Genomic DNA, 57,671 nt, shown 5'->3' with positions numbered 1-57,671 from the left:
TATCGAAACGCCAAGCCGGCGCCAGCTTGCCCTGCGCCTGGTAAGCGGCAAACAGCGCGTCGAGGATGTCGAATACCGTCATGTCCTGGAACACGCGGCTGTCGCGGCCGTGGGCAAGAAACGCGCTCCACGGTTCCAGGGTCAGGTGATAGCGCGCCATGCCGCCGTTCGCGCCAACCAGCTCGACGGCGGTGATATGGCCGTGGAACGGGCGCAGCGCGTCGGCGCTGGTAGCGGTCAACAATTGCAGCAGGGCCGGCTGGCCAATCAGGGTACGCAAGGAAATGGAGGCGTCCGACGAGAGGGCCGCGATCTGGAACACGAAGCCCGTGCTCAAGCCTTCCTCGCCGCGCACGCATTCGGCCAGCAGGCGGTCGGCGCCGAGGGGCGTAGTCAGCTGTAGCAATCTGCTGGCTTGCGTGAAACTGGCGGGCAAGGACATGGACATCCGGAACTCCATCACGCGGCTTCCCGCATAAAATTAGTAAATAAGCATTTTTATCGAAGCCATTACACCCTAGAAATTTTTTTATAGCAAGAGTGTTTCGATTGAAATCTCGGCTCAGCAATCATTGCGTTCCGCTCAGACCGCGCAACTCCGGCATGGCCGGTTCGGTGGGCCGCAAATGCGTACTCTTCAACAAGGTTTCCAGGCGCGCGTAGCTGCTCTTGAAAGGCGGCGGATTCTGCTTCAGTTCCGGTGCCTGCTCCATGCTGCGGCTGCCAAGTTCGATCAGGATGTAGGGCAGCACCGCCGTGCCCAGCCATCCCGCGTAACCGGTGAATACCGTATAGGTTTCAAACGGCGCGCTGCCTGGTCGCTCCACTTTCAGCGCCAGGCCGCCCTGCTGCGCCGTCAGCGCGCCGATGCGGACGCTACGGGGCGCGATGCGTTCGACAATGAAAGGCTTGGCCTCCTGCTCGCCGCGGCTGCCGAACTGGCCGATGCCGCCGGTGGCGGCCGCCTGGACCAGCGGCACCTTCAAGGCGCGCGGATCGACGTTGCCGGTGCTGATCGTATACAACACGCCGGGCGCGTCGGGCCAGCGCAAGGACTGCTGGATAGCGCTGACCGTCTTGCCATCGTCAGCGATAAAGCCATGCGGAATGCACAGGCCCAGTTCTTTCGGCACTTCATTGGCGGCGCGCGGGCGGAAGCTTTTCAGGAAGCGGATGAACTGCTGGCCATGCGCTGCCTCGCTATTGTTGTCGCGTATTTCTTGCATGGATTCAAACACATACACATATTCGCCGCGCTGAAGGTGGCTGCGATAGATGGAATAGCGGGTGGGGTTGGCCGTTCCCGAACCTTCGCTGCTGCGGTAACCGTCACTGTCGGGCAGGCCGGAATCAAATGTCTGGTAGTTGCTTTGCAGTTCCTTGATCTGCGCCTGCCTGCCGGTGAGCGACTTCTGCGCCAGATAGCTCGCCTGACGGGTCTTCGCGTTGGCGGGCTGGCCTTTCAATTCGGCCAGTTCCGCCTCATCGTCCTTGAGCAGCGCCTGCAGGCGGTCGATCCTGGGTTGCGGCATGGCTTCCCGCAAGGCGGCCATATCTTCCTTGCCTAGCGGCCCCAGCACACCGATGCGGACATTTCCAACCTGTATCTCATCACCCTGGTGAAATACGTCTTCGCTGAAAGACCGGTAAAAGATGCCCGTGTCGGACGCGTCCTTGTAGCGGGTCGGCCACTGTACCGGTGCATGCACGTCGAACACCAGCCGCCCCAGGCACTCGCGCGCCATGCCGGCCGGCGTCGCGTACCCGGGCGCGGTCGCCTGCATCAGTTCCTGCGCCGTGGGCCTGCGCGATGGCGCCGCCGGATCGGCCTGGTTGGCGGCCATGCCTTCGCCATACGCGCCGGCAAACAGCAGGAGAGTGGCGAGATGGCATGCGGCAAAACGCGGAAGACAAACTATCATCATGGCTACCAATCAAAAAAAGCACTATTCTTCAAGCCGAGCTTTCGCCCTGGCCGGCTGGCGGGCGCTTGCCTGATTCAACCTGGGCGTAGGTCTCTTGCGGCAATGGATGGTCTGCATCGCGCGGCGGTTTCTTCTCCTGATGGGCCAGCAGGGTCAGATTCATGCCTGAAATATTGTTTTCGCCGGCCGTCCAGGTGACCGGCAAGGCCACGATAAAACCCTCGACACCCACCGGCGCCGATTCGGGCGCGCGCGTTTGCGCCTCCCAGGAATGCGATTTGTCGCGCAACATATCGGCATCGCGCCAGAAGCGCTCGTGGAACGGCATGTGGTGCTCCAGGCTGCGCGTCCTGGCATTCCAGGTGGGCCAGATCGAACTGGGCTTGCCGCTTGGACGGGCCAGGAAAGCGAAGGCCTTGGCATACGCTTCCGCATTGGCCAGCGCCAATTTTTGAATCGCCTCCCAGGTGTCCGGAGCCGCCGGACGCAACAGGTGCTTGATCAAGCCCTTGGCCGGGGTGGCGCCATCGGTCAGGCCGAACAGTTTTTTCCACAGGCGCACCCGCAAGTCATGCACGTTGACGCTGACCTTGTCGCTATCGACCCCATCGAGCTCGACATCGGTCTGATTGTCATCCCTGACGACGACCGCCAGTTCAGAATCGCGCCCGCCCAGCTGGCTGCGGTCGTTGATATTGGCGCTGCCCAGGATCGCCACCCTGTCGTCGGCGATCAACAGCTTGGAGTGCACATAAATCTGCTCCGTCACGTGACGCGTGCCCAGGGTTTCCCAGGAGCGCAAGTTGAGCAAGGTCAGGTAGCTGGTCCACTTGTCGCCGGCCAGTTCGGCCAGCCGGTCCGGCGCGTAGCCGGCAACGGTTTTCCTGGCCTCTTCCGCCCCCAGTTTTTTGCTCTTGCGCAGATCCCGCACCAGGATGGCGCGCCGGATCCGGTTCACCAGGCTATCCTTGCCGAATACCAGCGACTGCATCGTCAAATGCAGCTGCGTCATGATATTGAGGGTGTCGAGCGTGCCTTCCGGATGCACCGGCAGCACCATGTAGACATGGAAGGGCAAGCCATCGTTGATGGCCCGCTCGATGCGCTGCGACAATGCCAGGCCAATCGGATTGAGGATGCCTGGCTCTTCCTTTCCCATCATGCGGGTCGAGGTGATATCGGCATAGTTGCTCATCACATTGAACAGATCGGCCATGAAATCGCTGCCGCCACCGGTAATGTCGGCCTTGACATCGTCGATCTGCGACCAGATCAGCTTATCGATCATGTCTGCCGGCGGCACGCCATACACGCCGAGCTGCCGCGCATACTTTTCATAGGCCGGCGACTTGCTGATGTCGAGCAGCGCCGCCATCGGACCGGACAGCGGCCTGGTCTTGCTTGCATCGCTGCCATATTCCGACTGGAAAAACTGGCCTTCGATATAGATGAACTTCTGCGCTCCATTAATTGCCGTCAGCATCGCCTTCAGACAGTTGTTCTGCGGCCATTCCGGCCTGGCCGCGGGTTTGCTGCCGCGCGCATGTGCGGCCAGCTCGTCATTGAGCAACCTCATCGGCGCGCTGCGCAACACTTGCACCCAAGCATCTCCCGGCGGCTTCGCAGGCGTTTTGGGCGGCGGCGCGGCAGCGATGCGCTGCAAGACCAGCCTGGGCGTGCCGGACATGCCCAGCGCCTGGAACATCTTGATCAGCGAAGGCGGCATGCTGGCCTGGTACGATTTTTCATATCGCTGGGCAATGCCGTTCCAGCGCTCGATGAAATTGCGGCTCAAGTCGCTGACCGACGGTCCGACGATGGCCGCATGCACATCGTGCCATGGCATGCGCGGCTGCGTGGCGGCGAAGGTCTTGGCCCCGGTCGGCATGATCTTGCGCAATTTTTTCAGGTTTTCATAGCGCGTGGGACGCGCGTCGGCCAAGGTCGACAGATAAGTGAGGATGCCGATCACGAAAGTCTCGATCAGCTTGACCGTGCCGCTGCGCAATTCGGGCGGCAGCTTGTTCAGCGAGCCGGCGTTCAGCCACGACATCAGCGCCGTGCCGCCATCGATCACATGCGCGCTGCCCGTGGTGCGCACGGCATCGACCTTGTCGCGCAAGCCCTTGTCGAGCTGGCCGTAAGCCCAGCGCGATATATCCTGCGCAACATCGATCGGTATGTCTTGCAGCTTGCCGATAAAGTCGGGCATCAGGTCGATCGCATCCCATTTGGCGGACATATTCTTCGATATCCGCGCGATGCCATCCTTGGCGTCCTGCACCACGTCGAGCACGACGGCGATCGGCCTGATCGTGGCCGAGGTGGCAAACGTGGCCGCGCCACCGACTTTTCCGCCGATGCAACCGGCCAGCAGTTCGGCGCGCGTCAGGTAGGCCGTTTGCGCTTCATGGTTCATCGGCTCGATGGCCGGGATGCAGGTGTTGTACACCTCGTTGCCCTTGCGCGTGCCATGGCTGAGGGCGAACTTGCCGTTGTCGCGGCGGCCATAGGCAAGGTCGATGCCGCCGACAAACGCGCGCTCATTGTCGATCACCACGAGTTTCTGGTGATGGGAAAAGCCGATGCCCAGCATGCCTTCCATGTCGCTCTGGGCGATCGCCGGCAAAGCGAACGCCTTGGCGGGGCCGCCGACGCCTGCATTGAGCTGGAAGATCGCCAGCACGGTTTCGAAGTCGCCCGTATCGACCCCGACCTTGGGCGACAGCCACGGCATCACATACACTTTCGGACGGTGGGGATTGCTTATCGCCGTTTCCAGGCATTCGAACAAGGTCTTGCTCGCCGTCAGTTCGACATCGAAATTGACTTGCCAACCGGTGATGAAAATCGATTTCTTGGCGCCTTCGATGGCCTTGGCGACAGCCGTGAAATACTCTTCGCCGGTGACATAGAATTCGACCTGGTTGCCCTTTTGCTGTTCCGAAAAGATGCTGCCCCACTTTTGCTCGGGGAAATTCGGCAGTTCTTCGCCATCGTGCACGAAACAGCCGGGCGCCGACGTGGCCGGCGCGCTCGGCGTACCGTCCTTGCCCGTCAGCTGGGAGATATTTTTATTTGTCATGACGCATGTCGCAGTGTGTCGCCGGTTGGCTTGCATGGAAGGAAAATGTCAGCATCAGACTTTCACCTTCGGCAGGATGTTTTTCAGGGTAAGCGAGGCCAGCGCTTCTTTCGCATAGCGCGCCTGCGGCGCGGCGGCCGCCTCGAAGATGGTGGCATAGCGCCCGGCGCTGAAATCCGCCGCCTGCATCGCATGGAACAGCTTTTCCTTGTCGGTCCAGTCGGGCGATTCGGTTTCCACGTTCAGCCGCACGCTGTGGCCCGGATACACGATCCATGTATGGTCCGGATTGCTCGCATAGACGGCGGCAAGCTTTTCTTCCTCCGCATCGCTGAGCTTGATATTCCCCGATGCATCGGTCTTGCCCTGCGCCACCAGCTTGTCGTCGTCGATGAAATCCATGCCGTCGGGCTGCGCGCCATGGGTGATCTTCCACGGCGTGTGCGCCAGCGCATGGCCTTTCAGCCCCGGCGTGTCGGCCAGGCGCAGCAAGAATTTCAACGGCCGCAACGCCAGTTCGGAACGCGGCAGGCGGGGCAATGGATAACCGAGTCCTGTCGGCCCCAGAAAACTTTTCTTGCCTGCAAACACTGTGATCTTCCCGGGGCACTGGATCGTGATATTGCCGCCCTCGATGGTGATGTTGGCGCCGCCCGCCGTGGACAGGCGGATGCTTTTTGCCGCCGCCCAGTCGATATGCGCGCTGGCGCTGGCGACATTGACCTCTTCGCGCGCCTGGACCTTGATCTCGTCGGACTGGGCTTGCACCTCGATGGGCTGGCTGGCCGCCACCAGCTGCATGCCCAGCTCGCCCTCGCCCGGCTTGACCACGCCGCCCAGCAGACCGATCGCCTGGCCCGTGTGCAATCGCCACTTGCCGCCGCCGGCGAACTGCGTATCGAGCCCGCTCATCAGTGTTACCGTTTCGCCATTCGACAATTGCATATCCTGGCCAGCCACCACGCCCAGGCCCCCTTTGGCCGCCACCGCGATGATGGCGTCGCTGCTGTGCGGCAGCTTGTCGTCGGCTGGCGCGACGGGCTTGCCGGCCGCATCGCTCCTGGCGGCCGCCACGCTGTCGCGGCTCAGCATGCCCGAGGCAGTAGTCAGGAAGGCCGGCAACGGCGCGGCCTTCGCATCGAGCGTACTGCTGCCGGGCGCCGTCGCCCCCAGATGCACCGCATAGGCCACGCCCTGGTGCGTGACGGCCGCCGCGCTGAAGGTCTCGCCCAGCTTGGCGGCCTGCTTGAGCAGCGCCATGCCGGGCGCATTGTCGCCGGCCGGGTCGCGCGCGCAGGCGCCATGGTTGAGTACATAACTGGATACCAGCAGGCCTGCGCCCGCCCGCACCGCGCCATACGCATCCGTGCGCAGCTCTGCGCCGGCGCCGCGCAGGCTGCCGCGGTAATTGTCGGCCGCGTGGATCAGATGGCCCAGGTTCAGCTCGCTGGCCGCATGGCTGCTTTTCAGCTGCACCCGGCCCTGGCCGTCGGTGTCGTCGAACAGCAGCTGGTTGTAGCCTGCCACGCTGCCCGCCTTGCCGAACTCCTTGCTGCGGATGCCCCATTGCGCGCTGGCATTCCGGTGCGCCGCGCTGGCCCCGGCGGCGCCATGCCATAGCGGGCTATTGCCACCCGCCAGGTTGCCCTGGGCTGTTGCGCCATGGTCGTGGGCCGGCGCGAACAATTTCTCCGTGTCGGCCTGGGCAGCGGCGGCGCCGCCCGGCGTGGGTGCGCCGCCGCCCTCGCCCTGGCCGTTGTACAGCGCGCCGACGATGATGGGCCGGTCGATATCGTTTTCCAGGAACTGCACCAGCACTTCCTGGCCGATGCGCGGCAGGAACTGGCTGCCCATGCCGCCGCCGGCCGCGCGCTGCGCGACCCGCACCCAGCAAGTTGCGCCAGTCTCCTGCTGCCAGTGAAAGCGGATGCGCACCCGGCCCAGGCTGTCGCAATATATTTCATCGGCGCCGCTGGCCGCGTCATTGCCATCGGCTCCCACGACGATGGCGCTCTGGCTGCCGAAGGCGGTCGGTTTCGGATGCTGGCGCAATCCGTTTTCACCCAGCACCGGGCGCCACGGCGTAGCGGCGGGAATCGCTTCCAGATGATTGGCGTAGCCGCTGGCCACCGCCTGGGCGATCACCTGCTCGAAATGTTCGATGTGGCGCGGGCCCAGGTTCAGCGTGCCCAGGCTTTCCTGCAGCAGTTCCGGGATCGGGCCGAACAGTTCGGCCAGACCTTGCCTGGCCGGCGCCGGCAGGTTGTTGACGCCCACGCTGCAAACGCGCAGCACCGCATAAGCAGGGGCCGGCGCGTCGCCGCCCGCCGCCTGCAGCGGTCCCTGCGTCAGGCTGAAGCGCGTGCCGGCGCGCAAGGTGCGCACCGTCGAACGGGCAACGCAGCGTTCGCTGCGCGCTTCGATCGATTGCATCCGCAACAGCGCGTAGCGGCTGGCCTGGGCCGAGTCGGCATAGTAATACTGGCCCGGCGTATCGTAGCTTTCCAGCAGCGGCGCATGCTGGCCGCCCACCGCCGTCCGGGTCGGCACGCTGGCCGCGACCGCCTGCTTGGCCTTGTAGTCATAACTGAGCACGGTCGCCAGCGCCGTGTTCAGCGAACGCGCCGTGCTGAACGCCTGCAGCGTGTCGCCCTGCTCGCCGGCGCGCGCGCCATGAAAGCGGATGCCGCCGCCGGCCGCGCTGGACGCGTCTTCCGGCACCGCGCTGTCGCTGCTGCTGTCGGCAAACAGCACCAGGCAATGGCCGCCTTCCTGTTCCTCGAAGCGCCATGCCAGCCCTTCTTCGGTCAGCAGGCGGCTGACGAAATCGAGGTCCGACTCGCGGTACTGGCAGCAATAGCTGCGCGCCGCGACGCCATCCATGAACGGACGCGTGTCATCGCTCCAGCGCCACCGCGCCGCCGGCGCGTAGGACTGGAACACGGACTCGACGATCTCGATCACGCTCTTGTCTTGCCAGACGCGGCTGTTACGCACCTGGCCCAGCCGCCACAACCAGGGCGTCAGGCGCAGCCGGTAACGCGCCAGGCCGCCCATGCTGCCCAGCATGGCCGCCTCGCTGACATGACCGCTGAAGCTGGCGCGGCTGCCATCAAACAAGCTCACTTGCAGCGTGGCCAGCTTGCCCAGCATGGGTGCCAGCGCCAGCTGCGCGCTGGTCGACAGCACGATGACATCGCGCGCGCCGGGCGTCTGCAATTGCTCGTCGCAGGCGAACGCTTCCACCAGCAGCAGGTCCGCATCCTGCGCGCTGTCGCCTTCAAGCTTGATCTCGTACAAGCGCGTGATGCTGGAGAACGCTCCCAGCGCGGCGCCCACCTGGTCCAGCTGCGCTGCGCTCATTGCGCGCCTTTCGCCGCAGCCCTGGCGGCCTTGCATAGCGGCTTGCCGGTACGGCCGGCGCAAGTTCTCTGCCGGCAGCTATCGGCGGCGGCCGGTTTCAACTTGCTGCATTGCTGTAACTGGGCTTGCAGGCTGGACGGCGCTTTTTTGGGCGGCGTGCCAGCCTGGGCATGCGACACCAGCGCGGCCAGGAGGGCTACGTCGCTTTCCTGTTCCGGCGTGGCGGCAGGCTTGGCCTTATCAGCGGGCTTGAGCGGTTTGGCTGGCGGTTTTTTCTGCGGCGCGCGCGCCGGCTTGGGCGCGCTCTTCTGCGGACTTTCCAGCGCCTTGCTCAGCACATCCCTGGGACCGGGCACCGGCGCCGGGACGGGAGCTGGCAGGTCGGCGCCCAGCATTTCGCTCAAGCTCTGCCGCGGCGGCGGCGGCTGTTCCTCTTCGCGTATGCTGGCCGCGGCGGTGACGGGAGCGGTGGCCGCAGCCGGTGTTTCCGCTGCTGGCGCCGTGCTGCGCAGCACCGGGTCCTCCACCGCCGCCGTCTCGCGTTGTCCCAGCCAGGCGCCGGTGGCCAGCAACAGCAAGGCGCCGGCCAGCATGCCACCCCAGACCGGCCACCGGCTGGCGCGCCTGCCGCCAAGCGGCACGGGCGCAGGCCGCTTGCCGCCTTCGAGATGGTTGAGGATACGGCTACGGTCCGCCTCGGCCTGTTGTGCGGGCGTCAATAAGCTGGGCCGTGTCGATGGCCGCGGGCTGTCGTCATTGCTTGGCAAAATCTTAACTCCTGTCAATATTTGCAATACCTTACGACAATAAAAAAAAGCGTGACGCATGTTAGGAAATCAACAGTGTGCACCCGGCGCACAATTGAAACTAAGCCCCCGTAATTAGCAAGTTAGTAAGATATACTCAGCGGCAATATTAGCGCAAACGCTGGCACAGCGGCATTCAACTGCCCATGCCTGGCGCCTTTTTTGGAACGGGGTGGGCGTGTTTCTACTGGCGGTGGCACTCTATTTTTTACTCGCATGCCTGATCAGCTGGCTCGTGCTGTTTCCATCCGGCCGCGAACTGGTGATGCGGGCGCTGGCGACGGCCGAACGGGGCATCGGGGCGCGGATCGAGCGGCTGGCCCGGCGCAGGAACGCCGGACTGGACACGCTGCGCCGTGGCGGCGCCAGCACCTTGCTCGGCAGCGCGGCGTTCGTGCGCCGCCATTACCTGCTGTTTCTGGGCGGTGCGGCGGTGATGTGCCTGCCACCGGCGATCGCCTTGCTGGCAGGCAGCAAGAACGTGTTGGGCGGCTACGAGGTGTCGACGCGCGAAATGAATACGCAAGTGTCGGCCCTGCTGCAAGGGGAACAGCTGGTGCCGCCGGTGGATCTGCCGCCGCTGGTGTTTGCCACCGAGGAAGTGCAGCAAGTGCGGCCGATGCTGGTATCGGCCAGCCGCAACTGGACGCTGCTCAATGCCGAATACGCGCAAAGGCTGCTGCTGGTGTTCAAGATCATGAAGGACAAACATGGCTACGACATGGCCATCCTGGAAGGTTACCGCAGTCCGGAACGGCAAAACATGCTTGCCGGCATGGGCAGCAATGTCACCAATGCGGCCGCGTTCCAGAGCTGGCATCAGTATGGCCTGGCCGCCGATTGCGCCTTTTTGCGCGACGGCAAGCTGGTGATATCAGAGAAAGATCCGTGGGCCATGCGCGGCTATCAGCTGTATGGCGAGGTGGCCGAATCGGTCGGCATGACGTGGGGCGGCCGCTGGAAAATGATGGACTTCGGCCACACCGAACTGCGCGTGCCTGGTGTAATGAAAAAACAACGATGACTGGAAGGAGCACATATGGCTGGTCCCGTAATCAGATTGGGCGACAAAACATCGCATGGCGGCAGCGTGCTGGAGGCCTCGGCGGTGACGGACAGCGGCGGCATCGGCATTGCGCGCGTAGGCGACAAGGTGTCGTGCCCGCGGCCAGGCCATGGCATCTGTCCCATCGTCAGCGGCGACGCCAGCTGGATCGTCGATGGCAAACCGGTGGCCCGCCAGGGCGACAAGACCAGTTGTGGCGCGGTGCTGATCGCCAGCCAGCAAGCCACCACGGATCAGCTATGACCTCCGGCCGCCACTGCAAGGGAGCGCACTGATGCGCCCGTGGCTGCGGCGCAGCCTGCTGATACTGGCCGTGTTCGCCTTATGCTGGGGCGGCGCGATCTGGTACTGGCGCACCAGCACGCGCATGCCATCGACGGGCGACCTGGCCGGCAGCATGCTGGCATTGCCGCTGGCGCTGCTCATCAGCTGGTGGCTGGGCAAGAAACTGGTAACGAGGCTGGCCGCGCCGGCTGCGGTGCCGGCGCTGTTTGACGCCGCCGACGCCGACGCCGGGGCGCCCGGCAATGACCCTGCGCCGCGCGCGCCGCTGCACCTGGCCGCCGCCGCACTGCGCATGCCGGGCGGTGCCTCGGCGCCGGAACTGGCGGCCGCGCTGCTGGACAAGCAGCAGCGCCCCGAACTCGATCCGGAACTGACCGACGCGCAAGGCTACCCGGTGATGAGCGCCCGCGTGGCGGACCTCGATGAACATGGCCAGAGAGCCCTGCTGGATGACTGGCTGCAGACCCGTCCGGCCGATACGGCGCCGGGCGCAGCCCCGCATTTCGATGCCGAACACTTGCGCGCACTGGCGCTGGGCGCCGAGGTATTGACCGAACTGATGCAGGAAGCGGCGATGCACGCGCAGCTCGACGACTACCAGGCGGCACAACCGGGATCGCGCGCCGTGCTGCCGTTGCCGACCCTGCAACTGCATCTGCTGTTGCCGCCCGATTGGAACAAGCCGCAGCGCGACACGGGCGCCGCCTGGCTGCATGGGCAGGCGCAACAGCAAGGCTGGCCTGCCGACAAGCTCAGCGTGCACCTGGCCGGCGACAGCGGGCCGCTGGCGCTGATCGAACAGCTGGCCGCGCAGGCGGCCTTGCAGGAGCTGCCGTGCCTGGCCATCGTGCTGGCCTGCGGTTCGCATATCGGCGAGCTGACCGTGCATGACTGGACCTCGCGCGGCCTGCTGTTCAATGCCGGCCAGCCCAGCGGGCAGATTCCCGGCGAAGGCGCGGCCGGCCTGCTGCTGGCCGATGCGGCCCAGGCGGCGGCGCTGCAGGCGGACACGCCGGTACTGCTGCACCATGCCAGCATGGCCGTACGCGGCCAGTCGGCGGATGGCCGCAGCCATGGCGATGCCACCTTGCTGGCCGAGCTGGGCGGCAAGGCGATGTCGGCGGCGTCTGTCGCCCCGGACGCGATCACGCGGCTCTACGCCGATGCCGACCAGCGCTCCAGCCGCATGATCGAACTGATGAACAATGCCGGCACGCTGCTACCCGATATCGATCTCAGCAACGACGTACTCAGCGTGGCGGCGGCCTGCGGCCAGAGTGGCCATGTAGCCACCCTGGCGGCGCTGGTGCTGGCGCGGCACGAGGCGGCCGAGAATGCCAGCCAGGTGCTATGCCTGAGCAACCTCGACGCCTTCCACCGGGCCGCCGTGGTGGTGGGCCCGGAAGCCCTTGCCCCTGAATCCCTCGCCGCGACATGACCCCTTCCTCCACCATGCCTATCAACCTCTCGCCCCTCATACTATGATGCAACGATTCTGGCATTCCATTACTACCCGTTTCAGCCTGTTCGCCATCGGCTTCGTGGCGCTGGCCGCGCTGCTGGTCAGTTGCGCCGTCATCTTTGAATGGCCGCTGGTATGGATCGTGCCGCCGCTGGCGCTGGTCCTGCTGGTCGCCAGCGCGGTATGGTGGCTGCAGCGCAGGCGCCGCCAGCGCGACGCCGCCAGCTTCGGCGGCATGCTGGAACAGCAGACGACCGGCGCGGTACCCAAGGCGGGGCCCACGCAGCGCGAGGAAACCGAAGCCATCCGCAAACGCATGCTCGAAGCGATCGGCACCATCAAGACGTCCAAACTGGGCCAGCTGTCGGGCGACGCCGCCCTGTACGAGTTGCCCTGGTATATGGTCATCGGCAATCCGGCGGCCGGCAAGAGCACGGCGATCGCCAATTCCGGCCTGCAGTTTCCTTTTGCCGACAGCAAGATCGTGCAAGGCATCGGCGGCACCCGCAATTGCGACTGGTTCTTCACCACCGACGGCATCCTACTCGACACGGCTGGCCGTTATTCCGTCAACGACGAAGACCGTGCCGAATGGTTCGGCTTCCTGGCGCTGCTGAAAAAACACCGCAAGCGCGCGCCGATCAACGGCATCATCATCGCCGTCAGCATTGCCGAGCTGACCGGCAGCCGGCCCGAATTCGCCATCAACCTGGCCAAGAACCTGCGCCAGCGGGTGCAGGAGCTGACGGAAAAACTGGAAGTGCACGCGCCCGTCTACGTGGTGTTCACCAAGGCCGACCTGATTACCGGTTTCAACGAATTTTTCCAGGACACGGAACGGGGCGAACGCGACCGGGTATGGGGCGCCACCCTGCCCTACAGCCAGACCAGTTCCAGGCAGGACGTGCTGGAGCAGTTCGACCAGCGTTTCGACGAACTGTATGACGGCTTGAAAGAGCTGAGCCTGGCCAGCATGGCGCTGCAGCAGCAGGAACGCATGCCGCCGGGCGTGTTTACCTTCCCGCTCGAGTTCAGCGCGATCAAGGGGTCGCTGCGCGCCTTCATCGCCACCCTGTTCGAGGAAAACCCGTTCCAGTTCAAGCCCGTCATGCGCGGCTTCTATTTCACCAGCGCGCTGCAGGAAGGCATGTCGGTATCGGCCTCGTCGGAACGCGTGGCGCAGCGCTTCGATTTGAAATTGCAGCCGCAGCAGCAGAACGCGGTACAGGACCAGCACGGCTATTTCCTGCTCAATCTGTTCCGCAAGGTGATCTTCGCCGACAAGGAACTGGTCGCCCAGTACGCCAGTCCGGCCAAGACCCGCGTGCGCTACGCCACTTTCTTTGCCGCCACCGCATTGGTGGGCCTGGCGCTGGCCGGCTGGAGCTGGTCTTACATGGCCAACCGCCAGCTCGTGGCCAACGTGCAGGCCGACCTGGATCAGGCGATCAAGGTGCAGGACAAGCGGCTCGACCTGCAATCGCGTTTCGAAGCGCTGGAAATCATGCAGGACCGGATCGAGCAGCTCGATTCCTACCGCAACAGCCGGCCTGTCTCGCTGGGCCTGGGCCTGTACCAGGGGGACTTGCTGGAACGCAAACTACGCGAAGAGTATTTTTCGGGCGTGCGTGAAGTGATGCTGGCGCCGGTGTCGCAATCGCTGGAAGCCTTTCTGGCCGAGGTCAATGCCGGCGCCAGCCGCTTGCAGCCGATGGCCAGCACGCCGCAGTCGGGCGCGGTGTCGGCCAGCGCGGCCGCCACCCTGCCCGCGCCGGCCGGCACTCTGGCGGCACCGGTAGCCGCCACGCCGACGGCGGCCCTGGCCAGCGCCCCGGCCGCCGCGCCGCCAGCCACGGCCGCCGCCGTCAACCTCGGCGCGCAGCAGTTCAAGGATGCCTCGCCGGCCAATGTGGAAGACGCCTATAACGCCCTGAAAACCTATCTGATGCTGAGCGACAAGTCGCGCGCCGAAGCGAGCCACTTGAATGACCAGCTGACCCGCTTCTGGAGAGTCTGGCTCGACAGCAACCGCGGCAGCATGCCGCGCGAACAGATGATACGCAGCGCCGAACGCATGATTTCGTTTTACCTCACCCAGATCAACGACCCGTCCTGGCCGCAGATCGACAGCAAGCTGGCGCTGGTCGACCAGTCGCGCGACAGCCTGCGCCGCGTGGTGCGGGGCATGCCGGCGCGCGAACGCGTGTACGCCGACGTCAAGGCACGCGCCGCCACGCGCTTCGCCTCGATGACGGTGGCGCGCATCGTCGGCGAGCAGGACAAGGAGCTGGTGCTGGGCAGCTACGCCATTCCCGGCACCTTCACGCGCGACGCATGGGAACAATTCATCCAGCAAGCGTTCCAGGAGGCGGCCAACCGCGAACTGCAAAGTGCCGACTGGGTGCTGAAAACGGCGTCGAAGGACGACCTGACGCTGGAAGGCAGCCCGGAGCAGATCCAGAAAGCGCTGGTCGAACTGTACAAGACGGACTACGCCAAGGAATGGCAGAAATTCATCCAGGGCGTCAGCATCCGCGAGTTGAACGGCTTCGACAATGCGGCGGCGGCCATGAACCGGCTCGGCGATCCGCAAACCTCGCCGATCAACAAGCTGATCGAAACCGTGTACAAGGAAACCTCGTGGGACAACCCGTCACTGCTAGGCCAGGGCTTGCAGCGCGCCCAGCGCGGCGTGATGGGCTGGTTCAAGGAAACCATCCTGCGCCAGAAACCCTCCGGCATCAACGTCAACATCGGCAGCGGCGCGCCCGCCGCCGGCGCCTTGCCGATGGGGCCGGTGGGCCGCGAATTCTCCGGCGTGGCCCGCCTGGTGGTTACCAAGGACAAGGACGCTTCGCTGATGCGCGGCTACATGGAAGCGCTATCGAAGCTGCGCGCCCGCTTCAACCAGATCAAGAACCAGGGCGATACGGGTCCCGGCGCCAAGCAGTTCATGCAGCAGACGCTGGACGGCACCGGTTCGGAACTGGCCGATGCGCTCAAATACGTGGATGAACAGATGCTGACCGGCATGACCGATGCGCAAAAGCAGGCGATCCGGCCGCTGCTGGTGCGTCCGCTGATGCAGACGTTCGCCGTCATCATCAAGCCGACCGAAACGGAAATCAACAAGGTCTGGCTGGCGCAGGTGCTCGAACCGTTCCAGAAAACCCTGGCGCCCAAGTATCCGTTCGCGCCCGCCTCGGGTAGCGAGGCCAGCAATGCCGACATCGGCCAGGTGTTCGGACCGGAAGGCAGCATCGCCAAGTTCTTCAATACCACCATCGGCCCGCTGGTGGTGCGCCGCGGCGATTCACTCAGCGCCAAGACCTGGGCCAACATGGGCATCGGCCTGGCGCCGTCGGTGGTGGCCAGCTTCCCCGGCTGGATCGCTCCGCTCAGCGCCAACGGCGTGGCCACGGCGGCCGGCGCCGGCGAAGCGCAAACCCGTTTCGACCTGCAGGCGCTGGCCGCCACCGGCGCCACCGAGTACACGATCGAGATCGACGGCCAGGCGCTGCGCTGGCGCGGCCAGCCGCAGCCGTGGATCCATATGGTCTGGCCGAATCCGCAAGGCACGCCAGGCGCACGCATCAGCGCCATCACGCCGGAGGGCCGCACGGTCGTGTTGCTCAACGAACCCGGCCATTTCGGCCTGAAGAAAATGATCGATTCGGCCAAGCGCAAGCGCAAGGATGGCGGCGTATTCGAATTGAGCTGGGAAAACAGCGGCGTGAGCGTGGCGGCCAACCTGAAGATCGTCGCCACGCCGGCGCCGCCCGCGGCACCGGCCACCGCCTCGGGCGCCGCGGGCTTCCGCGGCCTGAAGCTGCCGGAAGTCGTGGCCCAGAGCGTACCGGCCGTGAATGCGCCTGGCGCCGCCCCCACCGCCACCGGCAATGCGGCCAGCGCCGCCGTCGCGCCATGAGCCGCACCACCGCCACCCCGATCGGCTATTTCGGCAAGCTGCCCAGCCGCGGCGACTTCGTCAAGGCCAGCGACAACCCGGCCCTGCTGAAGATCCTCGACGACTGGCTGGCGCAGGCGATGGACCTGCTCAGCGCCGACGCGCGCTGGAAGCTGACCTACGATGCGTTGCCGCCCATGCATTTCGCCTTCATCGGTCCGCGCCGGGGACGCGCCATCGCCGGCCATATCGCCGCCAGCAGCGATGCGTCGTCGCGCCGTTTTCCCTTCCTGATGATGAGCACCATGGAAGTGGACCAGCCGGCCGCGTTTGTCGCCAACAGTCCGCTGGTGCTGTCGCGCCTGTGGAACCGTTGCGAGGCGCTCAGCAACGACATGCGCGGCCCCGATGCGGGCAACGCGCTGCACGCGGCCAGCCATGCCAGCATCGACCTCGACCTGCGTGCCGCCGCCTATGAAGCCACCTTCAACGATTTCCTCGACATGCAGACCGTGGGCGAACTCGACGCGCTGCTGGCGCCCACCGGGTTCACCGGCACGGTGCGGCAGGTGCTGCTGGCACTGGGCCTGCTGCTGCAGCCGGTGATGGCCAGCAGTTCCAGCCGGCTGGAGAAAAGTCTCGAATTGCCGCTGCCGGCCGACCCGCTGTACCGCAACATGGTGGCGGCGTTCTGGATGCACCTGATCACGCCGTTCCTGGCGCGTGCCGACTTCGAGCTGGCGCTGTTCATCACGCGGCTGCGCGGCCGGCAGACGCTGGTGCTGGGATTTTCCGGCGCGTCGGCGCAGACCCTGCATGTACTGATGAACCCGCAAGCGGCACTGGAACACCATATCGCGTTCGACGACCTGGACTGGGTCGAGGAACACGTCGGCAACGACTACGCGATCAAGAAAGTGTCGACCTATCTGGCGCAAGCCAACCTCTCGCTCAAATCGGCGCACGATTCCCTGCGCGCCGCCTTTATCGGAACCTGACCATGCGCGTATCCCGGATCGTTCTCTTCCTCGGCATGGCGCTGGCCGCCATGTCCGCTTCAGCGCAAGCGCCCATCTCGGTACCCACGGCCGCCACGCCGCAACCAGGCCAGGTGCTGGCCGCTGGCACCGTGCCTGACGAAGCGAGCAAGGCCGCCGTGCTGGCGCGCCTGCGCGAACTGTACGGCGCCGACAAGGTGGTCGACCAGATCGCCGTCGGCCAGGTGGTGCTGCCTGCCAACTGGAACGCCTATGTGCAAAAGCTGCTGTCGCCCAACCTCAAGCAGATCAGCCGCGGCCAGCTGAAAATCGACGGCAGCGTCGTCAGCGTGCGCGGGGAAGTGGCCAACGAGGCGCAGCGGCAAAAAATCGCCAGCGATATCGCTACCAGCCTCAATCCCACCTACAGCGTCAACAATGGCCTGCGCGTGTCGGCCAGCGAGCAAGGCGTGCTCGACACCACCCTGGCCAACCGCACCATCGAGTTTGAAAGCGGCAAGGCCACCTTGACGCCATCGGGCCGCGCCATCCTCGATGAAATGGCGGCAGCCATGCAAAAACTGGCTGGCCGCAAGGTCGAAATCATCGGCCATACCGATAACCAGGGCTTGCGCGCCAGTAACCAGAGCCTGAGCCAGGCGCGGGCCGAGGCCGTCAAATTCTACCTGGCATCGAAAGGCATCCACGGCGACCTGCTGACGGCGTCGGGCCAGGGCTCCGACCGGCCGATCGCCAGCAATGACACGGTGGACGGGCGCGCCCGCAACCGGCGCATTGAATTTCGCATGGCGCAATAATCATCCATCAGGGGACCACATGTTTTCAGCCGAACAATTATTATTTCCAATTAGCAATGAACAGCCGGCAGGCGTGGACCTGGCGTTTTCGCCCGAACTCGACGCCATTACCCTGGCGCGCAAGTTCGACGACCCCACGCTCGACCAGGGCGAATGGGTCGCCGACCTGAAGGAGGCCGACTGGGACTTCGTCGTGCGCAGCTGCGCCGGCCTGCTCGCCGGCAGCAGCAAGGATCTGCGCCTGGCCGTCTGGCTGACGGAAGCGGGCACCAAGCGCTACCACCTGCGCGGCATGGCCGAAGGCTTGCTGGCGCTGGCGGGGCTGTGCGAAAAATTCTGGGACCGGGGCCTGTTCCCGGAAGCCGAGGATGGCGACCAGGAACAGCGCATCGGCAACCTCAGCTGGATACTCTCGCGCATTCCTGCGCTGCTGCGCGAGGTGCCCGTCACGGGCGGCCCGGGCGGCGCCTTTTCCACCATCGATTTCGAGACGGCGCGGCGCCAGGCCGCCCCGGGTGATTCCGCCAGACAGCATGAGGGCGTCAAGTTGTCCGACATGGAAGCGGCGCGGCGCAACAACTCGGCCGCCTTCTGCGCCAGCTTCGCCGTCGACGCGCAAGATTGCCTGGAAGCGCTGCGCAAGCTTGAAAGAGTCGTCGACGCCCGGCTGGGCAACGACAGCCCGGCCTTCTCCACAGCGCGGGAAGCCGTCGAAGCGATGCTGCGCGTGATGCCATCCAGTGCCGGCGCGGCGCCAGCCGTGCCTGTCGCAGCGGCGGGCGGCACGGCCGTTGCAGAAAGCACCATGGCGCCGGCCCTGCCAGCGATCCCGGCCGGCCCGCCCGGCGCCATCGCCACCCGCGCGCAGGCGATCGAGCAACTGCGCGCCGTGGCGCAATTCTTCCGCCGCAGCGAGCCGCACAGCCCCGTCTCCTATTTTGCCGACAAGGCCGCCAATGCGGCCGACCAGGATTTGCACAGCTGGCTGCGCTCGGTGGTCAAGGATCCCCATTCGCTCGCGCATATCGAAGAACTGCTGGGCGTGCAACCGCCCGGCAATGGCTAAGCGGATGCCCCCTCCCCCTTGGCGGCGCATCTGCCGTCGCCGAGGGTGTTCTGCCTGGCTCGGTCTTATTTCGCTTTTTCCCGCTCTTCCTCGCGCCAGCGCTTTTCCAGCTGCGCCTTCCACTCGGCCTCTGCCTTCGCATATTTCAAGATGACCTTTTTTTCGGCCTGATAATAAAGCCGGGCTTCCTGGCTGGCTTGCTGCATGGCGTTTTTCGCGGTCTTGACTGCGCGGTCCAATTTTTTTTCCACCTCCACCCCGGCATCATGCACGCCGTGACCGGCGCGGGTGGCGCCATCGACGATCATCCGGCTCGTTTCCCTGTACGTTGCCACCGCCTGCCGCTCCAGCCGTTTTTCGGCCTCGGCCACCGCCTTCGCGGTCGCGGCAACCTTTCTGCGCGCTGCCCGGTAAGTGCTGACCGTATAGCCATACAACTTCTGGAAGTAGGTCACGGCCGCGTCGCCTGCTGCCTTGACGGCCTTCAAAGATTCATTGGCGATATTCGACATGTTCGAATAATCATCGCTTTGCACGAAAACGTTGCGGAAGCGGCCATAGCCGCCGGTCAGCCATACCGGTTCGTGCTTGCCCAGGATGCGAAAGCCGGCGCGCGAATCGTGCACATAATCTTCAAACAGCGTGACGCAGCCGGCCGGCGGCTGCGCGCCTTCCGTCATGATTTTCAAAAACCGCTCTTCCCAGTCGCTTAACGGGTCTTTCCCGTCTTCGACAAACAGCATGCCAGCCGGGCTGACGCGATTCAAGACCGTCTTGGCACGTTCATTGAGCCACCCCGCCACGGTTGCGTTGGCCATCTTTCGTTCGCGCCAGGAGCGCAAATATATCCCCAGATCGGTGTCGGCCTCCAGCAAGTCTTTCTGGCCTGGCTTATCCGACTCCTTGAAAAAACGCTTGCTCTTCAATTGCGTTTTTCCCTGCGCGTGCAACATGCCGCGCCAGCGCAGATATTGTTTTGTATGCGCCTCGGTAAAGGTCTTCACGTCCGCGCCCTTGATGCCGTTATGGGTCAGCCAGTTGTTATAGGAGGCGATCAGTCTTGGGTCAGTGGCAAAGGAAAGCAATAGCAAACTGTGCCTGGCCTCTTTCATCTCATTCAGGGTGCGCAAGGGCACACCGGCTTTCAGGGCGGCGAAATGCATGTCGATCAAGGGAATCTGCGACAGATGCGGCGAAGGCCCCCAGCCCGGCATGGAACGGCCCTGCTCGCCAGGGTAATATCCCCCACCTACGTCAGAATGCATGCCGGGGTAACCAACATTGCCCCGTCCCGTTGCCGATTCCAACGGAAAACTGGCGCGCTGTTCATGCAAAGCGATGAAATGCGTGCACTCTTCAACTACGGGATGAATGCTCTGGGTTCCATTTCCCCAGGCCATATGCCCGAAGGTCACCGGCGTTACGTCACCGACGCCAACGGCGGCGACGGTATCAAAAATTCCCAGGAAGCCTATGCGTATGGGGACGCCTGCCAGCTCAAATGCGCCGGTTTCCCGTTCGAACACCTGATGCAGCCAGTGCGCGCTGGCGCGCGCTTCGGCCGCGCCACGAGAAAAACCGAAGATGGATACGTTGATTTGCTTGAGCTTGCGCTGATGATTTTTGACGACACGCGCCAGTTTTTCTTCAAGCGACGTCAGCATTGTCCAACGCTGCACGCCTTCCAACCCAAGCAGCATTTGCGAACTCATCCAATTAACCAGCAGCCTTTGCTCGTCCCAACCTAGCATAGGTGTACCTGTCAAATAACGGTGCACTGCATTGAGCAATGAAGTGATACCCCAATTGATACGATCGGCACCCATGTAACCGAAGCCACCACCCGCATTATCAGTTAATGCCTCGACCGTATCGCCAATCTCCTTGAACGGCGTACCAACACCTGGCATATATGCACGAAAGAATCCATTTTTTTCTTCATCAAGATGTGCATCCCAAAGCCGGGCAACATTGCTGTGCTTGTTTCTTTGCCTTTGTGTCAAGTTCTTGGGATTGACTAGCGGATCTTTCTGCTTCCAATCATGATTATTTCCACTGCCATCATAAAACAGTCCGATATAAATCTGCCCCTGACATTCTGTTTTATGAGGCGACCTGACGCAAGCCATCGCCTTGGCACGCTGTGACGATTCTTTGGGAGTGAGCCTGCGTCGCCCATCGAGAGGAGCTTTTCTTCCTGTATAAACAATAGACATTTTTACAAAACCCCTGAATTATTTATAATTTCTATTCCCATATTATTTCTAGTGGAACGCCAGGCTCCAGTTCCGCCTCCTTGCCAGAAAGTGGATATTTTCGATGTCCCAACGAGTATTTAGTTACAAAAACCTTTAAGCTGCCATCGTGAAGAAAATGAACGACAAACCTGCCGGCATCGGACGAATTGTAACGAGGTACAGAGACAGTCTTTTCCACTCGAATCGGCTTACCATTTTTTAATATTTGCATAGATATCGTCGCTTTCATGCCAGGCTTCCATACTGAAGGAATTGAAAGACAGCAAGTTTCCCCGCCCCCCCCTTCGCCAGGAGCCAGGTAGCCAGCCTCTACTGAAGTTCCATCTGCCAGTGTCACAATATAACTTCCGACGCCGCTCTCAGTATGGTTATATGCCGTCAAACTCACGCTAGTTTTCATTGATTCCTTGCTACAAGCAATATTTGAAAATGCCATAAAAATACATAAAAATACATTGAGTAAATTTTTCGGCATTAGTTTTTTTATCATGTGATCTCCTGAAATTCGCCGGCCAAATAAATCTTGTGATTCAAATTACATGAAATCAATTTCAAGAATCATTATCCCTTTGGCTCATACGACTCCCACAACGGTGGCCCCGCTTCCCAAACGGTTTTCGGCAAGGCTTGCAGCGCGTCGTAAAAAGCATCGAGCGATGCGGGTGGGTTTTTCATGAATGCAATAAACAAGGGCTGTTCCATGGCCTTGCCGGAGGTATATAGCGCCAGCAAGACGTACTGCGTTTGCCGGTCGAGGTCATCGATCCCGGCATCGAGCGCCCTCTGCTGGTATTTCGCGACAAAGGCGTTCAGCACGCGCGGCGGCGTGTCATTGGTTTCATCGGTGATCACGCGCCGCAAATGGCTGACCAGGTTGGCGGTGTCGGCCGGTTTCAGTTTGCCATGCTTCACCGCGCTTGACGCTTGCGGCGCGACTTTTACCGTTGTCTGCGCCGCGATGTTGCTGCTGGCAAATGCCAAGACCAAACTCAGGCACAGTGCCAGCGCCGGCAGCCGGTCAAGCTTCAACTTGTACGCCCCATAAAGGCGGGCCGGCTTCCCATACATCGTCGGACAAGGCTTGCATGGCTTCATAAAAACTTTCGATAGAGGTGGGTGGGTCTTGCATCAGGGCGATGAAATCGGGATGTTCGATGCCGGCGCCGGACGTATACAAGGCCAGCAGCAGGTATTGCGTCTGGCGGTCCAGGTCGTCGATGCCGGCGGCCAGTGCGCGCTGCTGGTAGCGGGCGACGAATTCGTACAGCAACCGGGGCGGGGTATCGCTGGTTTCGTCCGTGATCACCCGCCGCAAATGACTGATCAGCGTATCGGCGTCGCCGGCATCGACCAGCATGCCGTATTGCGCATCGTCAAGGTGGATGAGCGGCGAGTCCATGAGCGCAGCGTCCGGTGCAGCACCGGCAGTATCGACCTCCAGCAGGACGGCAACGTCGCCAAAACGGTTGATATACTGCAAGTTCAACAGTCCCGCCACAAACTGCTCGCGCTGCAGCGGCTCCAGGCAGGCCAGCCAGACGGGCAGGATGCGCGTGTCATACCAGCGCAGCATCATCTGCTGCTCGTCGCTCAGGCCGACGGCGTGAAACTGGCGCAAATGCCGCGCCAGTTCGGGCAAGGGCCATGGACTTTCCATCCAGCTCAGGCAAGGCGCGCCATAACCGAGCTTTTCGGCCCAGTCGCAGACTTTTTCCAGCATGGCCGGCGCAAGGCCGGACAGCCGTATCAGCAGGGGCGCGATCTCGGGCAGGCTCGCTTCGTGGGTTTCCTCGAACAGCGACGCATATGGCACTTTCCAGCGCTGCAGCGCCAGGTGGCTGTTTTCGGCTTGCGCACTGTCGAGCAGCAGATAAGGCAGGCGTTGCCGCTCAAGACTGGCCCGGACCCAGTGGTGCAATGCCGAAACGCTGTCGGGCGTCACCGCAGCACTCCCGCTGCGCCCTGTTGCATGGCGCTCAAAATGCAGCTTTTACACGTGCTCGATGGCAGCGGCGGCATCACATACGGTGTGCGCGTGGGCCCGATGAAGCTTTTCTTGCCTGCAAACACGGTGATCTTGCCAGGACACTGGATGGTGATGTTCCCGCCCTCGATGGTGATGTTGGCCCCGCCCGCCGTCGACAGGCGGATGCTTTTCGCCGCCGCCCAGTCGACATGCGCGTTGGCGCTGATGACGTTGACCTCGTCGCGCGCCTGGAGCCGCAAGGTGTCGCCTTGCGCCTGCGCGTCGATGATGCCTTGGGCGGCGATCAGCTGCACCCCGGCCCCCCCCTCCCCGGCCTTGACGGCGCCGCCCAACATGCCGATGGCCTGGCCCGTGTGCAGGCGCCACTGGCCGCCGCTGCTCCATTGCGTGTCCTGCCCGCTCATCAGGACGACGCTCTCGCCATTGGCCAGTTGCAGGTCCTGCCCGGCGATCAGGCCCAGGTCAGCCTTGGCGGCAATCGCGATCAGCGAGTCCTTGGTGTGCGGCAATTGTTCGTGCATGCCCGCCACGCTGGCCTGCATGGCTTTCAGGGGCGCCGCCTGCTCGTCGAGTTCGCTGGCATTCGGTGCGGTGACGCCCACATGGCTGGCGTAGGCCACCGTTTCGTGCGTTTTGGCGGCAGCGCTGAAGGTGTCGCCCAGCATCACTGCCTGCTTCAATAGCGCGATGCCGCCGGCATTGTCGCCGGCAGGATCGCGCTGCGCGGCCTCGTGCTTGAGCACATAACTGGTGATCAGCAAGCCCGCCCTGGCGCGCACCGCGCCATACGCATCGGTGCGCAGCTCGGCGCCGGCGCCGCGCAGGCTGCCACGGTAATTGTCGGCGCCGTGGATCAGATGGCCCAGGCTCAGCTCGCTGGCCGCATGGCTGCTTTTCAACTGTACCCGGCCCTGGCTGTCGGTGTCGTCGAACAGCAGCTGGTTGTAACCGGCCATGCCGCCCGCCTTGCCGAACTCCTTGCTGCGAACTCCCCATTGCGCGCTGGCATTGCGGTGCGCCGCGCTGGCGCCTGCGGCGCCATGCCACAAGGGACTGTTGCCGCCCGCCAGATTACCCTGCCCCGCTACGGCGTGATCGTGGGCCGGATGGAAAACACCAGCGTCGTTTTGATCGCGCGCAATACCGCCCGGCGTGGCTACGGTGCCGCCCTCGCCCTGCCCGTTGTACAGCGCGCCGATGATGACGGGCCGGTCGATATCGTTTTCCAGGAATTGCACCAGCACTTCCTGGCCGATGCGCGGCAGGAACTGGCTGCCCATGCCGCCGCCGGCCGCGCGCTGCGCCACGCGCACCCAGCAAGTCGCGCCAGTCTCCTGTTGCCAGTGGAAGCGGATGCGCACCCGGCCCAGCCTGTCGCAATAAATTTCATCGGCGCCGCTGGCCACGTCATTGCCATCGGCGCCGATGACGATGGCGCTCTGGCTGCCCAGGGCGGTCGGCGTGGCGTGCTGGCGCGCATCGTTGCTGTCATGCACCGGACGCCACGGGGTGCTTGCGGTGATCATCTCGATGCAGTTGGCGTAACCGCTGGTTTGCGCCTGGGCGATCGCGGCGGCGACATCGGGAAATCCTGCGCCCCACTCCGCCACGGTTTCTTCCAGCAATTCCGGTATCGGGCCGAACAGTTCCGCCAATCCCTCCAGGGCCGGCGCCGGCAGGTTGTTGACGCCGATGCTGGCCACGCGCAGCACGACATATTCGGACGCGGCACCATCGGCCTGCGGTAACGGTCCCTGCGTCAGGGTAAAGCGCGTGCCGGCGCGCAGGGTGCGCACGGTCGAACGGGCCTGCCACAGCTGGGCGCGCGCTTCATGGGCCTGCATCTGCAACTGCGCGTAGCGCTGCGCCTGGGCGGCGCTGGCGTACCAGTACTGGCCCGGTGTGTCGTAGCTTTCCAGCACCGGCGCGTTCTTGCCGCCAAGCGCGATGTTGGCCGGCACGCTGGCGGCCACGGCCTTTTTCGCCTTGTAGTCATAGCTGAGCACGCTGCTCAGGCCCACCTGCAGGCTGCGCCGCGCGCTCAAGGCTTGCACGCTGTCGCCCGGCTCGCCGACGCGCGCGCCATGAAAGCGCAGCCCGCCCGCCTGTGCGCTGCTGGCGTCCTCGGGCGTGGCGCAAGCCTGGCTGCTGTCGGCGAACAGGACCAGAGTGTGCGCCTCGAAGCGCCAGGCGATGCCCTCTTCCGTCAGCAGGCGGCGCACGAAATCGAAATCCGATTCGCGGTACTGGCAACAATAGCTGCGTTCGCCCGCGTCCTGCATGAAAGATGCGACCTCGTCGCTCCAGCGCCACAGCGCATACGGCGCATACGCCTGCAATACCTCGTCGATGATGGCCGTCACGCTCCGATCTTGCCAGACGCGGCTGTTACGCACTTGCGTCAGCAGCCACAACCAAGGCGTGATGCGCAGCCGGTAGCGCGCCAGGCCGCCATTGCTGCCTAGCATGGCCGCTTCGCTGACATAGCCGGAAAACTGCGTGCGCGTGCCGTCCGCCAGGCTGATATGCAGGCTGGCCGGCTGGCCCAGCAGGGACGCCAGCGCAACATGGGCGCTGGTGGACAAGGCGATGACGTCGCGCGCGCCGACCTCCTGCAGCCGTTCGTCGGCGGCAAAGGCTTCGACCAGCAAGCTGCCGTTCGCGTCCTCGCCGATGATCAATTCGTACAGCCGCGTGGCGCTCGTGAAAGCGGCCAGTGCGTCAGCAATCTTGTCGGTCGAGGTGGATGACATGCGATTCCCGTCAGTCGTTTACCACGATTTGCATATTTTGCAATTATTGTAGCGAGGAATGTATATCGCAGGAGCGCGATTGAAACCATTGCATGTGCACCCTTGCCGCTCAGGCGGGCATTACCACGACGCCAGCGCACTGTCCGCCTGTGGTGCCGAGCGCCAGCACCGGTTTTTCACTGGCCAGTTCTACCGCCAGCGCAAGATGGACCAGATCGGTTGCAGCGCCAAAACTGCCTGCCGACTCCATGGGGCTCATCCGCTGTTCCAGCGGGTCGAGACCGGCCAGCAGCTGCAACATGGCGGCCACCACGGCCATGCTTGCTTGCGGGCGGTGATCGGCATCGCTGACAACATGGGCGATATCGGCGGCGTCCATGCCCGACGCCATGAGCGCGGCGGACATCACGCCATGCACGGCGGCGTGCGTCGCGGCACCCTGCACGGTGCTGACCGGTCCCAGTATTGCGGCATGCGCCCAACCCTGCTCCGGCGCCCTGTCCGGGTTCCACAGCACGATGCCGCCCGCGCCTTCGGCAGGAATGAAGCCCTGCGGCGCACTGGCGGCAAACACCTGTCCCAGCGCCAAGGCAGGCGCCAGTTCCTCGGGGTCCAGCAAGCTGTCGGCGCCGACGATGATGGCGCAAACGGCAGGCTGGCGAATGCCGTGCTGCAGGGCCGACAGTACCGTGAAAAGACGGGCTTCGCCGGCCGCCATCGGCTGCAAGACATAGGGCATGTCACGCCAGGCCGAATGCTGCCATGCCCGTGCAAAGACTGCGCCCTGCGCCGCGCCGCCGGATATCGCATCGGGCGCCAGCCAATACACGCTCACCGGGCCATCGATGCGGCGAACCAGGCTGCCCTGCTGCGCATGCAGGTCGTCAAGGATGGCGGCGAGCAGGGTCATCACGCGCGGGAGGCGCAGACGCGTGCCGGCGGCATGCCCCATCGCACCGAGGTCGAGAGGATCGACGATACCGGCATGGGCCGGGTAGCCGGACGGGTGCAGGATGGCCTTGTCAGGTTTGAAGACTTGCTTGCGCGCCTTGCTGCCTTCGGCCGTTTCGGTCACGGCACCATGGGGCGTCAGCGCGCTCCAGGCACCGATATGCAGGCGCACCAGGGGAATCGGCGGCGCCGGCGGTTCCTGCGGCAGCTCCTGCGCCGGCGCCGGGATCGCCGTGCTGGCAGGCAAAGACGGCACGGGTCCTGGGGTTGCAAGAAATTGCAGGCCTGTCCAGCCCAGAAAGGCCAGCAGCACGGGCGGTGCGCAGAGCATCAGTATTGCGCGCCCACCTGACAAATCCAGGCGCGATGGCGCCACGCTTGCCAGCAGAGCAATCCAGGCAATGCCGACAATTGCCAGCACAAGTATCCACAAGATTATCCTGAACACCAGCCGGCGGCGCGGACGGTGTACGGGCGGTGCTTGCGGCAAGAAAATATCGCTCATGCTCCTCCTACCCTATCGTGGCCACGGGCAGGCTGGCGATCAGCGCGCAGCCGCAAGCGCTTTTATGCCCATGCAGCGCCACCTTGCGTCCGCCGATACTGAATACGGTACTGCCCTCGATGATCGGATTGCTGCCATGGCCCGGCAATGGACACGCGACCATGTCGCCCACCCTGGCGATGCCGATGCCGCGGATCGTATGCACGGGAGAGGCGTTTGCCACGACGCCGCCGTGGGTCGTCTTGTCGCCGAGCCGGATGATTGCGAGCGCCATGTCAGAATCCCAGCTGATTGCGCCGGAAGGCACTCCAGCCATCTTCAATCGCTTTTACCTGCGTATCGACGCCGTCGCTGATCGCCTTGGCCGCCTTGCTGGCGCCGCCCTGCACCTTGCGTGCGGCCTCAGTGGCCATGTCCCGGGCCTGGCTGGCGCCACTCTGCACCTTGCGCCCGGCTTCGGTGGCCATGTCCTTGGCCTGGTTGACGCCGCTTTGCACCTTGCGCCCGGCCTCCGCCGCCAGCTCCTGGGTTGCGTCCACCACCTCACCGGCCTTTTTCTGCACGGCCGTCGCGGCATCGGTGATTTCTTTCTTGACGACGTTGACCGAGGTAATGACCATCTGCTGGCCGCGCTTCACGGCAGCGATGACGACCTGCTTGCCGCTCTGATACACCTCTACCGTATAGGTGACGCCAGCACGCACGGTATCGACGACAAATTTTTCACCCACCTTGTACGTATGCGTGGCCACCCGCTTGCCGCCTTCCCAGGTTTCCACCACCACGCCCTCGGTCCGGTGATACACCTTGATCACGCCCTTCTTGATGGCAGTGACGGTATCGTCCAGCCAGTCCAAGCCTTGCGCCAGCACATTGCGCGACGATTCTGTCATGCCGCGCGGACGGAAATAACTGAACGGCTCCACGCCGCCCATGAAGCCGGCCTTGGAATCATGCACTGCGGATTTGATGAAATTGAGTACGGGATCGGATGCCGTCGCTTGCCAGGCATCGAGCCGCCACTTTTCCGGGCGTACGATCATGCTGTACTTCATGCCGATGACCTGCAGCGTTGCTGCCGATACCGTGGGCAGAATATGCGACACGGCAAATTCTTTTGCTTTGGCGGCATCCAGCAACAATTCAGCTTCACGCGCAATGCCGGGATGACCTTTTTTGCTGCCACCTGCGCTCTCGGCTTCAATCAGGTCCGGCGTCTTGATTTTTCGCTTGGTCATCGTGCCCCATGTGGAATACAGGGCTTTCATGTGGGCCGTAACAGCTTGCTCCACGGTGGCGGGCGCACCAATTGCTGCCATGTATTGCTTGTAAGACGCTTCGACTTCAGGCTTAAACTCAAAACGTTCTTCAAAAATTACCTTACTAGACTTATGGATATCGTCATAATCGACCAACCGTACACCGCTCTTTACTGCCTCGCGCATCATGTCGCGCATCGGAATACGCGCATAGCTATTCAAAATATTCTGGTTTTTCGGTTCGTACCCTCCCCCAACATCGGAATGGGCTCCCGGATACACTGTTTCAGTCCAACCAGACTTGAGCGCCCCATTCTTCCGGATCAGATCGACTGGAAACGAAAAACGCAACTCATGCGCCGCTACATAGTGCACGCAACGCTCGACCGCATGCGGTACTACCAGATTCTTTTCATTAAAGGGCGTATCGACGTTCAGCGCTGGCAAGCCAAACGAGGCAACCGTATCGAACAATCCCATAAAGTTGAAGCGTATGGGTACTCCCTTGTAACGCAGCAAGCCATCTTTTCCAGTGGTGCATGCTTTCAGCATGTCGTTGCTGAAAGCCCTGGCCAATGCTGCGCCGCGTGAAAAGCCAAAGATAGAAAGATTAATGATAGTAATCAGGCCATGTGCCTCGATCGCGGCAGCGAGACCATTGATATTGGCTGGCTTCCCCTTTTCTCTATAGGCCTTTAATGGGATGTTCAGCTTGGCAGCATTTTGCATAAGGACGACACGCAAACCTTCATCAACGTTAGTTTGCCCAAACTCGGTTCGGCGTGTTCCGCCAGCACCAAGCCCACGTCCGGCGGCTTCCGAATCTTCCACCCTCCTCAGCTTCTCGTCCATCCAGTCTGTCGCTGTACCATTAAAACGCGTCCCGACCCCAGCGATATAAATAGCGTAATTTGGAAAATTACCCCCCAGAAGAAATTGAGCCGACTGCCACAGCCGCGCCGGATTCGACCAACGCCGGAGGTCTTTATCCGCGTCTCTATTATTTCCAGTTCCATCAAAGTAGATACTGATATTTACAGTATCCGCGCAATTCTGTTTCGCACTGGGTTCTACGCCGGCAACATCACGGTTGCATGCCCGCGCCGCAAGCAATTTATCTCCTTCGGCCATATTATTTCTTCCTGTTAGCAAGAATTTTTTGACCTCTGGCTGTTTGTTCTGGTATGGAGTCCGCAAAGGTGAACTCGACCGTATCATCGGGATAAAGATGTATACCGAGATAACGCGTTCCCGGGGATATCTGCTCCGGCGAAATGACGAGTTGGTTCTTTGGGGTCACCACCTCGCCATTGCGCGGTGTACCCTCTGGCCCATCCAATCTCCATCGCAATGTTTGAATTCCAAACGGAATGTAAACATCGGTAATAGTGCCCGTGCGCCCGTACCTATTCATCACGCCCAAGCCGGTGCCGTTAAAAGAAATATCAATAATGATTCGATCAATATAAGAGAACACTTCTACATGCAGCGCTGTTTCTTTTTGCATTTTTTTCTTTCCTTGTCCACAAGCCGCAAGCGGCATCATCAAACCCAAACCTATCAAGCCGATGGCACTCCGCCGGCCTGATAGCAATGGTCGTGATTTATGAATAACCATATCTCGTTCGTCGCCTGTCATGATGTTATGCCCTTATGCTGTGTGTGTGACCAAGTGTGCTGCTAGCTATCATTTCAACGCAGCCTTGCGCCGGTTTTCACCGCAGCGATATCACGGCTGCAGGTGCGGACACCTACCGCCCTGTTTCGTGCATCGGCTTGCCTAGGTAAGAGAACAGCTAGACTTTCAGCCGATTTCTTTTCGCAAGACATGACCGCAGTCCACCAGCGAGATTGCCAGCCCAGTGCAGTCACCATGGTGGCGTGACGCCTGCCTGGCGGCGAAAGTGCCAATTTTTGATTTGCCGCGTTTCTTCCATCCTTGCCACGCATGTTATTTCTTCCTCGCCGCCAGAATTTTCTCGCCTCGGGCTGTTCGTTCAGGTATGAAGTCCGCAAAGGTTATCTCGGCGGTGTCGTCCGGATAAAGATGCAAGCCAAAATAACGCGTTCCAAGCGGTATCTGCTCTGCTGAAATCACCAACTGGTTTTTGATGGTCACGACCTCACCATTGCGCGGCGAGTCCTTTGGTCCATCGAGCGTCCACTTGAGCGCCTGGATACCGAAAGGAATTCGTACCTCGGTAATGGTTCCAGTGGAACCATATTCGTCCATCACACCCAAGTCAGTGCCGTTAAAAATAATATCGAAGATGGGCCGATCGACATACGAGACCATCTCCACATTCAGCCATATCTCTTTCTTTACCGCTTGCCCGCACGCCGCCAGCGGCAGTAGCAAACCGCACGCCATCAATCCGAGCGCCAGCCGCCGGCCTGACTTCGTTGCGTCCTGTTTCCAGATGCTCATGGAAACTGGTCCATGGCAGCTTCAAAGCTGATATCGCCGGCCTTGACCTGCGCCAGCAGTGACGCAATGACCGGGTTGGTCTGGAGCTTGTCGCCGTAGATCAGGGCGGCGCAGGTGTAGTTAAGAATGTCGCGCATGCCGGACAGCTTCAGTTTGCGCGCGGCCAACAGGTGTTTTTGCACGAGGCGGTAGTGCTGTGCTGGTGGAATATCCATCAGCAGCTGCGGCTGGTTTTCCTGCAGCATCGACAAGAGCTGGTCCGGCATGCCCGCTTCCACCAGCATGTCGACCTGCACCTGGGCCAGCTTGAGCGGCAAGGTCACCCGGTGGGGAGGCAGGCCGTGATCGTTTTCCCCTGGCAGCACCTGCTGGGGATGGCCATCGCGGTCCCAGTACCACCATGCTACTATGCCTTGCAGCAGGCGCTCGCGCTGGGAAACGGTCAGCGCCTGCACCCCCACGTGCAAAGTCAGGTCGCTTTTCTGTCCCGTCAGGGTGCCCAGGATGGCCGGGTCCCAGAAGGCAAAAATCATGTCGGTGCCGTCCGGCAGCAGTATTTCAGTAAACGCCGCCAGGCTTTCCCACAGCGTGTCGAAATCATCAGTACTTGCAAGCAGCGTAAAGCTGGCAGGATGGCTGGCGGCGCCTTGCACGATATCCGGCCACGCTTCGGTATCGGCAGCCAGTGGCCACAACGCCACCAGATGGGGCGCGTACGCTTCCGTATCGGACCCGAGCGCCGCCGGCAGCAGGCACTTGCTGTGCATGCTGATCTGCTCTTTTTCAAAGTGCGCCAGCAGCGTGCCGTCCTGCGCCTGGTCGACAATGGCATAACAGCTCAGTTCACGATTGTCGAGCGCGCTTGCCAGGTTTGTTGCAAACGAAGCCTGATCCAGAGGCAAAAAATTCATCGTTGAGATCCTTTGTTGACGAAGGCGGTACGCTGTTTTGCGCGCTTTTTCAGGCATTCCAGGCAGACTTCCTTGGGCAGCACCGGCAGCGCATACGGCATCGTCTTGGGGCCTGGCATCGAAAAATCGGCGTTATGGCTGATGCGCTGGCCACTCGTCATGTCGGTAATGCCCGCGCCGTTGATCCTGATGGCCGAGCCATCGGCACCGAGGATGATTTCCTTCTTGGCAAAAATTTCAATGCGGTCCGTGGCTGACAGCAGGCGCAATACCTTTTCGGCGATGATGTCGATGTCGCCGCCGTGCGCCTGGATCTCGACCTTTCCTTTCGAGGCGAACAGCTTGATGCCCGCGTTGTATGCAAACAGGCTGATCTTTTCCTTGACGCTGGCGATCAGGCTTTTACCGACAGCCAGATTGGCATCCTCGCCCGTCGACATCGTGAGCTGTTCGCCGCTGTGCAGGTGCGTGCTCTTCGGCGTGGCGAGGCCGATGCCGGCCGGCGACGCCGCCAGCAGTACCGGCTCGGCGAAGCGGTTGGCGCCCTGCTGGCCGGCGCCGTCGTATTGCGCCTGGGTCGCGTCGATGAATTGCTGGAACGCCTGCTGCCCCGGCAGCGCCTCGGCACTGGACTTTTCCGCCACGTCCGACAGGTTTTGCGCCAGCTCGTGCGCCTGCGTCAGCTGATCGTACGCCTCGCGCACGTCGAGCTGGGAGCCGCGCCCGCCGGGCCGGCCGTAGGTGCTGATGTACAGTCCCTTTTGCGTGGTGATGGCGCCATACGCATCCGAATTGAGGGCGAAGCCGGAACCGAAAAAGCCGTCGCGCTGATTGCCCTGCTGCCCCACCAGATAGCCCAGGTTGAGCTGTGCATGGGTATTGCTGCTGTACAGCTGCACCCGGTTCTGCTCGGTGTTGTCGTCCATCACCAGCTGATTGAAGCCCGCGCCCTTGTATTCTTTCGATTTGTAGCCCGACATGCGCCCATCGGTATGCCACTGCGGCGCCTGTTCACCGTTGTAGATGCGACCCGTGATGATGGGCCGGTCCACGTCCCCGTCGAGAAAGGTGATGATCACTTCCTGGCCGACGCGCGGCACATGCACGGCGCCATAGCCCTCGCCGGCATTCGGATAGCTCACGCGCACCCAGCACGAGGCCTTTTCATCGCCGGGATTGAGGCGGTCCCAATGGAAGCGCACCTTCACGCGGTTCAGGGTATCGGTATGGATTTCCTCGCCGGCCGGGCCGACCACGGTGGCCGTCTGCGGATGCATGGCCGGCTTGGCGTGCACGAAGGCACTGCGGTATTCCACGCTGCGGCGCTGCACTTCGAAGCGGTTGAAGCAGTGGCCGGTGCGCTCATCGCCGGTACCGGTCGGGGCCAGGTCGGCGCGGTTCAAGCCCGCCTCTTCCTTGAACTGCTGCAGCCGGCCTTTCAGGCTGCCCGAAAAATCCTGTTGCATGCTGGACAGCGGCAGGTTGTTTTCGATCGCCCATTCCACGCCCAGCACGACGAACTGGCGCTCCTCGGCCGCCTCTTCGGCATGGGCCGGATGGTCGAGCAGCGTAAACCAGCAGCCCACCGGCAGCCGGCGCACGCCCGAAGTGCCAAAAAACCGCTTGATGCGCGATTCCCACTCCTGCACCCGGAGGCGCGATTGTTGCGCGCCATGCTCGGTGTCGGCGCTGCTGTAAGCGCCCGTATATTCGTAAACCTCGAGCTGCGACGGAATACTGCCGTGCCCGGGCAAGATCTGCACGGCGTCCTGGTGATTGCTGCGCGGTGCCTTGTAGTCGTAGGTGCGGGTCGCCAGCTGGCTGTTCGACAGCGTGCGGGCGCCGCCCCACTGGACGATCTTGTCCAGTTCCTCGGTGCCAGCTGCGCGGTGAAAGGCAATCTGCCCGGGCTGCAGCGGCTTGAGCGATTGCACCGAATCGGTGATGATCCACTGATGGCCGCTGCCATCGGCCGCCTGTTCGACATAGCCGTACCAGCCTTCGCTTTCCAGCATGCGCATGACGAATTGCCAGTCCGTCTCGTATTGCGTGCAATACGAGCGCTGGCGCACCGCCTGGTTCAGGTCGAACCTGAATTTGCCCTGGCATTGCGGATGGCCGCCCAGCACGTCGGCGATGATGTCGTCGGCGCCCTTGTTCTGCCAGATGCGCGCATCCTTGCGGAACTTGAGGAAGTGCAGGCAGCTGGCAAAAGCGATCTGGTAGGCCGACAGCTGCCCATCGCTGCCCAGCTTCCTGGCCGTATGCACGTAACCGTGGATGGGGCTGTAACTGGCGTCGGGCTGCAGTACCCACAAGGTCACTTCCTGGGCGATCAGCTGCTTGAGTTCCACCGCATCGTCGAGCGACAGCAGATCGACGACATAGTCGTATCCCTCGCTCACGCAGTCGACCGCATGGACGCGCTGCGCCAGCAAGACATCGGCGCCCAGCGGCGTGTCCAGCTTGAGCAGCCGGGCGTGCTGTCCGATCCCTGCAAACAGATTGTCTGTTCCCTGCTCCGGATTAGCCATGCATGTCCATTCCCTTGAGTGACGCTGCGCCTGCCGGCGCAGCCATGTTGCTTCGCGTGCGCATGCTTACTTGATGGTGTACTTGAACTGCCCCTGCTTGCTGGCGCTGACCTTGATTTTCGTGATCGCTGCGCCTTCGGCCATTTTGGCCAGCACCGACTCGGCGATCTCGGGCAGCACGGTGCCGTTGAGGATATTGTCGACGTTGCGCGCACCCGAATCGACTTCGGTGCAGCGCGCCAGCACTGCCTCGACCAGCGCCTCGTCGTGGCTGAATTCGGCCTTGTGATTGGCCGCGATGCGCTGGGCGATCTTGCCCAGTTTCAGGCCGATGATATTGACCAGCACATCGTCCGAGATCGGATAGAACGGAATCACTTTCAAGCGCCCCAGGAAGGCCGGCTTGAAGGTTTTCACCAGTTGCGGGCGGATCTTTTCCTCCAGCTGTTCCGGCGTCGGCAGGTCAGCCGCCGCCACATTCAGGCAGGCCTGCATCAGGATGCCCGAACCGACGTTCGAGGTCAGGATGATGATGGTGTTTTTAAAGTCGATCTCGCGCCCTTCGGCATCCTCCATCACGCCCTTGTCAAAGACCTGGAAGAACAGTTCGAGCACGTCCGGGTGAGCTTTTTCCACTTCGTCGAGCAGCACCACGCTGTACGGGTTGCGCCGCACGGCCTCGGTCAGCACGCCGCCTTCGCCATAACCGACATAGCCGGGCGGCGAGCCTTTCAGGCCCGATACGCTGTGCGCTTCCTGGTATTCGCTCATGTTGATGGTGATCAGCTTGCGTTCGCCGCCATACAGCACGTCGGCCAGCGCCAACGCCGTTTCCGTCTTGCCCACGCCGGACGGGCCGACGAACAGGAACACGCCCTTCGGCTTGTTCGGGTCGTCCAGGTTGGCGCGCGAGGTGCGCACGCGCTGCGCCACCGCCTCGATCGCATGCGACTGGCCCAGTACGCGCTCTTCCAGCATATCCTTCAGCTTGAGCACCGTGCGGATTTCATCCTTGACCATCTTGCCGAGCGGGATGCCGGTCCAGCCGGCGACGATTTCCGCCACCACGTGGCCGTCAACCTGCACCGGCACCATCGGCGTTTCGCCCTGCAGCGCGCGCAGGTCCTTCAGCAAGGCCTGCAGGTCGCCAGCCTGGCTGGCGTCCGGTTTCGCACCGGCGTTTTCCAGCTCCTGCCGCGCCGCCTTGACCTTCCCGGTCAGGGTCTTTTCGTTTTCCCAGCGCGCGGCCAGCGTCGCATGCTCGCCGGCGGCCGTGCTGCGCTGCGCGCGCAAGTCCTTCAGGCGCACCGGGTGGTTCCCGCCGCTCTTTTCCTCGCGCTCGAGCGTGGCGACTTCGGCGTCGATGCGGTCAAGCTTTTTGACCAGGTTTTCCAGCAGGGCCGGCGTGGCGTTCTGGCCCAGCGCCACCTTGGCGCAGGCGGTATCGAGCACGCTGATGGCCTTGTCGGGCAGCTGGCGGCCCATGATGTAGCGGTGCGACAGCCGTACCGCTTCGGTGATGGCTTCGTCGTAGATGCGCACATTGAAATGCTTTTCCATCAGCGGCGCCATGCCGCGCAACATGGCGCAGGCCAGTTCCTCGCTCGGCTCCTCGATCTTGACGACCTGGAAGCGGCGCGCCAGCGCGGCGTCCTTTTCAAAATACTTCTTGTACTCGCCCCAGGTGGTGGCGGCGATCGTGCGCAGCTCGCCGCGCGCCAAGGCCGGCTTGAGCAGGTTGGCCGCATCGTTCTGGCCGGCCGTGCCGCCGGCGCCGATCATGGTGTGCGCTTCGTCGATGAACAGGATGATGGCGTGCGGGCTTTTCTTGACTTCGTCGATGACGTTTTTCAGGCGGTTCTCGAACTCGCCCTTGACGCTGGCGCCAGCCTGCAGCAGGCCCATGTCCAGCGTATGGATCTCGACGCCCTTCAACACATCGGGCACGTCGTCCTGCGCGATGCGCAGCGCCAGCCCTTCGACCACGGCCGTCTTGCCCACGCCCGCCTCGCCCGTCAGGATGGGATTGTTCTGGCGCCGGCGCATCAGGATATCGATCGCCTGGCGGATCTCGGCATCGCGCCCGATCACCGGATCGACCTTGCCGTCGCGCGCGCGCGCCGTCAGGTTGGTGGTGAACTGGTCCAGCGCCGGGGTTTTCGACGCGGCCGCGCGCCCTTCCAGTTCGCCGACCGGATCGCCGCCCTCCCCCGCCTCGCCATCGGCAGCCGGGGCGCCTGCCGCTTCCTGCGAGCCTTGCGTGATCTTGTCGAGGTTGTGCTTCAGGTCGTCGAGCTTGAATTTGTTGAACAGTTTCGAGCCGCGGTAAGCCAGCTGCGCCAGCTCCGGGTCGGTCAGCAGCGCCTGCAGCAGATGGGCGCTGCGGATGCTCGCCTGGCGGCCGGCCTGCACGTCGAGCGACGCGATCAGCCAGGCATTTTCAAACAGCTTCGGCAGCCTGGGCGAAAACACGGGGGTGCGCGCATTGCCGGTCTGCAGGCGCGCCACCTCGGCCTGCAGGTCCGCTTCGAGCATGCTGACGCTGATGCCGCTGTGGCGGGCGATCAGCGCAAAGTCGCTGGCCGGCTGTTCCAGCAGGGCCAGGAACAGGTGTTCCAGGTCGACCTCGTATTGTCCGAGGCCGACGCAGATGCCGGCGGCGCGGGTGGCGGCGGTGCGGCTGGTGTCATTGAGCTTGCTGATCAGCGTCTTGAGGTTGATGCTCATGGGGCAAAGGTCCTTGTGTGGAAACGGATAAAAAAGGAAAAATAATTCATGCCAGCGTATGCAGTTCATAGCGCACGTCGCCACGGTCCTGCGCGGCGCCGGAGGTGATCAGGAAGCTGTCCCAGCCCAGCCGCCCGCCGCTGCGCGGCTGCTCCAGCGTGACGCCATGCACATCCTCGGCGCGCAACACCAGCTGCACTTCGTATTCGAGGCACAGGCCGGTAAACATGGTGAGCATTTTTTCCAGCGCGCGCGCCGCCGCACCGCCCGGCAGAAAGGCGTCGAAATGCATGCGCGCCAACGGTCCGACCACCAGCCGCATGCGCAAGTCGCGCTGCCAGACGCGCGCGCCGACCAGCGCGGTCGAACCCAGCATGGCGTTCATGCCACCCAGGCTGCTTTGCTGGTCGGGCGGCACGTCGTACCAGCAGCCGACAAACTGGGTCACCTTGATGGTCTGGCCGAAATAGGCCGACAATACCTGGCCGATCGCCACCGCCGATGGCGGCCGGTGCCGCATGGCGGCCGCAAAAAACCCCACCGACTCGTCGAGCACACCGTCGCCATCGTCGTACAGGCGCTGGCGCAGCGACGCATGGCCCAGTCCCGCCAGCGACAGCAGCAGCGGCAGGAACTTGTCCCTGCCATCAAGCTGGTACTTGAGTTCCAGGCGGTACTTGCGCCACGCTTCGTAGAACAGCGCCAGCGCCCGGCTGGAAAAGGTGTCGAGAAAGGCGCGCGGTCCTTCGTCCTTTTCGTACAATTGGTGCGCGGCGATGCGTTCGGTATAGTGGGCCGGCAGCGCGCCGGCCACGCCGAGAAAGCCCATGAAGGCAGGCGTGATGCGGACGTATTTCAGTTCGCCGCCCCGCACGGCCTCGCCCAGCGCGCGCATGTCGGCCGCCAGGGCGCCCAGCTCGCGCGGTTCCGCCTGCACCGCTTCAAGCTGGCTGGGTGCAAAATTGAGCGACACCGAATTTTGAAAGCGCAGGTAGTTGGCCACCGCGCCCTCGCGCGCCATGCCGTTGCGAACCAGCCAGAGTTCGAGCATGCGCACCGCCTGGAAGTACTGGAAGCGGTAAGGCTCGGCGAACAGGCGCTCGATTACACTAGGCTCAAATCGCCGCTGCGTGGTTTGCATCGCAACAACTCCTCTCCCGATTTTTTCGACAGTACCACCAGTTGGGTAAAACTGTTGGCATGCACGTACAGGCCGAGAAAGCACTCGACGATATGGGCAAACGCATGGATGCCGCTGCCCACAAACGCTTCCTCGTCGAGCGTCAGCCGCACTTCCAGGCCGCGCACCAGGCAGGCGAAGGGATTGCCGGGCAGCCAGGCGTTGGCCGCCTTGTGGTCGATCGCCGCAATGCCGCTGATCTGCCGTTGCGAGGTCGCCGAGCGGGGCAAGTCATACAGGGTCAGCATTTCCTGGAACGCTTCCAGGCCGCTGCCCGACAGCGACAGATGGTTCAGCGACAGGTGCGAGATCAGGCGCCAGTGCGCGCCGCGCCCCCGCTCGAAGCGGTGCGATTCCGTCGGCTTGCGCAGGAAGTGGATGCTGCGCACGCTCGATCCGCCTTCCAGGAACAGGTCGCCGCCGCGCAGGCCATAGGTCAGTTGCGCCGGCAGGTCGCGGTTGGTGCAGCTCAGCTCCAGGCTGAGGGTATCGGTTTCAATCGCGGCCGGATCGAAATCGATGTCGACGATGGAAATCTCGGTCTCGTAACCGGGGCTTTTCTCGCTGATGGTGTCATCGCGCCGCATTACCCAGTAATGGCCATCCCTGGCCGGCATCTGGCCGTGGCGCAGCGAATAGAACGGGCGAAATTCCGTGATCGACTCCCCTTGCGGCGTCTGGCGCACCAGCTTGACCGATTCGATGGCCTGCACCTCGAAGGCGTAGGCGCGGCGCGCATCGGCCAGCACCGGATAGCTGGCGGCCGTATGCGTCAGCCGGATCGGCTCGCCGCGCAGGCGGAACAGGTTGACCACCGGCGTGCAGCCCAGCAGCAGGTTATTCGTCGACATGGTGCCCAGCATGCGCGCCGTATTTGAATCCGTGCGCAGCCCGGCCAGGGCCAGGTGCAAGGTGATGCGCCGGCAGCCGGACGGCAGCGGCGCGCACAGCGCGGCCAGGTCGATGTCGAAAAAATTGAATTTTTCGGGAAAACAGAAGTATTCGGTCAGCAGCCGGTAGGCCGGATGCGAACGGGCTGAAAACGGGATCAGCGCATCGTCCTCGGCATAGCCGGCGGCGCTGACGGGGATCTGCGCCAGCGCGCTCCAGCGTCCGCTATCGTCCGCTTCCACATAGGCCTTGAGCGTGCGCATGAACAGCGCGTCGCGCAGCGCCGCGCAAAACGAAGGCTCGCCGTCGATGAACACGCGCAGCTTTTTGACACCCAGTTGCGCCAGACTGATCTGATCGGCGGTCGCTTCGATGACGATGCTGACGCTGGAGGTGGCGTTGGGCGGCAGTTGCACCTGCTCGGGCGCGTCGATGATGGCGGCAAACGCCGCATGCGTCAGCGCCAGCGGCGCCACGGTGACCGGATACGCGGTGCGGAAGGTGCACGCGACGCCCTTGACGGGGCGCGTGGCCAGTTCGGTGCCGCGCGCAATCTCGGTGGCGGCCGTCAGCTGCGCCGCCGCACCGCTGTAGTCGAGACGCGCGATCGAGCACGAAGGAAACGGCCGCAGGTAATGCGGATACAGCACCTCGAACAGCGCCTCGGTGAATTCAGGGTAATCGTCATCGAGGCGTTTCGAGATGCGCGAATTGAGCAGCGCGAAGGACTGGATCATGCGCTCGATATGCGGGTCTTCGCAGACTTCGCCGCCGATCAGCAGCCGTCCCGCGATCTTCGGGTAGCGCTCGGAAAACTCGCGCGAATAGCGGCGCAGGAAACCCAGTTCACGTTCGTAATACGGCAATAATTCTTCCAAGTTCAGGCTCCTTGCGCCGCACGGCGCGCCTTGCTGATCGTGTAATGCAGGCTTGACGGCTGCAGGATGGCGTCGAAGTTGACGGGTTCCTGGGCCGAGTGCACCACCAATAGCGCGGTGATGGCGAAATTGAGGCGATTGATCGAGCCTTCCTGGATTTCCAGCGAAGCGCGCACGCTGCGCAGGCGCGGCTCATGGCGCGCGATGGCCTTTTCCAGACACTGGCAGATATACGCGCGGTCATCGGAACTCGACAAGCTCAGGCCGGCGAAATCATTGAGGCCGTAGGTGACAATCGAGCGGCCGCATTCGGGAAATTTTTTCAGCAGCGCTTCCGGTATCACGGTGCGCGTGTTGAGCAGCGCCTCCAGGTCGCGCGCCACGGTGTCTTTCAAATCCTCCAGCGACAGGCGCGAGACGGTGCTGCTGGAAGCACCCTGGATAGGCGTGTCCATCAGGCGGTCGAACAATCCCGGCGTAAAACCCTTCATCGGTATCCCGTCATTGGCAGTGGGAAGGAACAAAAGGGCGGCCTGCGGCGGCCCTTTGATTCAGGAGCATCAGTCACGCAGGCACAAGCCGGAGTCACCGTCGGCGGCTAGCCGGAACGGCTTCATCCGGCAAGGGCCGTTGCCGATCAAATCGTCTTGTTGGCCGACAGATCCCAGCCGCCGGAGGTATTGCCGCCTGAGCCGCCACCGACTTTTTGCTGCGTGTATTTCCACTTGACCTTGGAATACTTGATCGACACATTTTCGCCGAGGATGTCGCCAGCCGCGACGGATGGCGCCACGCTGCTGATCAGCACGTTTTCCAGTTCGATCTCGAAGTACTTGATGCGCTCGCCCTGGCCGTCAGCACGCAGGAATTCGAATTTGGCTTTCGGGATCGTTTTACCGGATGAGCAATTTTGCAGCAGCAGGGGCGTGGCGAGGTCGGCCAGCTTGGCGACCACGATATCCTTGTGCTCGGTACGTTCGGCGGTATGTCCGCCGCCCGTCGAGGCGGTGGCGGATTTCGGCTGCAGTACTTCCCACTGGACCGACTTGCATTCGATCCAATCTTTGTGGGAGGTGTCGGTGGATTCGCCTTTGATACCATCAATTTGCAAGTAAACGTCGATTGCCATGTCATTCCTTTCGGTTGTTTATGAAAAAATCAGGATTTGGTCGATTGCGGCAGCTCCGCGACCAAACGGAGTGAAACGGACAGCTCATCGAGCTGGAAATGGGGACGCAGGAAGGAAATCGCCCGGTAGACGCCCGGACGGCCAGGCACTTCCGACACCTGCACCGATGCTTCGCGCAGTGGAAACTGGGCCTTCTGCTCCTGGCTGGCGTTATCGTCGAGCAGCACGTATTGCATCAGCCAGCGATTGAGGAAATCTTCGACGTTGGACGCGGCGGCAAAGCTGCCGATCTTGTCGCGCATCATCGCCTTCATGTAATGGGCGATGCGCGAGACGGCAAAGATGTATTGCAGCTGCGACGACAGCACCGCATTCGCATTGGCGGAATCGGTGTTGTACTTCTTGGCCTTCTGCGCCGACTGGGCGCCGAAGAACGCCGCGTAATCCGTGTTTTTGCAATGCACCAGCGAAATGAAACCCAGGTCGCTCAGCTCTTTTTCGCGCCGGTCGGTAATCGCAATCTCGGTCGGGCATTTCAGCGCCACTTCGCCCTCGTCGGTCTTGAAGGTATGGGTCGGCAAGTCTTCGACCAGGCCGCCGCCTTCCACGCCGCGGATCGCCGCGCACCAGCCGTAATCGTCGAAGGCCGCCGTCAGCTTGGCGCCGAAGGCATAGGCGGCATTGCACCACAGGTATTTCTGGTGGTTGGTGCCATCGACATCCTCGACGAAGTTGAAGCCGTCGACGGTGGCGCCGTCGGCCGGATTGAACGGCAGGCGCCCCAGGTAGCGCGGCAGCGTGAGGCCGACGTAGCGCGCATCTTCCGATTCGCGGAACGACTTCCACTTCGCATATTCGACCGTGTCGAACACCTTGGCCAGGTCGCGCGGCTTGCCGAGGTCGGAATAGCTCTCGAGGCCGAAGAGCTCGGGCGATGCGGCCGAAATGAAGGGCGCGTGGGCGGCAGCGGCCACATGCGACATCTGTTCGAGGAAATACATGTCTTCGGGCTGGCGCGTGAATTCGAAGTCGCCCAGCAGCGCGCCGAATGGAGCACCGCCGAAAGTGCCGAACTCTTCCTCATACACTTTCTTGAACATGGTCGACTGATCGAATTCCAGCGCGCTCTGGAAATCGCGCACCAGCTCGCGCTTGGTGGCGTTCAGCAGCTTGATCTTCAGGTTGGTGCCGGTGGGCGTGTTATCGACCAGGTGATGCAGGCCGGTCCAGCTGCTTTCCAGCTTCTGGAATTCGGGCGCATGCATGATGACGCTGAGCTGGCGCGAAATGAGTCTGTCCAGCTCGGCAACGCGCGCATCGATGGTGGCCGCCAGGTTGTCCGACACCACCACGGTGCCCTCCATCACCTGGCTGACCAGTTCTGAAATCAGATCCTTGGCGCGTGCATGCTCGACGCTGGATTTGGCAACCTTGCTTTGTTCGACGATCTGGTCAAGCAAGCCGATATCGGTGGTCGCGGCGGCGCCGGACGCGGGGGTCAGTTGAGCGGACATGGGATCAGTCTTTCTTGGCGGTGGATTGTTGTTCCAGCTGGGCCAGCTTTTCCGTGCTGTTGAGCACGTCGTTCAGGATATCTTCCAGCTTGTCGTTGCCGGCCAGCTTGTTGCGCAGGTCGGCCAGCTTGGTGCGCGCCTCGAGCAGGCGGCGCAATGGCGCCACCTGCTCCACCACCGCCTCGGGACGGAAGTCATTGAGCGACTTGAAGCGCAGGTCGACGCGCAGCTGGCCGCCTTCATCGCTGAGCTCATTGCTGACGCCAAACGCGGCGCGCGGCTCGACGCCCTTGAGCACCTCGTCGAAATTGTCGCGGTCAATACCGATGAACTTGCGGTCCTTCAGCCGTTTCTGCTCGACTTCCGAATTGCCGCCGAAGTCGCCCACGACGCCCATCACGAAGGGCAGTTCCTTGTTTTCAATCGCATCGCCGATTTCCACGTCATACGTCATCTGCACGCGTGGCGGCCGGACCTTTTGCAGGCGTTTTTGAACACTTTCTTTTTTTGACATGACACATCCCTTCACGAGTAATCGGCGGCATCCGCGATGCCCTGGTAGATTGCTACTGCCTCAGCTTCACTTCAAACCATCGAAGGGATTGGCACTGCTGTCAGCAGTCTTGCTCTGTCCCTTGCGCGGCGGACGCGCCGGTTGCTTGTCGCGCGCCTGCGCCGCGGCAGGCGCCGGTACCAGCACGGTTTCGCCCAGGCTTTCGCGCAACAGCTTGGCCAGATCCTGCGATTCGGTGCGCAGCGGGCCGGACAGGTTGTTCTGGCGGCTCAGGTCGGCCAATGCACGCGTCGACAGGCGCAGTCCGCTGATCGCAATGACGCTGTTGGCCAGTTTGTCGGCGGGGTCGCGCACCAGCACTTCCTGGGCATTGATGATGGCGTCGCCGTACTGGCCCGCCTCATAGCGGGTCTGCGCCATGCGGACCCATGGATTCTTATCGGCTGGGAATTCGACAGCGGCTTGTTTCCACAAACCCATGGCCGCTTCGTTGTTGCCCGAACTGGCAGCCTGGGTCGCCTTCGCCATCAGCTCGTCGAGCGAGGGTGGCGGCGGCGCCGTCTTGACCGCAGGCGCGGTGCTGCAGGCACTGAGCGTCAATGCGCAGGCAACCGCGGCAAAAAAATGGAGTGTGAATTGGCGAGACATGGTCTGATTTCCCTCAAAAAAAAAGATGACGCGGTCATTAAAAAACTTGCAATTTATAGTTGCCAAATTCTTATTTTTGCGAGACTAACACGGATTGAATATTGACTCCGTTCAATAGAAAATACGCGAAAACTCACAATCCGATCGGCCGCAAAGGCAGGCACCATGCGGGAAACGTACCGTACGCGCCTTTCTTCCAGATAATGTTAATGTTGTTGCAGTTGCGAAAAAAGCACATAATTTCTTATTGCAAAGATTGAATGATCGGATGCACCTGCAAGGCGCCGATCGCGCTGCAAAAGAGCCCGGGAGCGGCAGCGTTCTCCGCGCTTTTACTTCCTCGGGAAAAAGGGCAATCGATGAGCATTACAAGCAAATTGTTATGGGGTGAAGGCCTGTTTCTGCGCCCCCAGCACTTCCAGCAGCAAGACCGGTACCATGAACATCGCCTGCACGAAAGCATCAAGGCGCTGCATCCCTACGCCTGGGGTGTCAATCACGTGCAGATCGACCGCGATGCGCTGAGCAATAACACGCTGCGGCTGCTGGAACTGTCGCTGGTGTTCCAGGATGGCGAAATCTACAACGCTCCCGGCGCCGACGAGTTGCCCGAAGCCCTGGACCTGAGCAAGCTGCTGCAATCACAGCAAACCGTCACGTTTTATGCCGCCCTGCCCGCCTTCAAACACTTCGGCGGCAACTTTGCCGCGCCCGACCAAACCAACAGCGCAGCCCGCTACGGTCAGACCAACCTGGAAACGCCCGACCTGTACACCCATGCGGCGCAGGCCGAACTGGCCTACCTGCAAAAATCGCTGCGCCTGGTGGCCGAATCGGAACCGCGCGATTCGTATGTGAATTTTCCGTTGCTGCGCCTGCGGCGCCTGTCGACCGGCGGCTTCGAGCCGGACCCGTCGTTCGTGCCGCCGAGCCTGTCGATCCGCAGCGCCCCGCTGCTGTTCCTGCAACTGCGCCGCCTGATCGATGCGCTGCAGGCAAAGGTCAACGCCCTGTACGGCCACCACCGCGAGCCGAGCAAAAATGTGATCGAATTTCGCTCCGGCGACATGTCCTCGTTCTGGCTGCTGCACACGGCCAGTTCGGCCTTCGCCTCGCTCAGCCATTATTTCCATCATCCGGCGCTGCACCCGGAGCGCCTGTACGAAGCGCTGCTGGCCCTGGCCGGCGCGCTGATGACGTTCTCGAAAACCCATGCGCTGGCCGACCTGCCGGCTTATCAGCACACCGATCCGGGGCCGTCGTTCGCGCGCCTGCACGCGATCATCCGCGAACTGCTCGACACGGTGATCTCGTCAAAATATTTCGCCATTGCATTGACCGAAATCAAGCCGTCTTACCATCACGGCAAGCTCGATTCCGGCAAGATCGACGACAAGACCGCGTTTTACCTGGGCGTCTCGGCCGACCTGCCGGGCGTGGAACTGGTGGACGTGGTGCCGCTGCGCTTCAAGATCGGCGCGCCCGACGATGTGGAAAAATTCGTGCTGTCGGCCCTGCCCGGCGTGCGCCTGCAGCACACGCCGCAAGTGCCGGCCGCCGTGCCCGTGCGGCCCGATACGTACTACTTCACCATCGAAGCGAAGGGCCAGATGTACGACCGCATGCTGCAGGCCCAGTCGATTTCGATCTACGTTCCGTCCGGCATGCGGGATCTGAAACTTGAACTTGTCGCCATTACTTCCTGAAGATAAACGATGAATGCAAACGCCCCCTCCCTGATGTCCGGCGGCTCCGCCGCTTACGCATCGAGCGTACCTGCCGGCCCGGGCACGGAACATACGCTGACGGACCTGATGTACGACGGTTTCTACGCGCTGTTCATGCTGAAAAACGGCAGCGGCCCGCAAGACAATGCCGATTTCATCAGAAAGATGACGCAGTTTCTCGACGAATTCGGGCACGCGGCGAAAAAACATGCGGCCTCGGCCGACGATATCGATGCCGCCAAATATGCATTTTGTGCGGCTGTCGACGAAATCATCCTGCGCTCGCCGTATGCCATCCGCGACGACTGGGCGCGCCGCCCGCTGCAACTGGTGCTGTTCGGCGACCAGCTGGCCGGCGAGAATTTCTTCATCCGTCTCGAAGCCCTGCGCGCGCGCGGCAGCGCACACCTGCAGGCGCTGGAAGTGTTTCACATGTGCCTGCTGCTCGGCTTCCAGGGGCGGTACATCCTGGAAGGCTCGGAAAAACTGGCCTACCTGACGGCCCGCCTGGGTGACGAGATCGCCCAGATGAAGGGCAAGAAAGCCGGCTTTGCGCCACATGCGGAACGCCCCGACCAGATTGCGCACAAGTTGCGCAACGACGTGCCGCTGTGGGTGCTGTGCTCGATATTCGCGCTGATCTGTGCACTCGGTTACCTGGGCCTGCGCACCATGCTGGCCAAAAACACCGAACAGCAGATGAACGCCTACAGCGATATCGTCAAACTGGCGCCGCGCACGGCCAACCTGACCATCACGTTGCCTTAATGAGCGGCCCGGCAACGACAGAGGCCGCCCTGGGGGTGTTCGGCACCGGCCTGTCCCAGCATGCGCGGCTGATCACGCTTGCCACGGCGCAGGAATCGAACCTGCCCGAATCGCTGATGGTGGAGCGGATGACGGGCCGCGAGGCGGTCAATGAGCTGTTCCGCTTCGAGGTCGATGCCTTGAGCACGGCGGCGGGCCTGGACCTGGCCAGCTTTCTCGGGGAAGAAATCACGCTCAAGCTGCTGCAGCCCGACGGCAGCTGGCGCGCCTGGCACGGACTGTGCACCGACTGCGGCTTTGCCGGCGCCGATGGCGGCGTGGCGCGCTACCGGCTGCGCCTCGAGCCTGCCCTGGCCTTGCTGGGCTTGCGCCGCGACAGCTATATCTTCCAGGACAAGAACGCGCGCGACCTCATCACGGAGCTGCTCGGCGACTATCCGCAGGTCCGTTTCGAATTCGATGTCAGCCAGGAACTGGCGCCACGCCCCGTCTGGACCCAATACCGCGAAAGCGACCTGGCCTTCCTGACCCGCGTGCTGGCCTTCGAAGGCCTGAGCTGGCGCTTCGAGCACGAACAGGATGGAGCGGCGCAACAAGGCGAACAACAGAACGCGCAGCAGGCAAAACACAAGCTGGTGATTTTCGACAGCAAGGCAGTCGCGCCGCCGACGCCGGGCGTGGCTGGCCTACGCTTTCACGGCGTGCGCGCCAGCGATACCGATGACGCCATCGACAGCTTCAGCGCGCGGCGCCAGGTGCGGCCCAATGCGGTCGGCATCAGCAGCTGGGACCCGCAGCAACTGGCGGCGCCGGCTGCCGAACACAGTTCGAGCCTGCAGGCGGGCGAGCTGCCGCCCCTGCCCCTGTACGACGGCTCCGGCGAACGGCGCTATGCCGACAGCACGGCGGCCGATCCGCACGGCCTGCGCATGCTACAGGCGCTGGAACTGGAGAACAAGCAATTCACGGGCGCTGGCGCGGTGCGGCGCATGGCGGCCGGCCACGCCTTTAACCTGCTGCAGCACGAGCACTATGCCGATGGCGCCAACCAGTTCACCGTGCTCTGGGTCGAGCACGAAGCACGCAACAACCTGGGGCCAGCCGGCGGCGCGCTGACGGCGCTACTGTCGAAACTGTCGGCAGTGGCCAGCCTGAGCGACGTCGCCAGCCTGCTCGATGGCCAGCTCGAGGCCGGCACCTACCGCAATACCTTCGCTTGCGCGCGGACCAGCGTGGCCATCGTGCCGCTCGCCACCGCCGCGCGCGTGGCCAGCAGCGCGCTGGGGCCGCAAACGGCGCTGGTGGTCGGCCTGCCCGACAGCGTGGCGACCACCGGGCGCGACCACCAGGTACGCATCCAGTTCGCCTGGCAACGGGGCGGCGCCGCCAATCCGGGCGGCATGGGGCACAACACGGATCAACAGGGCAACGCACCCGGCAATGAAGCGTCAGGCACCTGGGTGCGCGTTGCCGAAGCCTTGGCCGGCCCGAACTGGGGTTCGCAATTTACGCCGCGCATCGGCACCGAAGTGCTGGTCGACTTCATCGAAGGCGACATGGACCGTCCGCTGGTAGTGGCCCAGCTCTATACCGGCAGCGACGCGCCGCCGTATGCGGCCGGCGTCGGCTCGGACGTCAATCACGCCGGCGTCATTTCCGGCATCCACAGCCACAATTTCGATGGCGGCGGCTATAACCAGTGGGTGATCGACGACACGCCGGGCCAGTTGCGCACCCGCCTGGCGACGAGCAGCGCAGCCACGCAGCTGAACCTCGGCTACCTGGTCCAGCAGGGCCCCAACACGGCCCAGCGCGGCAGTTACCGCGGCAGCGGTTTCGAACTGCGCACCGATGCCTGGACGGTGCTGCGCGGCGGCGAAGGCGTGCTCATCTCGACCACCACCCGCGCACAGACTGGCGCGGGCGTTGCTTCTACCCAGCTCGACACCATGGAAGCGCTGGCCCAGCTGAAAGGCGCGGCCGAACTGAACAAGTCGCTGGCCGAGGCCGCACAGCAACAAACCGCCCTGTTCAGCCAGGACGCGAAACAGGCCCAGCTGGACTTGATCAAGCAGATCGATCCGCAGCATGATGGCAAATACCAAGCGAGCGTGGGCGGTCAGGAAGCACTGAAGGCCAGCGCAGGCGAGCGCAAGCTGGCCGCCGACCAGCCGGTGGAAAAGTTCGGCCAGCCGCTGGTACTGATGGAAGCGCCTGCCAGCATCAACTGGGCCACGCCCGGCTCGACCGTGGTGTTTGCCGCCCAGCAGTTGCACTGGACGATGCAAGCGGACTTGCACATGACGGCCGGCCACACCTATTCATCCGTGTCGGCCAGCGCGCAAGGACTGTTTACCCACGCCGGCGGCATCCAGGCAATTGCCGCCAACGGCCCCGTATCGCTGCAGGCGCATACGGGGCAACTGGAAATCCTGGCCGACAAGGCCATTACCGTGATCTCGGTCAACGACTGCATCGACATCAAGGCCAATCAGAAGATCACGCTGCAGGCCGGGCAATCGTCGATCACGCTTGAAGGCGGCAATATCACGTTTACCTGTCCCGGCAACTTCACGGTCAAGGGCGGCCAGCACGTGTTCAACGGCGGCGCCAGCGCGGCGGGCGTGCTGCCGGCGCTGCCGGACACGCGCATCAAGCTGTTCGATGAAGGCTTCGTGCTGCGCGACCGCGACACGGGCGAAGCGATGCCGCGCCAGCCCTACCGCATCAAGCGCGAAGATGGCAGCTATGAGAGCGGCATGACCGACGAAAAGGGCTTGACGCATGTGATTGCGGCCGCCGCCACCGAGGCGCTGGTGATCGAGCTGCTGAAAACCGTGGGCGGCCAGGATTCGGCACCGGCACCGGCATCCGCCCCCTCTTCCGCACCGGCGCCGGTGCCAGGTTCGCCAGGGCAGCCGGCAGCCAGGGCCAGCACCCCGCCGGAACCGAAATACAAACCGGCAGGCGACTCCAGCACCACGCCGGTGGACAACAAGCGCCGCAAGGAAGTGCTGGTCAAGCTGCCGGCCTGCTGGATCGAGGACTACGAAAAGGAAATCGCCGGTCCCTCGTATGGCCGCTATGCGCAGCCTTACCAGCACGACGGCACGCCGCACAAATACAAGGACAGGATCTGGTTCAAGCTGTACGTGCCGTCAAAATCGGACGGTCCGGTGGTGGTGGAAGTGCGCTTCAAGGCCATCACGGTACTGGACGCCGCAGGACAGGCGCTGGAAGAGAGCGACAAGGGCACGGAATCGGCGGCGCTGCGCGTCAAGCAGCGCGCCAACGTGGTGGCGCTGGCGAAGAAAAACGCGACGGCCGGCATCGAAGGCAACTGGAACAACAAGTTCCGGCTTGAAATCAATGATCCGCAATGCGGACAAAAAGTGTTGCCCGTAGTTTTCCGCGTCCTCTGGGTCGACGAGAATCAGCATTACACGCTGCAGATCCACAAGCGCTATGACCGCGAAAACGTGACCGGCGACGTCATGAACGTGTCGCTGGCAACGGCACTGACCACGTATGCGCATGAATTCGGGCATTGCGTCGGCATGCCCGACGAATACTCGTACACGGAATTCGAAGAAACGGTACGCTATTTCAAGCCCGACGGCACGCTCGACGAGCCCATCGTCTGCCACGTCAACGGCACCTCGCCGGAAGACCTGACGCAATCGATCATGTCGTACGCAGAAGGCGCGCGGATCCTGAAACGCCACGGCTGGAATATCGCGATCGAGGCGCAGGAATTACTGAGCAAAAAAATCGGCAGGAAAATACGATGCGATATTGTCTGACCCTGCTTATCTATGCCATGCTGATGGCACTACCATTGAAAGCAAACACCATGACGAGCACCCACGCGCCCCTCTCCATCTCCCTGCAATGCCTGGGCAACGCTGGCTGCGTCTATGAGCGCAAGCCGATCGACCTGCTGGTTACCATCCGCAACGATGGCAGCCGCGATATCGGTTTTCCGCTCGACTACCTGCGCAAGTCGGGCCCGATCGTCAAATTCATCGATACCGATACCGGCGCCGTCACCTACGCCCGCCGTGGCCTGGCCAATCCGGCGCTGAAAACGCAATTCACCACGATTGCGCCAGGCGCCTCGATTTCCATGGAAATCGACGTGCATCCAACCGACATTGAAACGTTTCGCATCAAAAAAGTCGATATCAGCGTGGAAGTGATATTGAAGGGCGACATACGCATCGATGGCGAAGCGGAGTTGCAGGACTACCAGGGCGGCGCGAAGATCCGCATCTTTGAAAAAGAGGAGTAAGACGATGCTGGTGCGGATGGTGTTGTGCGAAACAAGCGTTTCGCCGGACGCCTGAGGCAGCGACCGCGAGCCGGCTCAAACAGCCACTTCGATCTCCTCCCACGGCACAGCTGCCGGATCCAGCAGCCACAGCAAGGCAAACTGGCGCTGCGCGATGACCTGCCCGATCAATCCCCCTGGAACGTCGACGAAGCGCGCTTGCTGGCACACGGCCAGCAGGCGCGTGTTCAGGTCAAGCGCATCGAGAAGTTCCCCATCGCCGCGCAACGGCTCAGCCAGCGCATCGATCGAGCCGGCACCCGTGATCATGGCGGCGATGCGCTGCGGGTCGCAAGTGGCCGTCGGCGTCTCCAGACTGCCAACCTTGCCCAAGGCCCATAACAGCGCCCAGCACGCTTCGAAGCCCCACTGGAACACGGGACCCCGCTGTGCCGGATCGGTCTGCGGGTCGAGAAATGCGGCTTCGAGGGGACGTAATGCGGACGCGGCGCCCAGGTCCGCGATCAGGTCGGAGGCAAGCTCCGGCGCGAGTCCTTCGGCGCGCGAGGCGCACATGCACAGGCAAATGGCGCGCCCTGCCGTGTCGCGTGCGCTGCGCACGGCACCGCTCAATGTCGGTGGCAAAGGCAATTGGCCTGGGGGAAGCGGCAGGCCCAATGATGTCAGATGACGAACCGAACGATCCAGGCGCGCCAGCGCCACGTCAGAAGGGATGGTGTTCATGGCTAGGCCGCTTTCCAATCGATCTAAATAAATTTGCCCATCAGGTGTTCATTGTATTTCTTTTGTTCATCCTCGATCACCTTGCGGATATCCGGATGCAGCGCATTGTAGTTCACCTTCCCGGTGCCTGGTTTCATCGCATGGAGGGACTTGTGAAACTCCGACAAAGTCGCTGTCGAGCCTGTTGGTGGAGCGGCCGCATACATCAGATTATCGAAATCGGTTTGCCCGCCACCAAATTTCGCGCCCTTGTTGACCATGTGCTCCTTGTTGACCTTGAAGGTCGTGACGGTGCTCGCCTTGGCCGCCAGCGTAGGGAAGTCCGTGCTGATTTCGTCCAGCAACTCAGTAAACTTGTCCTTGAATTTTCCGCCCACCAAGCTGTAATCTTTCCAGTTCGACGTGGCGTCCCGGCAACGCCGCCATGCCTCGGCCAGCACCGGATTGACCTTGAAGCTGAGCTCCGCCACTTGCTGATAAAACAGCGAGATTTCCTTCAATATCGCCTTGGTGGGGCCACTGGCCTGCAGCTTGACATTGATCGAATCGACCCAGCTGATCCAGCTGTCCGGATCGAGCACCGTGCCATTTTGCGCCTCGATGATGGCGTCCAGCGCATCGCTGATGATCGTTCTATTATTGTGTTTCGGATCGTCCTTGTAATCGGTGCCATTGAAGATGACCCGTTGCGCCACCATTGCCCCCGGCGCGGCGGCGGCTGGCGCGGGAACCTGCAGGCTTGCCGATCGCGCGGGCATCGCGTTCATGGCCCGGCTTCCCATCCGGTCTGCCTCCTGCTCGAGCGCGCGGTCATCGTTGATCGCCATGCCATGCGCCGCCATCGTGGGCTTCACCCTGCCTTGCCTTTGCTGCAGCACATGCCAGGCTTCATGCGGCAAGTGTCGCTCCTGGCCAGGTCCCAGATGAATATCGCCGCCTTGCGCATAGGCATGCGCCTGCACCAGGCCAGGCTGGTGCGAATTATAGTGGACCGTTACCCGGTCCATCGCTATGCCCGACAGCTGCTCGATGCCGGTCCTGAGCGCCGATGGCAGCGGCGCGCGCCTGGCATCGGGCGCAGGCCCGCCGGCCGGGCTGCGCGCATAGCGAAAGTTCGCCATGGCTGTGCCGCCGTGCCCGCCCTGCCGCTGGGCGACAGGAAGCGCGCGGCGCGTGTCCGTGGCGGGCTGCATGGGCGGCCTGTGCCGCAATGGCTCATGCGTCATGATCAGCTTTGCTGGCGGATATTTTCACGAATCCTCCTTGCGCTTGCGCTTGCCTGCGACCTTACTCGTGCCGGTTTGTGCATCGAGCAACAACGATGCATGATGGTAGAGCGCAGACGGCACGGCTGGCACATAGGCTGGTTTTTTTGACACCCTTGTTGCCCCCATATCCCACACCGCGCCCTTCGGCAAATAGCTGCCGACTGGCGCTTCATCCCCGGCCTTTTGCAAATGCATGACGAAGCCCAGGTTGGTGCTGTCGGTTCCGAACTGGAAGTGTTTCGAAAGGCTTGCATACAGCGTGACCTTGGCATGCGTATTTTTCCCCAACAGGCCAGGCAGCGCGGCAGGGTCCATATTCGTCATGTCGTAGATTTGCGCATCACCGGTATTTTGCTTTCCAAAGTCAGCCAGTTCTTCTCTGGTGGTAAAGTTATAGGCAGGATCGACCAGGCTGAGCGACTTGGGCCCCGCCGTGGAGGTCATGGTTTCAAAGTACACCGGCCCCCTGTCCTTGACCTTTTTTTTCACGAAGGCCGCGTCGGCCCCGTGAAACATCATCGCGCTGCTCGAACCTTGCTGCCCGCTGTGGGTAAGGTAGAACGATGCAATGGTATAGCCGGTACCCTGGACGGGGCCCGTGTAATGGCGCAAAACAGCGGCTTCCATTTTCCCCCTGGCCTCGCTCTGCTCATACTCCGTCGACAGGTGGAGTGCCGCCTCATTGAGGTTTTCAATGACTTGCGTCGCCTCTGCAAACAACACGTCGGTCCGCCAGCTGCGCCACTGCTGCAATATTTGCAATCCTTTGCCATAGTTACTCGCTATACGATTGAGCAACACTTTGACCTTGTCGTTTCCCACTGCCACCCGATTTACTGCGCCCTTTGCAAGATTCATGCTGCGCTTGAGCGTGTTTTGCAGCAGGGACAAGCGGCCGCCCCGCCTGCGGCGGCTGCGCGCCACATCGGCGTGAGGTGATATCACCTTCTGCAGCGTGGCGAGAAACCCCTCGATGTCATACTGCCCTGGCCATATCCGGATCGATTTTTCGAGGTCGCTGATGGCGGGATACAAAAAACCAAAACTTTGCCGCTCGGTCATTGTTACATCGCTGACAGCATTCCATTTATCAAGAATCCCCTGTTTGATCTTTGGAACATCGATACCAAGGTTGTTCTTGTCCTGAATTTCAAAAATAAGGGCCGGATAGGTAAAGAAACTCGTCTCGCCAGCCATGCCGGCATACACCAGTTTCAACGCATATGAATCGAACATGCACTCGTTATCCCCGTAAATCCGCTTTGCCCCGGACACGATTTGCCGATAATGCCTGAACAACTCCGCCTCATAGTCTTCTGGAGTATCGAAGTCGTGATGCACCAGCTTCCTTGCCTCAGTACGGTATTTTTTGGAATTAAGGTACTGCTTGGGAACGCCGATTTTTTTCGCGGGTGCGTAGGTCCTGGTTGTCGAGTTTTTCAGCAGCAGATTGTAAGTAAAGCTGTTGACCTCGGCGCCCAATTTAGGACCGGGATGTCCTTGCCCACCCGGATTCCGATACCCGATGATACCGAGCGGACTGCCCTCATCCGGCTCGACATCAGCTTTCAGCAGTGCCGTTTGCTCTTCCTCTTCATTTGCAAGCGTCGAACTGGCGGGTTTGTAGATCTGGCTCAACTGATTAACAAACGCTGCGTCACCACGCTTGGTATCTCCTGTCAGTCCAAGAATATCCCTTTGTACATTGGCTGCGCTGGAACGGAAGTAATCGAACTGATTCTGATTGAAAAAAACGCTCTTCCCCTGGCCTCCCGGCGGCTGCTTGTTCTTCGTCGGGGCGGTCTTGGCATGGTATAGCTTCAGGCTGTCGCCTGCGGCATTCATCACCTTGGAGCGTTTTCTGGCGGCATCCGAGCTCTTTTCTTTCCTGCGTGCCAGTCCCTGCCGCGAAACCTTGCCATTCCATTCAATGACTCTGTCGCGCACGCCATCCGGCATGTCGCCATACATGGCACCCAATTTCTCGATTTCCTCCGCCAAGAACATTTCCGCGTCAACAGAGGTCACGGGATCCCAGCCATCCGTCGCCGGACCGGGAAATTCAGGCAGGTCCTGCATCAACTCCCGGTAGATTTCGTCATACTCGTCAGATCCTTCCCAGTACAGCTCTGCCAGCAGGGAAAACACGTCGTTGCGGCCATTCCTCCACAGCTCGTTGTCACTGATATAGCGGTTCGCAGAGCCGATGGTGCACTGCACGGGGCCGTTATCATGCTCCTGGCCGCTTGCTGCGAGCGGCTGGGGCGGCGCTGCCCTGCGTTGCAGCGGCTGCCGCATCAGGCGATCAGCGCCGGCTTCATCGCTCGTGTTGACGGCTTGCCCATTGACGCGGCCATCGGTCCGGGGCGGCGTGCCCCGCAAGACATTGATGATGTGATGCCCGACCTCGTGCTTGATGTTCGGCTCGCTATCCTTGCCGGGCGCGAAATGGATCTTGTTACCCTGCAAGGTTGCATCGGCCTCCACGGTGGCGGGAAACGGGGAATTATGCGTGGCGCGCAGCGTCGAGGTGTCGACGCCATGCTGCTCGCCCATCGCCGCCGCGATGGCCCGGAATGCGGACGATCCCTGCGCCCCCATGGACGCCGCCGGGCCTGGCTGCCGCAGCAAGCTGGCCGGGCTGCGCGCATAGCGGTACTGCTGCATCGGCGTACCGCCATCGGCAACGCGCAGTTGCGGCGTGTCCGGCCCGCTGCGCGCTGCCGTGTGCGCCGTCGAACGCGGTTTATGCCGCAGGCGCTCATGCTCCATCGGCTGCGCCCCCTTCCGGCATGCCGGCAGGCAGCCGCCCGCGCGCATGCGTCCTCGCGCTACGCATCATCGTCCCAGCGAAAATCATCGGGCGCAAACACCTTGCCCAGCTTGTGGTACTCGCGCTCCGTCGCCTTGAGCAAGTGCCGCTGCCCCACCGCCTGCTGCTCGGCCGCCGCGAGAAAGGCGGCGTTCACGGCGATGCTGTTGATATTTGCGCCGCTCAGGGGCGCGCGTTCGGCCAGCAGCTCGAAATCGATGTCGCCGGCCAGCGGCACGGCGGGCGGAAAGGCGCTGCGCCACAATTGCAGGCGCTGCGCGCCTCCGGGAAACGGATATTCGATCATGAACTTGAAGCGCCGCGTAAAGGCCTTGTCCATATTCGCCATCAGGTTGGTCGACAGGATGACGATCCCCGTGTAGCTTTCGATGCGCTGCAGCAAATAACCGGTTTGCAGGTTGGCATAGCGGTCGTGCGCATCCTTCGTTTCCGTGCGTTTCGAAAACAGGCTTTCGGCCTCGTCGAAGAACAGCACGATATTCATCGCCTCGGCCTGGTCGAACAATTGGGCCAGGTGTTTTTCCGTCTCGCCGATGTATTTGCTGACGATGCTGGCCAGGTCGATGCGGTACAGGCCCAGTCCCAGTTCATTGGCAATGATCGACGCGGCCATGGTCTTGCCCGTCCCGGACGGACCATAGAACAGGATGCACAGGTTGCTGCCATGTTCGTTCTTGCGGTTGAAACCCCATTCCTCGATGACCTGATGGCGCTGCTGCGCATATTGCAGTACTTCCTGCAGCCACTGCCGCGTGGTATCCGGCAGGACGATATCGCCGAAGCGGTAGGTGGTCTTGACTTCATGGGCAACGCTCATCTGTTCACGGTTGCTCTGCGCGCGGCAGGCGTCGAGCAGCATTTCGCCGGCGCTGCCCTCTTCGCCCTCGGCCTGCAGCATGCGCCGGCTCGCCGTTTCCTTCAGCGCCAGCACGATCTGCTCCTGCGTCAGCAGATATTGATTGACCAGCCTGGCGAGCAAGGCATCGTCGATGTCCACGCCGAAAGTACCCGCATGGCGCAGCCAGCTGGCGCGCCGCAAGCGGCTGTCCGGCGCCGGGACGCGCACCAGGACGGCCGCCACCTCGTGCCGGGCATACCGAAAAGCAAGGTCGGACAGCCGCCGCGCGGGACCGTTCAAGACCGCCAGGTAGGGCTGGCTCTCGAACAGTACCTGCATGACCTCGTCAAGCAGGTCGTCGTCGGCGCCCTCCTGCGTGCCGAGCCAGTGGCAATGCAGGAGCACGAAAATGCGGTTGCACAACAACGCGTCGCGGCACAGCAGGCGCAGGCGCGCCAGCAAGGTGCGGCGGTTCTTTTGCCCATTCAGATAGGCTTGCCAGATTTCCTTGCCGTCGAGTTCGACGCATGCCATGCCCATCGTCGCAAACGTCGCCGCGCACAGGCTGCGGGCCAGCCACAGGTCCGGCCCTTGCAATTGCAGCACATGGCTGGCCGCGCGCGCCTGCGCCGGGCCGCAGTGCCCGATGAAACGCGCCAGCTGCGCGAGGGCCTGGGCATCGGCCAGGTGCTCGTCGAGCGCCAGCGTGCTGTCCAGACTGGTCAGCGGGCGCTCGAGACACAGGCGCGGCGCGGACTGGGCCAGCAGATACGCGGCAATCGGCTCGCTCAGGCGATAACCGCCGTCCAGTCCGGCCAGGCTGGTATTGGGCGCCAGCACGATCAGTTCCCAGTGCAGCAAGGCGGCATCGGCCAGCAGGCAGCGCTGCAAGCCCGGGCGCGTGCCGCGGCACGCGGCGAGCATGGCATCCAGGCCGGCCAGGTCGATCCAGCCTTCGCTGCCCTCGGCGCTGGCGGCGCTGCCGAAAGCGCGCACGATGGCGCCATAGCGCCATTCGATTTCGCTGAGCAAACCGAACAGCAAGACTTCCTGTTGCGGCCGGTCCAGGTTGAACAGGGCGCAGACATGGATCCAGGGAATAAAAATCTGCGCCTCGACGGTGGCTGCCGCACGCTGGCCCAGCAATTGCCACTGCTGTTCGATGCGCGCGCCCAGCCGCGCGGCCGCATCGGCGCCGCCCGCGCTCCCCGCGCCCAGCTGGCTGGCTTGCCGGTACAGGCGCTCGAGGGCGGCGCCGGACGCCGCTTCGGGTGGTGCGGACGCCTCCGCCTGGCGTGCCAGCAGGGCCAGCTCGATCATATTGTCGGCCAGCGTGCGCAGCGCCTGCTGCAGGGCCGCGTTGTCCGCATAGGCGCCGCTGTCGGTGGCGGCCGTG

The 57,671-nt window shown here is 62.6% G+C and carries 40 protein-coding genes (2 of these 40 cut by a window edge); 11 read left to right on the top strand and 29 right to left on the bottom strand.

What is annotated here, in order from left to right:
- From U0004_RS13745 to U0004_RS13725, 5 genes are all read right to left on the bottom strand, one after another.
- Positions 1 to 448: the 5' portion of a type VI secretion system Vgr family protein gene (locus tag U0004_RS13745; RefSeq protein ID WP_115057470.1), read on the bottom strand. 2,357 nt of this gene lie to the left of the window's left edge; 448 of the gene's 2,805 nt are visible here — the first part of the coding sequence; the start codon lies at positions 446 to 448; its stop codon lies beyond the left edge, outside the window.
- A 121-nt stretch (positions 449 to 569) separates the two neighbouring features.
- Positions 570 to 1,925: a T6SS immunity protein Tli4 family protein gene (locus tag U0004_RS13740; RefSeq protein ID WP_139144147.1), complete on the bottom strand. Its 1,356-nt coding sequence runs from the start codon at positions 1,923 to 1,925 to the stop codon at positions 570 to 572.
- Positions 1,926 to 1,953: 28 nt separating this feature from the next.
- Positions 1,954 to 5,010 (bottom strand): phospholipase, encoded by a 3,057-nt coding sequence (locus U0004_RS13735; RefSeq protein ID WP_070256527.1) that lies wholly within the window; start codon positions 5,008 to 5,010, stop codon positions 1,954 to 1,956.
- A 54-nt stretch (positions 5,011 to 5,064) separates the two neighbouring features.
- On the bottom strand, positions 5,065 to 8,373 hold the full coding sequence (locus tag U0004_RS13730) for a type VI secretion system Vgr family protein (RefSeq protein ID WP_081345627.1): 3,309 nt from the start codon (positions 8,371 to 8,373) through the stop codon (positions 5,065 to 5,067).
- Positions 8,370 to 9,140, bottom strand: a complete 771-nt coding sequence (locus U0004_RS13725) for a hypothetical protein (RefSeq protein WP_139144148.1) — start codon at positions 9,138 to 9,140, stop codon at positions 8,370 to 8,372. The genes U0004_RS13730 and U0004_RS13725 overlap by 4 nt, the downstream gene beginning before the upstream one ends.
- Positions 9,141 to 9,357: 217 nt before the next feature.
- Here U0004_RS13725 and U0004_RS13720 point away from each other — a divergent pair, with 217 nt between their 5' ends.
- From U0004_RS13720 to tssA, 7 genes are read left to right on the top strand one after another with little or no spacing between them, the layout of a single operon-like run.
- The gene (locus tag U0004_RS13720) at positions 9,358 to 10,203 is read left to right on the top strand and encodes a M15 family metallopeptidase (RefSeq protein ID WP_070256579.1); all 846 of its coding nucleotides are present in this window, start codon (positions 9,358 to 9,360) and stop codon (positions 10,201 to 10,203) included.
- A 15-nt stretch (positions 10,204 to 10,218) separates the two neighbouring features.
- Positions 10,219 to 10,488, top strand: coding sequence for a PAAR domain-containing protein (locus U0004_RS13715; RefSeq protein ID WP_034788054.1), 270 nt, complete (start codon positions 10,219 to 10,221; stop codon positions 10,486 to 10,488).
- A 31-nt stretch (positions 10,489 to 10,519) separates the two neighbouring features.
- Positions 10,520 to 11,968 (top strand): hypothetical protein, encoded by a 1,449-nt coding sequence (locus U0004_RS13710; protein ID WP_070256529.1) that lies wholly within the window; start codon positions 10,520 to 10,522, stop codon positions 11,966 to 11,968.
- Positions 11,969 to 12,014: 46 nt separating this feature from the next.
- Positions 12,015 to 15,920, top strand: a complete 3,906-nt coding sequence (tssM, locus tag U0004_RS13705; RefSeq protein WP_115057618.1) for a type VI secretion system membrane subunit TssM — start codon at positions 12,015 to 12,017, stop codon at positions 15,918 to 15,920.
- A complete protein-coding gene (gene tagF, locus U0004_RS13700) occupies positions 15,917 to 16,897 on the top strand; it encodes a type VI secretion system-associated protein TagF (RefSeq protein ID WP_070256530.1) in 981 nt (326 codons plus the stop codon). Before tssM ends, tagF begins: the two co-directional genes overlap by 4 nt.
- Before the next feature lie 2 nt (positions 16,898 to 16,899).
- Positions 16,900 to 17,694, top strand: a complete 795-nt coding sequence (locus tag U0004_RS13695; RefSeq protein ID WP_070256532.1) for an OmpA family protein — start codon at positions 16,900 to 16,902, stop codon at positions 17,692 to 17,694.
- A 19-nt stretch (positions 17,695 to 17,713) separates the two neighbouring features.
- Positions 17,714 to 18,760: a type VI secretion system protein TssA gene (gene tssA, locus U0004_RS13690; protein WP_070256534.1), complete on the top strand. Its 1,047-nt coding sequence runs from the start codon at positions 17,714 to 17,716 to the stop codon at positions 18,758 to 18,760.
- 65 nt (positions 18,761 to 18,825) lie between these two features.
- Here tssA and U0004_RS13685 read toward each other — a convergent pair whose 3' ends face one another.
- From U0004_RS13685 to U0004_RS13590, 20 genes are all read right to left on the bottom strand, one after another.
- Positions 18,826 to 20,976, bottom strand: coding sequence for a T6SS phospholipase effector Tle1-like catalytic domain-containing protein (locus U0004_RS13685; protein ID WP_081345621.1), 2,151 nt, complete (start codon positions 20,974 to 20,976; stop codon positions 18,826 to 18,828).
- 31 nt (positions 20,977 to 21,007) lie between these two features.
- Entirely contained in the window at positions 21,008 to 21,508 is a 501-nt protein-coding gene (locus U0004_RS13680; protein WP_081345622.1) for a DUF3304 domain-containing protein, read from the bottom strand.
- A gap of 71 nt (positions 21,509 to 21,579) precedes the next feature.
- Complete coding sequence (locus U0004_RS13675; RefSeq protein WP_147284980.1) at positions 21,580 to 22,086, bottom strand: hypothetical protein; 507 nt, start codon at positions 22,084 to 22,086, stop codon at positions 21,580 to 21,582.
- The gene (locus U0004_RS13670) at positions 22,037 to 22,960 is read right to left on the bottom strand and encodes a DUF4123 domain-containing protein (RefSeq protein WP_081345623.1); all 924 of its coding nucleotides are present in this window, start codon (positions 22,958 to 22,960) and stop codon (positions 22,037 to 22,039) included. Before U0004_RS13670 ends, U0004_RS13675 begins: the two co-directional genes overlap by 50 nt.
- Positions 22,957 to 25,758, bottom strand: coding sequence for a type VI secretion system Vgr family protein (locus tag U0004_RS13665; RefSeq protein WP_115057469.1), 2,802 nt, complete (start codon positions 25,756 to 25,758; stop codon positions 22,957 to 22,959). Before U0004_RS13665 ends, U0004_RS13670 begins: the two co-directional genes overlap by 4 nt.
- A gap of 109 nt (positions 25,759 to 25,867) precedes the next feature.
- The gene (locus U0004_RS13660; protein ID WP_139144172.1) at positions 25,868 to 27,214 is read right to left on the bottom strand and encodes a hypothetical protein; all 1,347 of its coding nucleotides are present in this window, start codon (positions 27,212 to 27,214) and stop codon (positions 25,868 to 25,870) included.
- Between the two features lie 7 nt (positions 27,215 to 27,221).
- On the bottom strand, positions 27,222 to 27,488 hold the full coding sequence (locus U0004_RS13655; RefSeq protein WP_070257310.1) for a PAAR domain-containing protein: 267 nt from the start codon (positions 27,486 to 27,488) through the stop codon (positions 27,222 to 27,224).
- Position 27,489: 1 nt separating this feature from the next.
- Positions 27,490 to 29,604, bottom strand: coding sequence for a phospholipase effector Tle1 domain-containing protein (locus U0004_RS13650; RefSeq protein ID WP_071653687.1), 2,115 nt, complete (start codon positions 29,602 to 29,604; stop codon positions 27,490 to 27,492).
- A 1-nt stretch (position 29,605) separates the two neighbouring features.
- Entirely contained in the window at positions 29,606 to 30,112 is a 507-nt protein-coding gene (locus tag U0004_RS13645; protein ID WP_139144173.1) for a hypothetical protein, read from the bottom strand.
- Positions 30,113 to 30,424: 312 nt separating this feature from the next.
- Positions 30,425 to 30,901: a hypothetical protein gene (locus U0004_RS13640; RefSeq protein ID WP_070257316.1), complete on the bottom strand. Its 477-nt coding sequence runs from the start codon at positions 30,899 to 30,901 to the stop codon at positions 30,425 to 30,427.
- Positions 30,898 to 31,812: a DUF4123 domain-containing protein gene (locus U0004_RS13635; RefSeq protein WP_070257318.1), complete on the bottom strand. Its 915-nt coding sequence runs from the start codon at positions 31,810 to 31,812 to the stop codon at positions 30,898 to 30,900. Before U0004_RS13635 ends, U0004_RS13640 begins: the two co-directional genes overlap by 4 nt.
- Positions 31,809 to 34,346, bottom strand: coding sequence for a type VI secretion system Vgr family protein (locus tag U0004_RS13630; RefSeq protein ID WP_070257320.1), 2,538 nt, complete (start codon positions 34,344 to 34,346; stop codon positions 31,809 to 31,811). Before U0004_RS13630 ends, U0004_RS13635 begins: the two co-directional genes overlap by 4 nt.
- A gap of 66 nt (positions 34,347 to 34,412) precedes the next feature.
- Complete coding sequence (tssH, locus tag U0004_RS13625; protein WP_070257322.1) at positions 34,413 to 37,073, bottom strand: type VI secretion system ATPase TssH; 2,661 nt, start codon at positions 37,071 to 37,073, stop codon at positions 34,413 to 34,415.
- A 46-nt stretch (positions 37,074 to 37,119) separates the two neighbouring features.
- A complete protein-coding gene (tssG, locus tag U0004_RS13620; RefSeq protein WP_070257325.1) occupies positions 37,120 to 38,214 on the bottom strand; it encodes a type VI secretion system baseplate subunit TssG in 1,095 nt (364 codons plus the stop codon).
- The gene (tssF, locus tag U0004_RS13615; protein WP_070257334.1) at positions 38,178 to 40,022 is read right to left on the bottom strand and encodes a type VI secretion system baseplate subunit TssF; all 1,845 of its coding nucleotides are present in this window, start codon (positions 40,020 to 40,022) and stop codon (positions 38,178 to 38,180) included. Before tssF ends, tssG begins: the two co-directional genes overlap by 37 nt.
- 2 nt (positions 40,023 to 40,024) lie before the next feature.
- Positions 40,025 to 40,513, bottom strand: a complete 489-nt coding sequence (gene tssE / locus U0004_RS13610; RefSeq protein WP_070257336.1) for a type VI secretion system baseplate subunit TssE — start codon at positions 40,511 to 40,513, stop codon at positions 40,025 to 40,027.
- A 146-nt stretch (positions 40,514 to 40,659) separates the two neighbouring features.
- On the bottom strand, positions 40,660 to 41,151 hold the full coding sequence (locus U0004_RS13605) for an Hcp family type VI secretion system effector (RefSeq protein ID WP_034752191.1): 492 nt from the start codon (positions 41,149 to 41,151) through the stop codon (positions 40,660 to 40,662).
- Positions 41,152 to 41,180: 29 nt separating this feature from the next.
- Positions 41,181 to 42,665, bottom strand: a complete 1,485-nt coding sequence (tssC, locus tag U0004_RS13600; RefSeq protein ID WP_034777802.1) for a type VI secretion system contractile sheath large subunit — start codon at positions 42,663 to 42,665, stop codon at positions 41,181 to 41,183.
- A gap of 4 nt (positions 42,666 to 42,669) precedes the next feature.
- Positions 42,670 to 43,179, bottom strand: coding sequence for a type VI secretion system contractile sheath small subunit (gene tssB, locus U0004_RS13595; RefSeq protein ID WP_070257339.1), 510 nt, complete (start codon positions 43,177 to 43,179; stop codon positions 42,670 to 42,672).
- Positions 43,180 to 43,245: 66 nt separating this feature from the next.
- Positions 43,246 to 43,827 (bottom strand): tetratricopeptide repeat protein, encoded by a 582-nt coding sequence (locus tag U0004_RS13590; RefSeq protein WP_052139838.1) that lies wholly within the window; start codon positions 43,825 to 43,827, stop codon positions 43,246 to 43,248.
- Positions 43,828 to 44,186: 359 nt separating this feature from the next.
- On the opposite strand from U0004_RS13590, the gene tssK reads away from it, so the two are divergent.
- The 4 genes from tssK to U0004_RS13570 are packed head-to-tail and all read left to right on the top strand — an operon-like array spanning position 44,187 to position 50,613.
- On the top strand, positions 44,187 to 45,533 hold the full coding sequence (gene tssK / locus U0004_RS13585; protein ID WP_070257341.1) for a type VI secretion system baseplate subunit TssK: 1,347 nt from the start codon (positions 44,187 to 44,189) through the stop codon (positions 45,531 to 45,533).
- A gap of 9 nt (positions 45,534 to 45,542) precedes the next feature.
- Positions 45,543 to 46,322, top strand: a complete 780-nt coding sequence (gene icmH / locus U0004_RS13580; RefSeq protein WP_034777796.1) for a type IVB secretion system protein IcmH/DotU — start codon at positions 45,543 to 45,545, stop codon at positions 46,320 to 46,322.
- Entirely contained in the window at positions 46,322 to 50,125 is a 3,804-nt protein-coding gene (locus U0004_RS13575) for a type VI secretion system Vgr family protein (RefSeq protein WP_081345684.1), read from the top strand. Before icmH ends, U0004_RS13575 begins: the two co-directional genes overlap by 1 nt.
- Positions 50,126 to 50,175: 50 nt before the next feature.
- The gene (locus U0004_RS13570) at positions 50,176 to 50,613 is read left to right on the top strand and encodes a hypothetical protein (RefSeq protein WP_070257344.1); all 438 of its coding nucleotides are present in this window, start codon (positions 50,176 to 50,178) and stop codon (positions 50,611 to 50,613) included.
- A 75-nt stretch (positions 50,614 to 50,688) separates the two neighbouring features.
- Here U0004_RS13570 and U0004_RS13565 read toward each other — a convergent pair whose 3' ends face one another.
- From U0004_RS13565 to U0004_RS13550, 4 genes are all read right to left on the bottom strand, one after another.
- Positions 50,689 to 51,336, bottom strand: a complete 648-nt coding sequence (locus tag U0004_RS13565; RefSeq protein WP_139144174.1) for a DUF4272 domain-containing protein — start codon at positions 51,334 to 51,336, stop codon at positions 50,689 to 50,691.
- Positions 51,337 to 51,359: 23 nt separating this feature from the next.
- Positions 51,360 to 52,457 carry an eCIS core domain-containing protein gene (locus U0004_RS13560; protein WP_256608854.1) on the bottom strand — a complete coding sequence of 366 codons (1,098 nt, stop codon included), beginning with the start codon at positions 52,455 to 52,457 and terminating at the stop codon, positions 51,360 to 51,362.
- A gap of 129 nt (positions 52,458 to 52,586) precedes the next feature.
- Complete coding sequence (locus U0004_RS13555) at positions 52,587 to 55,424, bottom strand: hypothetical protein (protein WP_139144175.1); 2,838 nt, start codon at positions 55,422 to 55,424, stop codon at positions 52,587 to 52,589.
- An 11-nt stretch (positions 55,425 to 55,435) separates the two neighbouring features.
- A protein-coding gene (locus U0004_RS13550) for an ATP-binding protein (protein ID WP_070257352.1) crosses the window boundary here: on the bottom strand, positions 55,436 to 57,671 show its 3' portion. It continues 17 nt past the right edge of the window; 2,236 of the gene's 2,253 nt are visible here — the last part of the coding sequence; its start codon lies off the right edge, out of view — the gene reads right to left on this strand; its stop codon occupies positions 55,436 to 55,438.

Origin of the sequence: Janthinobacterium lividum (genome assembly GCF_034424625.1) — a bacterium.
Lineage (GTDB): Bacteria > Pseudomonadota > Gammaproteobacteria > Burkholderiales > Burkholderiaceae_D > Janthinobacterium > Janthinobacterium lividum.
Note: the sequence above shows the minus strand (reverse complement) of the source record. Positions and strands in the feature narration are given on the sequence as shown.

Coding starts and splice junctions, on each gene's coding strand:
- U0004_RS13740 (WP_139144147.1), bottom strand. CDS start 1,925: ATGATGATAGTTTGTCTTCCGCGTTTTGCCGCATGCCATCTCGCCACT.
- U0004_RS13735 (WP_070256527.1), bottom strand. CDS start 5,010: ATGACAAATAAAAATATCTCCCAGCTGACGGGCAAGGACGGTACGCCG.
- U0004_RS13730 (WP_081345627.1), bottom strand. CDS start 8,373: ATGAGCGCAGCGCAGCTGGACCAGGTGGGCGCCGCGCTGGGAGCGTTC.
- U0004_RS13715 (WP_034788054.1), top strand. CDS start 10,219: ATGGCTGGTCCCGTAATCAGATTGGGCGACAAAACATCGCATGGCGGC.
- U0004_RS13710 (WP_070256529.1), top strand. CDS start 10,520: ATGCGCCCGTGGCTGCGGCGCAGCCTGCTGATACTGGCCGTGTTCGCC.
- tssM (WP_115057618.1), top strand. CDS start 12,015: ATGCAACGATTCTGGCATTCCATTACTACCCGTTTCAGCCTGTTCGCC.
- tagF (WP_070256530.1), top strand. CDS start 15,917: ATGAGCCGCACCACCGCCACCCCGATCGGCTATTTCGGCAAGCTGCCC.
- U0004_RS13695 (WP_070256532.1), top strand. CDS start 16,900: ATGCGCGTATCCCGGATCGTTCTCTTCCTCGGCATGGCGCTGGCCGCC.
- tssA (WP_070256534.1), top strand. CDS start 17,714: ATGTTTTCAGCCGAACAATTATTATTTCCAATTAGCAATGAACAGCCG.
- U0004_RS13685 (WP_081345621.1), bottom strand. CDS start 20,976: ATGTCTATTGTTTATACAGGAAGAAAAGCTCCTCTCGATGGGCGACGC.
- U0004_RS13680 (WP_081345622.1), bottom strand. CDS start 21,508: ATGATAAAAAAACTAATGCCGAAAAATTTACTCAATGTATTTTTATGT.
- U0004_RS13675 (WP_147284980.1), bottom strand. CDS start 22,086: ATGTATGGGAAGCCGGCCCGCCTTTATGGGGCGTACAAGTTGAAGCTT.
- U0004_RS13665 (WP_115057469.1), bottom strand. CDS start 25,758: ATGTCATCCACCTCGACCGACAAGATTGCTGACGCACTGGCCGCTTTC.
- U0004_RS13660 (WP_139144172.1), bottom strand. CDS start 27,214: ATGAGCGATATTTTCTTGCCGCAAGCACCGCCCGTACACCGTCCGCGC.
- U0004_RS13655 (WP_070257310.1), bottom strand. CDS start 27,488: ATGGCGCTCGCAATCATCCGGCTCGGCGACAAGACGACCCACGGCGGC.
- U0004_RS13650 (WP_071653687.1), bottom strand. CDS start 29,604: ATGGCCGAAGGAGATAAATTGCTTGCGGCGCGGGCATGCAACCGTGAT.
- U0004_RS13645 (WP_139144173.1), bottom strand. CDS start 30,112: ATGACAGGCGACGAACGAGATATGGTTATTCATAAATCACGACCATTG.
- U0004_RS13640 (WP_070257316.1), bottom strand. CDS start 30,901: ATGAGCATCTGGAAACAGGACGCAACGAAGTCAGGCCGGCGGCTGGCG.
- U0004_RS13635 (WP_070257318.1), bottom strand. CDS start 31,812: ATGAATTTTTTGCCTCTGGATCAGGCTTCGTTTGCAACAAACCTGGCA.
- U0004_RS13630 (WP_070257320.1), bottom strand. CDS start 34,346: ATGGCTAATCCGGAGCAGGGAACAGACAATCTGTTTGCAGGGATCGGA.
- tssH (WP_070257322.1), bottom strand. CDS start 37,073: ATGAGCATCAACCTCAAGACGCTGATCAGCAAGCTCAATGACACCAGC.
- tssG (WP_070257325.1), bottom strand. CDS start 38,214: ATGCAAACCACGCAGCGGCGATTTGAGCCTAGTGTAATCGAGCGCCTG.
- tssE (WP_070257336.1), bottom strand. CDS start 40,513: ATGAAGGGTTTTACGCCGGGATTGTTCGACCGCCTGATGGACACGCCT.
- U0004_RS13605 (WP_034752191.1), bottom strand. CDS start 41,151: ATGGCAATCGACGTTTACTTGCAAATTGATGGTATCAAAGGCGAATCC.
- tssC (WP_034777802.1), bottom strand. CDS start 42,665: ATGTCCGCTCAACTGACCCCCGCGTCCGGCGCCGCCGCGACCACCGAT.
- tssB (WP_070257339.1), bottom strand. CDS start 43,179: ATGTCAAAAAAAGAAAGTGTTCAAAAACGCCTGCAAAAGGTCCGGCCG.
- U0004_RS13590 (WP_052139838.1), bottom strand. CDS start 43,827: ATGTCTCGCCAATTCACACTCCATTTTTTTGCCGCGGTTGCCTGCGCA.
- tssK (WP_070257341.1), top strand. CDS start 44,187: ATGAGCATTACAAGCAAATTGTTATGGGGTGAAGGCCTGTTTCTGCGC.
- icmH (WP_034777796.1), top strand. CDS start 45,543: ATGAATGCAAACGCCCCCTCCCTGATGTCCGGCGGCTCCGCCGCTTAC.
- U0004_RS13575 (WP_081345684.1), top strand. CDS start 46,322: ATGAGCGGCCCGGCAACGACAGAGGCCGCCCTGGGGGTGTTCGGCACC.
- U0004_RS13570 (WP_070257344.1), top strand. CDS start 50,176: ATGACGAGCACCCACGCGCCCCTCTCCATCTCCCTGCAATGCCTGGGC.
- U0004_RS13565 (WP_139144174.1), bottom strand. CDS start 51,336: ATGAACACCATCCCTTCTGACGTGGCGCTGGCGCGCCTGGATCGTTCG.
- U0004_RS13560 (WP_256608854.1), bottom strand. CDS start 52,457: ATGGCGAACTTTCGCTATGCGCGCAGCCCGGCCGGCGGGCCTGCGCCC.
- U0004_RS13555 (WP_139144175.1), bottom strand. CDS start 55,424: ATGCGCGCGGGCGGCTGCCTGCCGGCATGCCGGAAGGGGGCGCAGCCG.